Below are 57,671 nucleotides of genomic sequence, written 5' to 3'. Positions count from 1 at the left end.
AATGAGCTTGCAAGTGGGATCTCATTGGCAACAAGCACAACATTGTCGACATTGCCCTCACGTTTAAGCTTCTCCATGAGAGCAAAGTTATTATCCAACACTACGGCATTGTATGAGAACCCGAGTACTTCACCGTTCAACGTTGCTAATACCGGTACTCGGCGAACCAACATATGCCGAGAGCCTAGCGATGTCATCACATTGATGTAGTACCAATTGTTGCTAAAGGCGATCTTACTCGCAAGGTTGTCCAGTGCAAGGTCGTTGATACCATAGAACTGCGCATTCCCATCATCCCAAATGATCCCCTGATGATTGGTTAAAAAGCGAAATTCTGGCGAATGTGATGGATCACTCTGATCCACGCTCAAATAGTAATAATTGAGAACTTCTTCATTTCTATCCGCATAAAACTGACGAACCATTTCACTTTTTGAGTTACTGTCGTGATGAATTTGAACTGCAGCAAAATGACTATCAAAGATGCTATGAATTAACGCAGAGGTCTGTTGCTTGTTGCGTGCGACTTCCTGCCCAATGATTTGTTTAGAAAAATAGTAACTTTGAACAAATATTCCCAGAATAATCGGGGCAAGAACAAGAATGATGATCTTGGTAATAAGCGTCGCGAGTGAACGACGCTTTTTTGAATTTAGGTTAGCCGTCATCAGTTATCTGAGTATCGAAATGCTCGTTTCTTCAAAGCATTGATGCGCTCTGCCGAGTCTGATTGAGTCACAATTTCAAAATCACCCGAGTAAACGGTCGGAACCGACTTGCCCTCAAGGTCCCACTTTATTGCTTCTGCCATTGCAATACCGGTGTCGTCATTCATTCGCATCACAGTAATGTCCAACTCACCATTTTCAATCGCCTTTAGCTCTGCAGAACCGCCTCCCCAGCCATTAATCATCACGTCATCACGACCTAGCTCTTTCAGCGCGTCCACCGCCCCCAAAGCCACATCGGTTGAACAAGCGTAGATGAACTCCACATCTGGGTACTTCGATAAACTCGCTTTAGTGGCATCATATCCCGAAGCTTTCGTCGCTTTGGTATAATAGGCTGACTGTAACTCAAACTGATTGTTGCGAGTGACTTGCTCTATGAACGTGTCACCGCGAATATCACTGATGTACCCCTCAGAAAAATAGAGCACACTGTAATTGCTGTGCTTAGGAAAACGCTTACCAAATTCCTCAGCGAGCTTTCGACTTCCCTCCGCATGGTCAAAACCTACATACAAAAAGGGTTGGTGCTCATCCCAGCCTCTCACCGGTGTCGTGATATTTTGTAAAATAAGTTTTGTCTTCGATGAATCGAGAACATGCTCAATAAACTTGCGATGTCTTGTTGTATCAAGTGTAAAAATCAAGTAATCCGTTTTATTTTGGAGCGCTTCCATTAGCGATAAACTTTGTTGCTTAACGTCTGCGTTTGGACGCGTAAATACCTGATTGATTTGATAATTAATATTAAGCTTGTCGAGACGTTGCTCAAAAGCATCAATATTTCTTACCCAATAATCCGATAGCTGTTGACCTGGATAAACGACTGAAATTCGAAGAGGACGCTTTTGTGAAACCGATAGCGGTGTTGGGCGATCTCTAACGGCTTTAGACAACTGTTCGGTTAACTGTTTTTGTTCCGGAAACTGCTCTAAATAATCTTGATAAGCCCAGTAGCCATTCAGTACTTGATTGGCGTGTGCAACTGGCAAAAAACCAGCAACCGATATCAGGGAAAGTAGTAATGATTTTCTCATTTGTTGCTCTTTTCTCTTTATATTGAGCGAATCTCGCTCTCTTCTACTACCTAGCCGAGTCATCCCTGTACTCGATTCACTCATTTCATGTGCCATTATTATGTATATAAGCCTAGTTGGCACATTCAATATTATCTGTTAGCGCGTTAAAAAATGATATATCCAAACCTCATTTGTTTAACGAAAGGCAAACAAAATTAAACCGCCATTTAAAGCGGTTTATTTAAAACAAGAAGCCGTAATTTTTAACAGTCCACAACTCTGATTTTCAGCTCATCATCGACAACTATCTTTGCTTCTAATGATATCAGTGCTTCTTTGTTATTTTTAGATTGCTGTTTAATGAAATATTCGACTTTCATCGCAGTGCTTTTGTTTTCAAAAGGCGAGAACCATTCTAATGTCAGAGGTCCCTTTCCTTTCAGTGCTTTTGCACCTTTGCCACATTGATGTTGTTTGAAGCGACGCTCTACATCAGTGGTAACACCGCAATACAATGCATTGCGGTTATTACGAATCAAATACACACTCCAACGGTGTTCGACGAGTTCACTCATGAAAGTAGCGATTCAACCTGCTCTTTTAGCGCTTCTAATTCTTCTTTTAATTGTGCAACTTCTTGTTCAAGCTGTGTAATACGCTCAGCGCTTGCAGAAGACGGTGCCGTTACCGCAGCAGCAAGTTCGCTCATGTCCACTTCGCCACAAAATAGGTGCATGTAACGAGATTCACGCTTGCCGGCCTCACGTGGCAACTTAACCACTAGCGGACCTCTTTCATCGCTTGCTAAATGCTCAAGGACATTTTCGACTTCTTTTACGTCACTGAATGTCGCTAGACGATTGGTACGTGTACGGATTTCACCTGGTGTTTGCGCACCACGAAGTAACATACAGCAAATGATGCCTTTCTCTTGCTCAGTCAGTTGTAAGTCACCAAATTCCGTATTGCAGAAACGGTGTTGATATTTGCTTACACGGCTATTAAAACTGCTTTCATCACTGACAAGTCGACGCTCGATCAAAGCATCGATAGCATCAAAGACATCAGCTTCAGGCAGTGACATAACCGGTTCTCGGTTACTTTTTTGATTACACGCATTCGTCAGTGCGTTAAGGCTTAGAGGATATTGGTCGGGGGTTGTCACTTCTTTTTCAATTAAGCAACCAATAACGCGCGCTTCAATTGCCGTTAGCTCAACTTTCATAATGCATTTCCTTATTATTTTTGCATTTGAATTTGGGTATCAGGCTAAAGCATAGCGCATCGACCTGACACCCTTTGCGAATCGGGGTAAGTCTTAGTGCTCTGACAGAATGGACACTTTGGTCATCTTTCCGTTCTCATCTATCATCATGATCTTTGAACGGTTCAGTTCAACTTCGATGATTTCAAGTTGCGTTCTCGCTGCAACGTATGCTGCCTTGAGTCTATCAGCCAAAGAGTCTCTGCTATTCTCGTTTTCTTGGCTTTCGATTTGCTCCGCAATAATCTCAGCGTTCATTTCGAGCTTCATTTTTTCTGTATTGAATGAGACCGATAATATAGCGAAGAAACGCCCATGACAATGAGTCACGGTGCTTGAATCTCAGATTACACACGCTTTTAAGTAACGAACATTTTCAGCCAAATAGAATTGATGGATAAATGCTCAACTCGACATTTGGTTTGATCTAAAGACTGTTATGCAAGGACATGTTGTGCTTTAATCGAGTCAGATATTTCACAAATTAGGAAAGGGAACCATGAGTAGCGTATTTGAAATCGTTAACCAAGCTCGCCGTAAAAACAAACTAAAACGTGAGCTACTTGATAACGAGAAAAAAGTTCGTGACAACCGCAAACGTGTAGACCTACTAGAAAACCTACTAGACTACATCAAGCCAGAAATGACTCACGATGAAATTCTAGCAATCATCAAGAATATGAAAGCTGACTACGAAGACCGCGTTGATGATCACATCATCAAGAGTGCAGAAATCTCTAAAGCACGTCGTGACATCAGCCGCCGTATCCGCGAATTGACTGAAGAAGACAAGCAAACTAGCGGCAAAAAATAAGCCCGAATAGTTTAAGTATTCAACCCCGAGCAAGGATAACTTGCTCGGGGTTTCTTTTTGTTTCTTCGCCATACGGCATGTACAATACGAATACTATCTACTCATACAATACCCTAGGACACTATGTCTTCTGTTTCATCACCTGCACAGCCCTCTCTTGCAAAACAACTGTTTACGATGACATGGCCCATGCTATTTGGGGTGTTGTCTTTAATGAGTTTTCAGCTTGTCGACAGTGCCTTTATTGGACAACTTGGTATTTTACCACTAGCCGCGCAAGGCTTTACCCTCCCTCTTCAGATGGTGATCATTGGTATCCAAGTAGGCTTAGGCATCGCAACAACAGCGGTTATTTCGAAAGCGCTAGGGGCCAACGATTCTCGCTATGCTAAACAGCTTGGTGGTTTGGTTCTTATGATCGGTTCTATTGGTGTTGCGATATTTGGGGTAATTATCTGGTTACTTCGCTACCCAATACTCTCGCTACTGAGTGCACCAGAAACCGTGATGCCAATCATCGACACTTATTGGCCTTGGTGGTTAGTCAGTTCATGGGTTGGGGCCGTACTATACTTCTATTACAGTATTTGCCGCGCGAACGGAAACACGATGTTGCCAGGGACCATGATGATGGTAACCAGTGTAGTGAACTTGATCCTCGATCCACTGTTTATTTTTACCTTTGACCTCGGTATCAATGGCGCTGCAATTGCAACCATTCTCGCATTTGGGTTTGGTATTTTAGTCGTTGCACCTCGTGTACAACGGAATCATTGGGCAACATTCCAATGGCACGATTTAAACATTATGAAGAGCATCGCTTCAATTGGAAACATTATGGGGCCAGCAATGATAAGCCAATTATTGCCACCTTTATCGTCGATGCTAGCCACTAAGCTTTTGGCCAGCTTTGGTACCGCAGCTGTTGCAGCTTGGGCACTCGGTTCACGCTATGAGTTTTTTGCAATTGTTTCCGTGCTGGCACTAACCATGTCGATGCCGCCAATGGTTGGCCGTCTATTAGGCGCAAAAAACTATACCGACATTCAAGCGCTCGTCACCATTGCAGTAAAATTCATTCTTGGATTCCAGTTTCTTATTGCAGTTGTTACTTTTGTTGCGGCAGACCCGCTCTCTTTGTTGATGACCAGTGACGATCAAGTCAAACACGTACTCGACATGCACTTAATGATTGTCCCAATCAGTTTAGGTTCTCTCGGCGTGTGTATGTTGATGGTGTCTATTTGCAATGCTCTGGGCAAATCCTATACCGCATTGACCATTTCTGCGTTACGTCTGTTCTTGTTCTTTCTACCTTGCTTGTGGGTCGGTGCGCAGCTAGGTGGCATTCAAGGTCTGCTTATGGGAGCCTGTATCGGTAATATATTCGCGGGGATTGCCGCTTACCTGACGTATCGTAAAACGATTAATAAGCTAGCCTTGTGTCAATCACAGTAAATCATAGAACGACGGTTACACCTAAATCAGTGTTAAGACGTATATAAAACGTTAAACCATTCAACCCCACTTCCCATTCAGCCCAGCGTCCGAGGGCTGAATGGCATTCATTAACGACTAAGGTTGATTGCTCCACTACGGCATTGTGGCGCTAAGCAAGCACTGTTATATCTGCTGGGAAACATTTATCCGCAGGAAAAACCATTGTCTGCAGGAAAAAAAACGCCGGTTTGCATTCGAATTTCAGACAGTACTTTCGCTACTGTCAAAGATCGCTGCTTTGTTTGTTCATCAATCGAGCCTAGTTTTAGCTGATGCGCAAATGCTCGCGCTTCATAAAACATGTGGTTGTCTGTTTGAGGTAACGTGAGTACTTCTTTTTCTCTACCTCGCAGAACACGTTCAACGCCACGTCCTGTGGCAATCATATCCACCAACACACTACCCTGCTCACCTTGAAACTCGCTCGGAATAAAAGAATCACTGACCTTTGAGTGGAGTAAATTCACGTTAAAGCCATCGTATGCTAACGTAACGCTGCCACAACCATCTACGCCCGATGGTAAAACATGAGCACTTGCTTGAACGCTATTTGGTTCCCCAAAAAGTTCAATCGCGGCACCCACGCAGTAGTAACCAATATCCATGATTGACCCATTTGAAAACTCAGGGTTAAACGTATTTGGGTTCTCACCATTTAGGTATTTTTGATATCGTGACGAATACTGACAATAACTGATGGTCGCATGGCGTAAAGGTGCAATGCTTGGCAAGCTGTCTCGCAATACTTGGAAATTCAACGTGTAAGGTGACATAAACGCCTCAAAAAGTACGACGTTGTTTTCTTCTGCACACTTAAACATCGCTTTTGCCAATGAGTAATTGGACGCCATGGGCTTTTCGCAAATGACATGTTTTCCTGCATTTAGCATCTGGATTGCTTGAGGAGCATGAAATGAGTTAGGACTCGCGATATAAACAGCATCAATGTCCGCATCTTTTCCTAGCGCTTCAAGATTATCGTAATAGGATTTTGCTTTATAGGGTTCGCCGAATGTGCGTGCTTTTTCTAACTCTCGGGAATAGACCGCCTGAAGAGTGAATTCTTTGGTTTGAATCGCGGCCTCAACAAATTGTTGGGAAATCCAGTTTGTTCCAATCACGGCAAGTTTGAACATCTTACATCCCTTTTATTCTCACTCTGTAAGCCACAGATAATTTGGTTTTGTAGCGAAATTAAAACAAGCTTTGCTTATGAACTCAACCAATCATAGTTCGAGTCGCTCATAATTCATCTTTTCTCAGTCAAGATAACCAATTGAACACCTACGCGCAGATGCAAAGCAAACCTCACCATGTTTTAAACTGTGACATGTTACAAAATTTTGTATTTGAATCATTTTTAAATTAAGCCCATTCCGCCCTCAATGGGCTTAGACGTAAGATGATTGACATTGTAGCGGGCAATTCTGCGTCAACCTCTCTCATTTTGTGATTAGAATTAAAATATACAAATTCGACATCTCATATTTGCACCTAATTAATTGAACTCAAACATTATCATCAAAAATTAAGTCATTAGAATTTTTAAAGTCAATAGGATAAAGGTGTTACGCTAATCACGTAAATCGAACTCAATCACGATAAAAGCATCAGATAGTGCTGTATTTATTTTTCCTAGCAGAATAAGCGTCCCACCCGTACAATCCGCACACATAATTATTACAAACCAATTACAATCCTTATTTCGTACTCTACTGCTGTGGTGAAATTATACGTTACGGTATCGGTCGAAATTAAGGTCAGCCCCCCAAACGTGAAAGGTCCAATACAACAATGAGTCCAGAGAAATATCTCCAAGACTGGCAAACAAGCCAAACAATTGCTGAATCTATCTCCCCTCTTATTGGTAAGCTATACCGTCAAAAAGGAATCGAAGTCGTCCTATTTGGTAAAACACTTATTAACGCAACCACCATCGACATTCTCAAAACTCACCGTATCGCAAGACGTTACACAGGAAGCCCTCTTTCTCTTGAGCAAACCATGCCGTTTGTCGAAGCGCTTTGCGAGATGAGTATCTCTTCTTGCCGTGTTGATGTTGGTCAACTTGCGGGTATGTACTGGAAAGATCACGATGATGCTTCTGCGATAAATGATTTCTTACACACCGCTCTGCACGGTGCTCGTGATGCTGACTCTTCCATTGCCGCACGTGATGTCGTTCTTTACGGGTTTGGGCGTATTGGTCGCCTACTTACGCGCTTGTTAATTGAAAAAAGTGGGCCTGGTTATCCACTACGCCTGCGAGCAATCGTCGTTCGTGGTGGCAAAAAAGGCGATTTGGAAAAACGTGCTAGCTTGCTACGACGCGACTCCGTTCATGGGCAGTTCAACGGCAGCATCATCATTGATGAAGAGCGTAAAGCACTGATCATTAATGGTAACTACATTCAGATCATCTATGCTAATAGCCCAAGTGACGTTGATTACACAATGTACGGCATTAATAACGCACTGGTTGTCGATAACACGGGAGTTTGGCGTGATGCCGAGGGCTTAGGTCAACACGTAGCATGTAATGGCGTAGAGAAAGTACTTCTGACTGCCCCAGGTAAAGGTGATATCAAGAACGTCGTGTTTGGCGTTAATGAATCCGTCATTCAAGACAGTGACACCATCATTTCTGCGGCAAGTTGCACCACAAACGCAATCACGCCAGTGCTAAAAGCATTGAATGACAAATACGGCGTGCTTTCTGGGCATATCGAAACGGTTCACTCGTACACGAACGATCAAAATCTAATCGATAACTTCCACTCTGGTGATCGTCGTGGTCGAAGCGCATCATTGAACATGGTTCTGACCTCAACGGGTGCGGCAAAAGCGGTAGCAAAGGCACTACCAGAACTAGCCGGTAAACTGACTGGCAATGCGATACGCGTACCTACACCAAATGTATCAATGGCAGTTGCAAACCTAAACCTAGGTGAGGATGTGGATCGTGATTCACTCAACGAATACCTACGTGACATGGCTCTGAATTCAGAATTGTCTGCACAAATTGATTACACAGATTCCACTGAAATCGTATCAAGTGACTTGGTTGGTTCACGTCATGCGGGTGTCGTTGATGGACAAGCGACTATCGCTCAAGACAAGCGCTGCGTACTATACATCTGGTACGACAACGAATTCGGTTACAGCTGCCAAGTTGTACACTGTATGGAACAAATGATGGGTGTTCGTTACCAAACTTTCCCAAAACAGTAGGTAACTTTGCTCCACAACGTTAACACCACGGGTAACGAGCACAACAGCATCATTTAGATAATAAGCGCTTCGCGCAGTACTAATATAATTTCCCCCGCTTATACGCCTGATTCACTCAGGCGTTTTTTCATTTGCTCTTTTCTTTTTAACTGGGGTTTGACATTGCTCAGACATTAACCAACTAAATTGAACGATACATTCATGTTTCGTTCATGTTCGAGACGCTAATCTAAGCACGTAGATTGAAAGAGAGGTCATATAGATATGAATCGAATTATTGTTACAGCATTAGCATTGGTTACTGGCTTTTTTACCTTGGTATTTAGCCTAATCATGGCGATTCCATTGACCATCGCAGCACTGATTACTGGCAAACGTATTGAAAAACGCATGAAACAGATGCAAAAAGAGGCGCATCAAGAATATGAATTCAATACCGGTAAAGCCGATGCGATTGAAGGCGAGTTTGAAGAAGTGCGTCGCTGATCGTAAACCACTCCCTATGTTCCTGAGCACAAATCCTTGCTAACGCCCTATCTTATCATTCCAGATAGGGTGTTTTTTTATCAAGCGCAGTAAGCTATCAGTCATACCACAAGTTATCACTCATACTCAAAAGGCGACCAATGCGGTCGCCTTTTGAGTAATACAGTTATTTGAATTGGTATTCTCTTTGAGAATCACTAAATCGTCACGACAACGCGAACGGCTAGCAACATAAGCACAATTCCCGAAAGTCGGTCAATCAATACGGCTTTAGAGCGAATGCGTTCAACAACTCGTGAATTAGAGAGTATCAACGTTATAAATGTATACCATAAGCCATCAACAACAAAAGGTGTGGCGACAATGATCATCTGATTGCTTAAATCATTGCCAAGCGCGACAAATTGGCTAAATAGTGCAATAAAAAACTGTGCGATTTTCGGACTTAGAATAGAAATCAAAAATCCCTCGCGCGCAGATTGGAGCACTGTTGTTTCTTCACCCGATGCCAACTTAGCGGCTACACCACCTTTTGAACGTAACGCATTGAACCCCAAGTAAGCCAAATAAGCCGCACCTGCTAGGCTAATGCCTTTGAAAAGCAGTGGACTTTGTTGAAGCACAACCGCCAAGCCAACCAAAGTAATGAACGCATATATACCAATACCAAAAGCGTGCGCCCAAGCCGTGGCTAAACCATTAATACGCCCACCAGCAAGTGAATGCTTGGCGACAATCGCTAAACTGGGCCCTGGTGACATTGCGCCTAATAGACAAACTGTAAAAAGTGATAACCAAACGGTCAGTGTCATAATAATCTCTCCCTCTTTGCGCTAATCTAACAACAAAGACGGTATAAATAGAAATCAAAGTTATTCATAATAGCCATGATTTAAAATCATATCTTTAGTGCACATGGTTGAACGAACATGCTTTAGTGAACATAGCTTAATGGACGTAGCTTAATGGACGTAGCTTAATGAACATAGCTTAGTGAATCGAATATTCAGAAATTTGCATAACGGCACGAATCTCTTCTCGTACCCATTTATGCGCAGGATCGTTATCATATTTGGGATGCCACATTAACCAATATTGATGTACGGGTGTCTCTATAGGCAATGCTTTATGAACTAAATCCCAATGTTTCGCGAGGTTAACCGCAATATGTTCAGGCACCACCATCAAATGCTCACTCGATACCAAGCGTTGAACCGCGGCCGAAAAAAAAGGCACCTTGAAAGTAATATGACGCGTGTAACCACGTTCTTTTAACGCTAAATCCGTACTGGAGTCTTTGTCCCCACCACCAGTCACCTTAATGTGTGAGTAAGCCGTAAGTTCCTCAAGGCTTATCGTGCATTTAGCCGCTAAAGGATGGGAGGCTTTCATAAGACACACTGAAGAATCAGACCCAATATGGACGCTAGATACGCCTTGTGGTTTTTCTGGATACATGGAAGACGCAATATGAATGCCTGTCTCATGCAATTTATCTAAAAAATCGGGTTGCCACAGTCGATAAGCCATATCTAATTGAGGAGTAAGATCGCCCAAATGAGAGGCAATATCGGGCAATACGTATTGAGCGACATAGTCACTCGATGCGAAGACTAACTCTCCTTGCCAATCAGAGGGTTCAAACGGCTTATCATCCAATAGATGATCAAATTCAGAAAGCAGTGCATCCAGCTTTTGTTTTAAAAGCAAAGCTCTTGGCGTCGGAATCAATTGGTTTCCGTGACGAACCAATAAAGGATCACCACATAATTCACGTAACTGAGCTAACTGACGACTTACTGCGGATTGTGTTATGTGTAGTCGCTCGGCCGTTTTACTCACGTGACACTCTTCAAGCAACACATGCAAAGAGCGTAACAAATTTAGGTTAATATTATTCAGCACGTTCTACCCATTTTGTACGCCAATCTGCCGCTTGATACTCTTCTGGCCAGTACTCAACTTGTTTACAAATCAGTCCATTTCGAACTGTATGGAATGTAATCGCACGATCCGAACGAACACCATCACTCACAACCACATCGGTGACCACTTGTTCCCCCTCACTAACAATACGCTCGACCTTAAAGTACCACTTCCCATTTGAGGGGTAAGCAGAGTTCAATTCAGCAAAGTTCTTTCTGCCGCGTATCACTTCTTTCGTAAGCGGCCAAATCACCTCGCAATCTGGCGTAAGGCACTCCGCTGCTGCATAAAAGTGATTACTTTCCATAGCTTTCCAAAAATTTAAGACAATTTCTTTCTCTGTCATTGGGATCACTCTCTCCTTGATGCTTCAAACGCTGTAAGTGACATCAGTGGCCACTTAGGTATAACTCCGTCTTTTCCCTCTAGCCTATGAAAGGGAGCATAACGTAGATTTTCAATCCTAAGAAAATTTGAGTAAAAATAATGCCAGTCAGATCAACGGACTGGCATTACTTATTGCTTATTGCTTACACGATTATTATTTGATTAACCATTCCTACTTACGCTGTTTGTACTTTTACGCGGAAGAACATGGCGTAAAACAGTGGGATGACCACCAGCGTCAGAATCGTTGCAAACAATAAACCAAACATGATTGTCACCGCCATGCTCTTGAAAAATGGATCAATCAACAATGGGGCGACACCAAGAATCGTGGTAAACGCACCAAGCAACACTGGACGAGCACGACTCAGCGCTGCGTCGATGATCGCTTGATAAGGCATTTTCCCATCACGAATCTCTACATCAGCCTGATCCACCAATACAATCGCATTCTTCACCATCATGCCGATTAGGCTCAAAAATCCGAGTATCGCCATAAACTCAAACGGCGTCTGGAAAATCACCAAGCCGACTGTCACGCCGACAATGGCTAATGGTGCAGTCAACCAAATCACCAACGGCTGACGAATGGCGTTAAACATAAAGATAACCGACAAAATCATCGCTGCGAACCCGTATGGTGCAGAAATAACAAGGCCCTCATTAGCATCTTTTGAGGCTTTATATTCCCCATACCATTTCAGTTCATAGCCAGATGGCAGATCAATCGCTTCAATTTGGCTTCGAACTTGATTGAATGCATCTGCTGTCAATACGCCTGGCGCAGGATCCGCTTGCACGAGAATAGTCGGCATTCGGTCAATTCGACGAAGAATAGCATCTTGGTAAACGACATCAACAGAGCCGACCACTTGGCTAACCGGAATGAAAGCGCCTACCGTTGGGCTGAAAACTTCCGTGTTTTCGATTGCACGTTGATGATTACGCTCACTTTCTGGTGCACGAACCACAATAGGAATCAGATCGTCACCCTCGCGATATACGCCAACATTACGTCCCGTCAGCGTTTGAGCAATCGCTTGGTTAATTTCCATCGTAGTCAAACCATAACGCTGCGCTTCCTCTGCCGAATACTCGGGACGAAGCACCGGAACTTGTTGACGCCAGTCATCCTGAACCGCGATCAAATTAGGATCCGCGAGCATAATCGCTTTCGCTTGCTCTGCCAGCTGACGTAATACCGCACTGTCCGGACCTTTGAATCCCGCTTCTATTTTTTTACCGCCGCCACGACCTAGCATGAATTTCCAAACTTTAATCGATGCATCTGGATATTTTGCTTCAAGTTCGCTTTGTAGATCACCTAATAAAGGCGCGATTTTGGTGTAGTCATCGATATCAATAAGCAACTGGCCATAACTAGGGTTACGAGCCTCTGGTGCGTAAGTCAGCATAAAACGTAAACCACCACCACCGATGAAACTGGTAATATTCGTGATGCCCTCTTTCGCTTTAACGTCTTGCTCTATACTCGCTATCACAGATTCAGTGCGTTTAATGTCTGATCCTTGTGGTAAATACACATCGACCACAAACTGAGGGCGTTGAGACTCAGGCATAAAACCTGGCGGTACAAACTTTACACCCCAAATAGCGGCAACCATCATTCCTAACAATAATACACAGCTAATAATGCGGTATTTCAACACCCATGCTAGCAACGCTTTATAGCCGCTCACGATTCGGCTCGGCTTTTTATCTCCACTTATTGCTTTCACTTTAAGGAAATCATGGCAAAGCATTGGCGTAATCGTCACGGCAAATACCCAACTCAATAGCATCGAGTATAAGATTACCCAAAATAGCGAACCTGCGTACTCACCCATGTCCGATGGCGATAAACCAATAGCACTAAATGCACAGATACCAACTATGGTCCCTCCTAGCAGCGGCCATTTAGTTGCATCGACGACTTCAGACACCACCGCTTTACGGTCGGCCTCAGGATCTTGCTGCAAACGAACTAAGATACCGTCAGTTACCACAATCGCGTTATCCACTAGCATACCCAGCGCAATGATCAGGGCCCCTAATGAAATGCGCTGCATGGCGATGTCTTCAATCAGCATGATGCACAGCGTCCCTGCCACCGTTAGCAGAAGTACAAAACCGATAATGACGCCTGATCGAACCCCCATGAACAGTAGTAATACGACAAACACAATCCCAACCGCGGCAATCAAGTTGTCGATAAAGTTCGCCACCGATGCTCGAACAGAATCCGACTGCATAGAGATAATGTTCAACTCCATACCTAAAGGACGTTGGTTGTCTAATTCAGCCAAGCGTGCCTTTACTGCATCACCCATATCAACCACGTTGCCGCCAGAAACGTTGGAAATACCAAAGCCCACCGCTCGTTCACCGTTGTAACGCATCAGCATGGTTGCTGGTGTTTTATAGCCGCGAGTAATTTCAGCAATGTCCCCTAAACGTAGTACAGTGTTGTTATTCCCTAAACCAATTTGTAGATTTTTAAGATCCGCAACAGAATCAATATTCGAACTTGGGATCACTGGAATACGCATTTCATTGGTTTCAATACTTCCAGCGACTGTCACTACGTTTTGCTTTTGCAATACCTGAAACACTTTTTCCGCCGATACACCGAACTCAGCTAAACGCTCACTCGATATTTCAACAAAAATCGTTTCTTGCTGCTCTGCCAGCGTCGCGGTTTTTGCAACACCAGGCACCAAAACAATTTCGCGGCGCAGTGTATCGACATAATCTTGCAGTTGCTTATCGCTGAACCCCTCACCCGTGACAGCAAAGAACAGTGCATATACATCAGCAAAGTCATCATTCACGATAGACGGCCCAGAACCTGGCGGAAGCATACGTTGCGCATCGGCGACTTTCCGGCGAAGTTTGTCCCAAACCTGTTGAAGTTCAGCAGCACTGCCAGCAAACTCGAGTTTGATCTCTACGGTGACCTCAGACATTCCCTGCATCGAGACCGATTTCACTTCTTTGACTTCTTGCAAAGCCTGAACCGCACCCTCAATAACATCCGTCACCTCATCGGACACTTCCTGTGCGGTCGCACCAGAGTACGGTGTCGCAATAACGGCCTGACGAATCACAAACTCAGGGTCTTCAAAGCGACCAAGTTTCAGGTAGCTGATATAGCCACCTAACAAGGTAAGCGCGATCAGCACCCAAACACTGGTGCGCTTAGCAATGGTATAACGTGCAATGTCCATCATTACGCTCCAGTGCGGTCATCGGTGTAAGGACGAACTTCCATGCCCTCTTTCACACTGGATACACCAGCAATGATCACCTTTTCTCCGGCCAATAGATGATCGGTCACAATGATGCGGTCTTTGTTCAATGCACCAATCTCGACGTAACGTTTTTGTGCTTTGTTGTTACTGCCCACCACCCAAACAAATTGCTTGCCTTGGTTGTCCGGCACAATCGAAGTCAACGGCAGCGTAATTTGCTGATCTTGTTCGGTGTTAGCACTGGTAACGGGTAATACTTTTACCGCCATTCCCGGCAATACATGGAAGCCATTTAGATTCTCAAAGCCAAGTACAACTGGATACGCTTGAGAAATAGGATCCGCGACAGTTGCAAAGGTACGCAAACTCAAAGGAAAAGATTGCCCCGGAATGGACGATATCTCAGCAATAGCACGAGTCTCATCTTTACCCGAAAGCATGACTTTGTGAGGGATATGAATAACGACCTCTAGATCATTGAGATCGTGTACGGTCAATATCGGTGCATTCGCCTGCACTTGCACATAATTATCAACAAGTTTGCGTCCCACAATGCCGTCAAAAGGTGCAAAAATCTGGGTATATTCTAAACGGCGAGTTGCATCTTCAACACGAGTACGTGCAAGGTTGTAACGTGTTGTAATTGCATCAAGATCCGCTTTAGAAATAGCTTGGCTTTTCTTATACACCGCTTGTGCGCGTTCGTATTCAAGTGAAACATTCTCAAACTCTAGCTGTGCAGAGATAAGCGCATTTTTCGCATCACGAGCATCTAAAGAAGCCAAAAGCTGACCTTTGGTTACCTCATCCCCTTCCTTAACTGGAATATTGGTCAATTTTCCTGACACCTGAAAAGCCAGATCGGCACGTTCCGCAGCACGCACAATACCATTGAAGCTCAAATCTGCTGTTCGTTGCGTTGTAACAACTTCGACAAGAGCCGGTTTAACCGCTGGTAGAATGGGAGCTTGTTGTGCCTCATTACCACAGCCGCTAAGGCTAAGAGAGGATATTAAAAGTACGGATATCGCACTCAATTTAAGAGCTTTTTGGCCAACTTCAACTACGACCATAGGATTTTCACTCCAAATACGTGGCCACTTGTTTTTGTGGCGCACAGATAATTAACAATGATGCTTGAGGGTAAACTGATGAGTTTATTTTAGGTTCTCTTTATTGGTGGGTAAACTTATAAGTTTACCAATTTGTGTCAATTTGTTAGATTGCGCATAGAATAGCGAGATTTCATATAGGTACGCAGGAGGGAACCCGTGGCATTAATAGAAGAAAAGCGCATAGCGATCATCGCAGCGGCAAAAGAAGAGTTTATTCAGCACGGTTTTACTGGGGCAAACATGGATCGAGTTTGTACATCAGCCGAAGTTTCAAAACGCACTTTATACCGCCATTTCAAAAGTAAAGACGTGTTATTTGAGTCCATACTTGGCATCATAAAATCATCGATTAATGAAAGACAAAGCTACCCATTTGATAGCCAGAGAAGTCTTCGCGATCAACTCATTAGCATCACACGGAATGAAGTTGAAATTCTTTACCACACATATGGTATTCCTTTTACACGTGTGATCATGTTTGAATTTTTACGCCAACCAGAGCTGGCGCAACAAATAATCGCTAAGCTTTACCGTTCTAAAGCATTGACGGTATGGTTTGAACAGGCTCAACAATCAGGGGCAATTAAACATATCAATATCAGTTTGCTTTCTGACACCTATTCAAGCATTTTCAATGGATTGTTCTTGTGGCCATCAGTCTTCAATATGCAAGAGCTGCCAACCGAAACTGAGATTGAACAAAAAGTGGAACATTTGGTGTTCGTTATTACCAGCACTTGCGAAGCGGCCAACACTAACCCAAATCTGACGTACAATGAATAAGTGCTTTGGGATCATCGAAACAAATTGGCATCAACGAAATAAATTAGATAGCCGCTTAATTAGGCTATCTATATCCTCTAACGCGACATTGCCATAACCCAACACGGCACCGTGCCAACTTCGTGTACAAAAATCAGCATGTTCATAGTAGCTTATTGGCCTAAGGACAATTCCCTCAGCCTTAGCACGTAGCGCCCATTCATGTTCGTCGAGCCCACTTTGCCATTTCAACGTAATATGCAACCCTGCAGCTTGGCTAATCACTCTTACTTTGCCGGCAAAGTGCTTTTCAATGGATTTGCACATTTGTTCATGTTTCATTTTATATAACCGACGCATCTTGCGAATATGACGAAGCAACCCTCCTTCAACAATGAAATCTGCCAATGCTTCTTGGGTATGAGTTGGAGAATCACCACTTAATGCATCCTTAACCACCAAACAATCGTTCACTAAACTTTCTGGAACGACGAGATAACCTAGCCTCAGCCCATTGAACATAATCTTGCTAAACGAGCCCACATATAATACTCGGTCATCTCGTCCCATCTGAGCCGCCAAGCCTTGTAAACTGGTGTAGGGCCGATGCGCAAATTGAAACTCACTATCGTAATCATCTTCAATGATCCAACGCGATTTCTTAACTGCCCAATTGATAATACACCCTCTTTGCTCTGTGTTGAGTGTGGTTCCCATCGGGTATTGATTACTAGGGGTGATGTATAAAGCATCCGCATCACTAGACGTCACATCATCGACATCAAAACCCACTTTTTCTTGCACGTGCAATGGCTCAAATTGATAATTCTGAAACTGGATTAGCTTTCGCATTTGCGCGTAACCCGGCTGCTCCATCAGCACTTTATCACCATGTTTGAGCACAACCATACTCGCTATAGTCAGCGCCTGCTGCGCGCCAGAGGTAATGATAATGCGTTCTGTTGTACAATTGACTGAGCGACTAGAAGCTAGGTAGTCTGCCAACGCACTTCGAAGCGCCATGCTACCTTGGATATCTTGATTCCCTAATAAGCAAGCCCGGGATAAATGCCGCGAAAGGTACTTCTGCCACAGAGAGCTAGGGAACATGGCCAGATCAGGCACACCTGGAGCAAATGCTCGATTAACATCGAAATCATGCTTAAGTGCTAACACCGTTTGAGTTTGCTGAGGTTCTGAAAAATAGTCACTTGGAAAACACGACGCTGAACTATTTGACTCTGTAAAACATGGCTCTGGCAAATATTGCTCTGGCAGCTCTACCGCCACATAAAAGCCGGATCCTTTCTTACTGATTAGATAGCCCTCTGCCACAAGCTGCTCATAAGCTGCGATAACAGTATTCCGGCTTATATTTAATTCTTGTGAGAGTTTACGTGTTGAGGGCAACTTGCCATTTTTCGCCCACAAACCTTTTACAATTTTCTCTCGTATCGCAGAAAATAATGCCTGTTGCCGTGTACCATCGTCGTGCTTTATGCGCAGATCGCCGATATCAATCAAATGCAAAACTGGATCCATCCATGAATTAAAAGTGGCACTCCTTACGCTACCAGTTAAGCGATACATTGCAATCAAAGATTGAGGCACATCAACCTCGATTCAAACGCGTAAGGAGAAAAAATGCTATCAAATACAAGTCGGACAGAAGTTAAAAAAGCCGCCCACAAAGTGGTATTGGATATGGAGCATTTGCATGCCATCATTGATGAGAGTCTTATCGCTCACATCGCGATTAACAACGAATCCGGCCCCGTTGTGATTCCAATGTTAGCGTGGCGCGTTGAAGATCAAGTCTATATCCACGGCGCAAATAACAGCCGCTTGTTGCGTTCACTAAAAGATGGCTCGCAAACCTGCTTAACGTTCACCTTGTTTGATGGTTGGGTGTTGGCTCGAAGCGCATTTCACCATAGCGCCCACTATCGTAGCGCTGTCATTTTTGGTCAGTTTGAAACCGTCGAAAACACTCAAGAGAAAGACCGATTACTCAATCACTTTATTGAGCAAATCGCACCAGGCAGAACACAGGAAATTCGCTTGAGCAATGAGAAAGAACTTACAGCCACTATGCTGCTGCGCATGCCACTAACGGAAGCCTCAGTAAAAATAAGTAACTTTGGTGTGAATGATGATGCGGAAGATATGGATTTACCAGTTTGGGCCGGCGTTTTACCTTACAAAACCGTCATCGGCCCTCTCCAAGCATGCGAAAACTTGTACGATGGTATTGAACAGCCAGATTATCGCAGCGCTTACCCCAACCGCTGGCAAGAGTAAACACCAACTAACCTCAACTTAGGATAACCTAAGCCATTCAGCAATGTAGACTTTCTTATCCCGAGTTGAGATTAGCTAGAGCAGAAATTCTTAATACTACGCGACCATCAATCCGTCTTTCCTCTGACGAAAGTGCGTTAATTTTCTGCTCTTAATGCATACTGCTTAGGGGTAATTCCACGGTGCTTCTTGAACATCCTATTAAAGCTCGCGACATTGGTGTATCCCAAACGAATAGCGATGTCATTAATGCTAACGTGCTTGCCCAATAGTTGCACTGCAATATTGCTCAGCACGTAGCCTGATACCGTAGAAAAGTTAAGTCCTAGCTTTTGCAATCGACGCTGAAATTGCTGATCAGACAAACCTAACAGATGCGAAACTCTGTCTAATGTTGGCAACCCATAGTGACTGCTATAACTGACCACTTCATAAATCACTTTTAGCTCATCTTCTGGATCTGGCATATTGAGTAAATCGTCCAGATCAGAGAAATTCATTGCCAGTCGACTCTCTTCTCGATGGGTCAATTGACGTGAAGCAAGACGATCATCAATGTGGAGCCACACTTCTGTTCTCGGTTGGCTCCAATCAACCTCACAACCAAAGTACGCCTTATATAGCTCATGATTTTTCCTAGAACCCGAGATGCTCACGCGAAGTGGTCGATAATCTTGCCCTAAAAATTCACGTAATATTTTTACCATGAAAACGGCGCTACGAATGCTGTCATGCACTTTGATAGACGTATCGATAAATGGATTGTGGTAAGTCCATTTAAGTATATTGCCTGACTGAGCACCGGCAAAAAATGCCCCCGACTGTAAATTACTCACACCATAATTGACCCTTCGGATCGTGCTTGAAAGATCATTGCCAGAAAACAGCCAACGTCCAACTGGGCCGAGCTTGTTTAGATCCACCCCTCGGCTAATATTGAGAATCACATCAGGATCTTGACTCAGTTGCTCAATGCGTCGATACCATTCGCTAACCGCAGTTAAAGGGATAAGCGTCATGGGATTGTGGAATACGGAATCAGGAATCCCTAGGTCTTCGGACTGCAAATTATACTTTGATAACGCGAGGTTATGCATATTTAGGATGCCCATTGCACGTATAAATCGAACCGTTTTCATGACTAATCACATCAAATTTGTCTTATTATTGATTTAATTTGTCACAAAGCATCATCTATTTCAATTACAAAAGAGAATACCCAACAGTTGAAATAGAGGAGTATTGAATGAGTTTACTCAGTGTCCCATTTGTCGGAACAGGCGCAGACACCGCTTTACATGTGGTAGCGGCTGTCGTTTTAATCGCGAGTGTCGTAGGCGCTTGTTACGGCTTTTGGAAAATCCATGAATTACCAATTAACAAGGCACACAGCAAAGATCACCACCAAATTGGGCTTATCACCGCCCTCACTTGGATAGGGTTTGTCTGGCACTGGGTATGGGTGCTAGCCGTGATTTTTGCATTCGTTGATATGGAAAAAGCCATCATCAACCTGCGTGATACATGGAAGAGTAAACCGCAGACAGATACGCAACCACAAGAGGAGGCGTAATGTTAGAAGGTTTAGCGGTTTGGGCACTCTTCATTTACCTACTTCGTTTAGTCGGCATGCCTTGGAACAAAGGCACTAAGGCATTCTCTTACCTTGGTGGTGTCGGTTGGTTAATGTTCGTATGGGTTGGATTGATCAACTTTACGCCAATGGACTTGTCAGGAGGTTCCGTTGTTCAGTCACCGCATATTCAATTACGTCCTGACTCAACCAACGTAAAAGGTAAAGTCGACCACATTCATATTGAGCCAAATCAGCAAGTGGCAAAAGGTCAACTGATATATGAGCTTGATCCGACTCAATATGAAATTGCATTAAACCAAGCAACGGTTTCAGCAGATGCTGCCCAAGTGACATTGGAAACTGCTCGTGGCGATATCGAAATTGAAGAAGCAAATCACGAAGCACTTTTACAGGATCTAGAAACGTCAAGGAGCCAATTAGAAGCGGCAAAAATTGACTACTCGTTACAGAAAAAGATGTTAGATCGATACGTAGAGCAAAACCGTGTGGTACAAAATACCATTACAGAAAGTGATATCGACAAACAGACCAGTGCGGTGGATATGGCTCACCATCATGTTCTGACACTTGAATCTCAGATGAAAAAGAAACAAGTGGATATCTCACGAGCAAAACTCGCCATTCGCAAAGCAGAGCTCGCCGTGGAGACAAAACAAGCCGAACTGCGTCAAGCGAAAGAGCAGATCGCAAAAGCGCAATGGGATTTGAACAGCACCAAAGTGTACGCACCAAGCGATGGTTTTGTCACAAACTTTCTTCTGCGTGAAGGTCAGCGTGTGTCAGCGATGCCGCGTATTAACATGTACACCAATGAGAAATACGTACTGATGCGGGTCAACCATCAAGCAATCCGCAACATCAAACCGGGTCAGCCTGCCGAGTTCGCATCGTCAGTTTACCCAGGAAAAATATTCTCAGCGACCGTTGAAGGCATTGTTGAAGCAACCGGTGAGTCACAAGGAAACCTGCTTGGCTTAGACGATTCAGTACGCATGACAACTGGCAAGAACTTGCAGAACAAACATCACTTTGTACGCTTAAAAATTGATGAGCCAGACAACTACGACATTCCCGTCGGCTCTGTTGGCCTTGCATGGGTGAGCGGCGAAAAGCCTATTGGGTTCTTATCGTTCTTAGATGCAATCCGAGGCATCATCATTCGAATGAAGTCCCAACTGTACTTCTTCTACTCTATCTAACTTCACTAACCGCCAGTTATACTGGCGGTTTTCTTTTGATTTGTATCCGTGCCCGTATTTTTTCCGTATAACTGGTAGTAAGTAATGTATAACTGATATTAAGTAACGTACAACCAGTCGTGAGTATACAGCGGAGAAGATTCATGTCGGCAAAGGAAAGAAGCCTACCTACCCATCGAATTTCAAGATTTGGAAAGTTTGCATCGTTAGCGACGCGTGTGGCTGGTAATGTGATTGCTGAGGGCACAAAACAAATCGCCAAAGGCAACAAACCCAATACAAAAGATCTGTTGCTGACACCGAAAAATATCGCCCGCTTAACCGAACAACTCGCCCACCTGCGTGGCGCAGCCATGAAACTGGGACAAATGCTTTCCATGGATGCGGGTGACATGCTTGAGCCAGAACTTGCTGACATTCTCTCACGTCTTCGCTCTGATGCTGATCCTATGCCGGCAAAACAATTGAACAACGTCATGGAAAACGCTTTAGGTTCAAATTGGAAAGCGGAGTTTCTCTCATTTAACTTCAAGCCCATTGCGAGTGCATCGATCGGACAAGTACATCAAGCCTACAGCGATGCTGGCGACAATCTCGCCGTCAAGGTACAGTATCCAGGCATCCGCAAGAGTATTGACAGTGACGTTGACAATGTCGGCACACTGCTCAAGATCGTAGGATTAATCCCTGAGTCTGTCGATTACAAAGGCTTGCTTGAAGAAGCAAAAAAACAACTCCACGATGAAGCCGATTATGTGCGCGAAGCGCAATTTGCCACTCGCTATTATGATGTATTGAAAGATCACCCTCACTTTGTTGTGCCAAAGATCCATACCGAAAGTTGCTCAGATTCCGTGCTAGCCATGGCGTTTATAGACGGTTGTCCTATCGAAAGAATTGAGCATTGCGACCAAAGCACGCGTGATTTTGTCATGCACAGTTTGCTTGAGTTGCTGTTTAAAGAATTGTTCGAATTCAAGATGGTACAAACCGATCCTAATTTCGCCAACTATGTGTTTAATGAAGAGACTCGCCAAATAGGTTTATTAGATTTTGGGGCAACTCGTGAATACAGCGAGCGATTTAGTACGGGATACCGCCAGGTGTTTTCATCGGTCGTAAACCATGACGAGCAAGGCTTGAATGATGCGTTGGAACAAATTGGATTCTTCAGTCAAACCATCATGCCTGAACAACGAAAGGCGATTCTTGATTTGGTGAATATGGCATGTGAACCAATGCTGGTTGATGAACCTTATGACTTCAAAGCCAGTGGTCTAGCACAGAAGTTACGTGAAGCTGGCACCATATTGAGCATGGAGCAGGACTACTGGCATACTCCTCCGGCTGACGCCCTCTTCTTGCACAGGAAAATTGGCGGCATGTATTTGCTGGCTGCCCGCATTGGCGCGAGAGTCAACGTTCAACAATTGGTTATGCCTTACCTTGATTTAGATGCTTCAGAAAATGGGCCGTTAAGCACTCTCTAATTGCAAAAATGTGCACAAAAGCGTCAAAGCGATGCACAAGGATTTACCCACCAATTAAAGGTTGGGTATAAAAGCATCACTTCCACCTAAATTCCGTACATTCTGACGGGCAGGCTATTGTTTTTCTGTCCCTTTCAAGTACCTTGAACAACTGTCAAAAGAATAACCAGACTGTCGGGGTACTCGGTGAGTAAGTTTCAAGACCTCTCCACTCTAATTGAACAAATTGTAAAAGCAGAAGAAGCAGATCGAGTTACCGCTTTAAACGATTCTATCGAATTCGGTCTAGAGTCAGGCTCGATCGCATTGATTCTAGAAGCCTTTCCGATCGAAGAGCGTGTGCGCTTATGGCGTGCCCTACCGCTAGAGCTGCATATTGACGTTTTAACAGAAATGCGTGCCGAAGTACGTCTTTCCATCATTGACGCCCTATCAGAAATTGAGCTTAAGCTGACGTTAGCCAAACTCGACAACTTATCGTTGATCGAATGGGCGGATTCGCTGCCAGAAGAGTTCATCAATGAAGCCTTAGAGCTTATCGAAAAAGATGAACTAGAGCTCTACGATCAAGCAAACGAATACGAAGATGAAGAGTTAGGCCGCTGGGCTGAACGTAAAATCATCACACTTCCATTTAACATCACCGTAGATAAAGCGCGCCGTTTGATGGAACGCTACAGTTACGATACGCCACAACAGGTTTACTTAATCAACCGAAAGAAGCAGTTTCGTGGCGCTGTGAACTATTACGAAATCTTGCGTAGTGAGTCTGATACTCGCCTAAAAGCTCTCGCCATCGAAAATGTCACCACTCTTGATAGTAAAATGGAGCTACCCGAAGCAGTCGAGGCACTTGAGCACAGCTCGTTACCTGCCTTACCCGTTACCGATGCCGATCAGACTTTGATCGGAGAAGTAGATTGGCAGTTTGCTTTAAGTACACAACGCGAAATTTACGAAGCACGCTTAATGGCGGGTACCGGTATGGATGAAGGCGATGACTTATTCGCTCCCGTCCTAAAAAGCTCACAAAAACGTGGGGTATGGCTCGGCATCAATTTACTCACCGCAATACTCGCATCCGTTACCATTGGCATGTTTGAGGATGTGATTACGCAAGTCGTTGCGCTTGCCGTATTGATGCCAATTGTTGCCTCAATGGGGGGCATTGCAGGCAGCCAAACACTGACACTGATGGTCCGAGCAATGGCTCTCAATCAGATCACGCCGGGTAACCGATTTGCATTACTCAAAAATGAGCTTGGTATCGGTTCACTTAACGGCCTACTTTGGGCACTGATCATTGGTGGTTTAGCTGGGCTTTGGTTCCAATCACCAATATTGGGAGGAACAATAGCGCTGGCGATCATTGTTAATATTATTACAGCCGCGTTGTTTGGTGTGTTAATTCCTATCGTACTGGACAAGTTGGATCTGGATCCTGCACTAGCAGGCTCGGTTATCTTAACTACGGTCACGGATGTGGTCGGCTTTTTCGCATTTTTAGGTACCGCCAGCCTCGTCATGCTGTAAAAATACGATACAACATTGAACGAACCTCTGTGCCAATCGCGTTCATTCGATTGGCATTTTTTTGCGCTCAGTTTCTCCGAGCACTTTACGACCAACTTCCCTCTCGACTTTCTTCCTTAACTGTTTTGTACCGACTAAGGTTAGCCAGCTTCTCCGGCAATACTTTGCAATCGATTACAAGATGCTTTCTTCAATTGAAAACAACAGAAAATGACAACTTAATGCAAAAAGTAGCAATTAACACCCATAACCACAAGTAAATATCGATTTTTTTGTTCAAAAGACAACCAAACAAAACTAACACTAAAAGTAACCGTTTGCCTCGTGCGCATAAAATAAGAAAAATCACATATAGAAATACAAACATGATGATTAAAACAGTTTCCAAACAAAATAAGAAAATTGACCCCTTGGCTTAAACTTTCTAGCACCTGAAGCAATTATATGAAACTTTTTTAAATCAAAAATTTAAAATTAAGCCATTGTTTTAAATAAACTTTAATTACGAAAACGACAAGGCAAACGGTTTAATGACAAAAAACTCATTGACTATGAGATTTACATCACGATAATACGCGCCGTTTACCCAGATTTTGTGGGCAATAATTGATTTTTTAATTTTGTGGAGGTAAAAATGGCTGCAGACAATAACTACAGTCTTGGACCGGTTCCTAACACCGCTAGAAAGGGTGTTGCTTCATTAACCATGGTTATGTTGGGACTCACGTTTTTCTCCGCAAGTATGTGGACGGGTGGCTCGCTCGGTACTGGCCTCTCTTTTAATGATTTCTTCCTCGCTGTTCTCATTGGTAACCTCATCCTCGGTATTTACACTTCTTTCCTCGGTTACATCGGCGCTTCTACTGGTCTTTCTACTCACCTCCTCGCTCGTTTCTCTTTTGGTTCTAAAGGCTCTTGGCTTCCTTCCGCACTTCTTGGCGGAACGCAAGTTGGTTGGTTTGGTGTCGGCGTCGCCATGTTTGCCATTCCAGTACACAAAGCTACAGGCATTGACACCAATACACTTATCATTATCTCGGGTCTGCTGATGACCGCGACGGTTTACTTTGGCATCTCTGCACTTATGGTTCTCTCTGCAATTGCCGTTCCAGCGATTGCATTGCTAGGTGGTTACTCAGTGGTAGAAGCCATCAACAGCATCGGCGGTGTGACAGAACTGCAAAAAGTACAACCTGCTGAGCCACTCGACTTCTCTGTTGCATTGGCGATGGTGGTAGGCTCATTCGTTAGCGCAGGTACGTTGACCGCCGATTTCGTGCGATTTGGTAAAAAGCCCAAAGGTGCCGTAATCGTGACAATGGTGGCGTTCTTTATCGGCAACTCACTCATGTTCATCTTTGGCGCGGCAGGCGCTTCAGTGACTGGTCAATCTGATATTTCAGAAGTGATGATCGCACAAGGTCTTCTTATTCCAGCTATCATCGTTCTTGGCTTGAACATTTGGACAACGAATGACAACGCGCTATACGCATCTGGCCTTGGTTTCTCAAACATTACTGGTCTGCCTAGCAAATACATCTCAATGGTGAATGGCTTAGTCGGTACTTTGTGTGCACTTTGGCTTTATAATAACTTTGTTGGCTGGTTAACATTCCTATCGGTTGCTATTCCACCAATCGGCGGGGTTATCATTGCGGATTTCTTCATGAACCGTAAACAGTACAAAAATTTCGAAGCTGCACAGTTCCAAACCGTGAACTGGGCTGGCATTATCGCAGTAGCAATTGGTGTCGCAGCGGGTCACTTCCTACCTGGAGTGGTTCCGGTTAATGCTGTACTAGGCGGCGCAATCAGCTACCTGATTCTCAATCCTATTCTAAATAAAAAAACACTGGCACAGCAGCCAGCGTAAGGAACCATCATGACAACACTATTGATCAAGAACGCAACGCTAAAGGGACAGGAAGGTCTCCAGCAAATTCTGATTGAGGATGGTCAATTCAAGCGTATTGAAGACAATAATGTAGAGCTTAATTACACAGGTAATGTGCTGGATGCAGAGGGTGGCATGGCTGTCGCGCCTTTCTGTGAGCCGCATATTCACCTAGACACAACGCAAACTGCAGGTGAGCCAAATTGGAACATCTCGGGAACCCTATTTGAGGGCATCGAGCGTTGGGCTGAGCGCAAGGAAATGCTGTCGATTGAAGACGTAAAAACACGCGCAAAGCAAACCCTAAAATGGCAAATTGCTAACGGTGTGCAACACGTTCGTACTCACGTTGACGTTTCTGACCCGACCCTTATCGCGCTAAAAGCGATGGTTGAAGTGCGTGAAGAGATGAAAGAGTGGGTAGACATTCAAATCGTTGCTTTCCCGCAAGAGGGCATTCTCTCTTATCCGAACGGTAAAGAGCTACTAGAAGAAGCCGTTCAGCTTGGCGCAGATGTTATCGGTGCAATTCCTCACTTCGAATTCACTCGCGAGTACGGCATCGAATCTCTGCATTATGTGTTCGAATTGGCACAGAAATACGATCGCCTGATTGATGTTCACTGTGACGAAATCGATGATGAGCAATCGCGCTTTGTTGAAACTCTGGCTGCACTAGCGCACAAGTTCAACATGGGCCACAAGGTAACCGCAAGCCATACAACGGCTATGGGCTCTTACAACGGTGCTTACGCATCTCGCCTGTTCCGTCTGCTACGCATGTCTGGTATCAACTTCGTTGCAAACCCATTGGTGAACATCCATCTTCAAGGCCGCTTCGATGATTACCCGAAACGCCGTGGTGTAACCCGTGTGAAAGAAATGCTGAATGCAAACATCAACGTATGTTTTGGTCACGATGATGTATTTGACCCTTGGTACCCACTAGGTACTGCAAACATGCTACAAGTGTTGCATATGGGTCTGCACGTGTGCCAAGTAATGGGTTACGACCAAATCAACAATTCGCTTGATCTGATCAGTACAAACTCAGCACGAACACTGAATATTCAAGACAAACACGGTATTGAAGCGGGTAAACCTGGTAGCCTATTGATTCTTCCCGCTGAAAATGGCTTTGATGCAGTGCGTCGCCAAGTGCCAGTTCGTTACTCAGTACGTCACGGTAAAGTCATTGCAGAAACGCAGCCAGCGACCACGCATATTCACCTTGATGAACAAGAGCAAGTCACTTACAAACGTTAATTGAACCAACGTTTCAACGACTAACGCTTAAAACGAAAAAAGGGTCTGACTAATCAGACCCTTTTTTATTTTTTGATTTTTTGCGTAAGTTTCCCAAGACAACTCATTACATTTCTCAACATAGACGTTGTAGTTCCCAGGTACACAACGTTGCCTTGTTTATCAATGATCGCAGGTACAACTTTTAAGCCTTTCATATCTGCACCACCCTCTACCAACTTACGCTCTAGCTCATATAAATCCTGCATAATTTGGACTCATTTTATAATTTTTCTTTACGTGCGCATGCTATCCCTCTAACGAGGCACAAATGTTGATGGAGATCATAAAATTTTTATCCTTTACTTTTAAATTCATCGATTTTTGACTCGAACGCACCCAAGTTGGTCAAGAACCAATCATTGTATAAATGTAAGTTCTATCAATCATTTCCATCTTTCCCCCTCACAAGGACTCAAGCTGATAACTCACGGTTATCAGCGAGATAAGTGGATTGCAATCAAACACTGTTCAATAATACCTCCGAACCAAACATCTCGGAGTAAACACATGAACACTTTCAACAAAACTACTTTAGTTGCTGCGTTATCTCTTCCCCTCCTTGCAGGATGCGTGACTCCGGGAGAAGACGATCCAAATGCATTAACCAAACAGGGCGCTGCGGGAGGTGCACTATTGGGATTAACGATGGGAGCACTAACGGGTGATGCCGATCTCGCTGTAAAAGGTGCAATTGCGGGAGGCGTTGCTGGTGGTGTTGCAGGTGCTGGCGCTGATATCCATAACAACCGCGACAACATCCGCCACGATAGCCGTAATGACGCGATAGGCGCAATTGGTGGTACGCAAAACACCACGAATGCACCTCAACAATGGCAAGAAATCGACAATTTTGTCGGCAATTGGAATGTGAATATCCAAAACCATAGCCGCGACTTTAAAGGCTTAAATGGTTTGTCTGCACAAGGCTCGCTCGCAAAAACAACCGAAGCAAATGTCAAAGTGACGAATGCACAAGGTGTCGACTTAAATGCCGAATTCACATTCGATGCGCAGTCAGGCTACCAACTAACACTGACCAATGAAGCAAAAAACGTCTCTGTTGCATTCGCCGGAGAGCAACAAGCGCAGACCAGTCGCTACAACTTCTACCCTGTGAATATTAACGATGTCATTTATCAAGGCATCCCAACAGGCGATGTCCGTGTTGAGCTTGGTTTTGCTGGTCCTAATGTTTGGACTATCGACAGTTATGCTTACTTAGATGGCTCCGAGCAAAAAGTGCAAACGTTCCGTTTTACCCGAACTCAGTAATTCATTTTTCGTAGTACCACAACCTCACAATAACAACGTCTCTTTTGGCAATTTTAAAAAGGCTTAGGCATACTGAGTACCCTGTACTCCACATTGCCTAAGCCTTTATTTTTTCGCCTAATTTATGACTCAATCAGCCCCATTAGATCTCAGTAAATTTGAACCGCTGTTGTTGCAGTTCATGAAACAAGAAATGAAAACCGATGCTGCACATGATCTTAGCCATGTCCTTCGTGTCGTCAAAACAGCAAAGCAACTTGCAAACCGAGAATCAGCTAACCTCGCAATCGTATTGCCAGCCGCGTATCTGCATGATTGCTTCACGTATCCCAAAGATCATCCCAATCGTAAACAAAGTGCTTCACTCGCGGCAGAAAAGGCCCTATCGTTTTTAAAAAGCATTGATTATCCAACCCAATATTACGACGCGATTGCTCATGCGATCAAAGCACACAGTTTTAGCGCCAATATTACCCCAACCACATTAGAAGCTCAGATAGTGCAAGACGCAGACCGACTTGATGCGCTTGGTGCAATTGGGATTGCGCGCTGCATTCAAGTTAGCACTCTGTTTCATGCCAAACTTTATTGCGACGAAGACATGTTTGCCAAGCAGCGAGCGTTAAACGACAAGCAATTTACTATCGACCATTTTCAAACCAAACTGTTTAAAATTGTCGAGACCATGAATACGCGATCTGCTCATGAAGAGGCGCTAAAGCGCAAAACATTCATGCTTGCCTATTTAGAACAATTAGCGGATGAAATCGAATCACGTGATGAAACACAAAGTTGATCAGACAAAACACCAAGTTATAAATCATCACTGAACTGTCCGTGAGTTGAATAGAAACGCCACTTGTTACAAAAAGAGTGCTCGATTTGCGAATTTCCTGACATACGTTAAGTATTTAATTTAGTAGGCTATATCTATATCCGAGCCGTGTTATCTAGACTTAGCGTTTTGGGTATAAATAACGTCATAAATCTAGGAGGTATTATGCGAGTCATTATCTTACATGGTCTTTATATGCATGGGCTGGTCATGCAGCCTCTTAGTCAAAAACTCAAAAAATTAGGCTACGAAACTCGGGTTATTAGCTACAACACGGTATCGATCCACGAACCATCATTGTTCGATTCGATCGATCTGGCACTCAACCCTTTGACGGCAAATGTATTAGTTGGACACAGCTTAGGGGGCTTAATGATCAAGCGTTACCTTGCAAGTCGACAGCCTACTACCAGCCTAGTGTCCCATGTAATTGCGATAGGTTCACCACTAAAAGGGGCATCCATCGTGTCACGCATTCAAGATCTGGGCTTGGGTGCAATTTTAGGAAACTCTCCCTATCATGGCCTCAATGAACATGAAGACGTATGGCGCTTCCCGCAAAAGCTCGGCAGCATCGCAGGGACAATGGCGATTGGAGCAAGACCGATTCTAATGCATCGAGACCATACTCTTTCTGATGGTACAGTCACGGTCGAAGAAACACGTTTGGATGGCATGCAAGATCACATTGAAACGAAACAAACGCATACCGGTTTGATCTACAACACGTTCGTTCCTACACAAATTGATCATTTCATCCGTACTGATCGTTTCAACCGATAGCACACATTTCCATCATTTAATCGCATTCGGCTTTTAAATTCCTAATCTAAACAGTAATATCGTTACTCCGATACCTCATTGAGAAGTGTCGGAGTCATTATGTCTGGTCTTAAAGGTCAGGTTTTATGTTCTCAGGGCGGGGCGAAATTCCCCACCGGCGGTATACTCTTTAGAGTGAGCCCGCGAGCGCTCGATTCGTCGAGGTCAGCAGATCTGGTGAGATGCCAGAGCCGACGGTTATAGTCCGGATGAAAGAGAATAAGAAAGCATTCGAGTACTTCTTCGACATCGTATTTACTTAACACCTTGTTAGTTTTATACGCTGCTATGTGGATAAGCTCAGGTGCGCTTCTTTTTGGATCGTGTTTATCTGTCGCGAGCGGTTATTCCACCTGTTGGATAACAGTTCGTGATTGCGTGTTATAAACAGCGATCCCTCATACCGCCCTGATTCTGGTGATATTTAGGAGTTAACCATGAATCAGTCATCACTACTTGCCGAATTCGGTAATCCAATTACTCGCGTTGAAAACGCACTTATTGCACTTAAAGAAGGCCGTGGCGTGCTGCTGCTTGATGATGAAGATCGCGAGAACGAAGGCGACATCATTTATTCAGTAGAGCATCTTACCAATGAACAAATGGCCATGATGATCCGTGAATGCAGTGGCATTGTTTGCCTTTGCCTAACAGATGCACAAGCAGACAAACTTGAACTTCCACCAATGGTCGTCAACAACAACAGTGCAAACCAAACCGCATTTACAGTATCTATTGAAGCTAAGCAAGGTGTCACGACAGGTGTCTCTGCTGCAGATCGTGTGACTACAATCAAAACAGCCGCAAACCCAAATGCAAAAGCAGATGACCTTGCTCGACCAGGTCACGTCTTCCCGCTTCGTGCTCGACCTGGTGGCGTAATGACTCGCCGCGGCCATACTGAGGGAACGATCGACTTAATGCAAATGGCTGGGCTGCAACCGGCCGGAGTGTTATGTGAGGTGACCAACCCAGACGGTACCATGGCAAAAGCACCAGAGATCGTGGCATTTGGCCGCCTCCACAACATGCCAGTGCTGACGATTGAAGATATGGTCGCCTACCGCATGCAGTTTGATTTAAAACTCGCGTAATCAATACGAACATACTTATGATAAAGCCGCTGATTCAAGCGGCTTTTTTGATCGATGTCGTTCCCAACTGAGTACTTATACTTGAGGGACCTGACCTGCATTTAGTAAATGGAACGATAAATATGAAATCAATCTTAGGCCATGCATTATGCGTTACTTTGCTTCTGTTTAGTTCTTGGGCATTAAGTGCAAGCTGTCCAGAGATACTTCAAGGCAAACAGCGACTACTCAACTCAACAAATGAGATTAACCTATGTGAAGAGTTCAAAGGAAAAACGCTTCTTGTCGTCAACACCGCCAGTCAATGCGGCTTCACTCCACAACTTGAGCAATTAGAAACCTTGCATCAAACCTACAAAGATAACAATTTTTCAGTGATTGGCTTTCCAAGTAATGACTTTCGCCAAGACAGAGGAAGTGAAGAAAACACTGCCAAAATATGCTATCTAGACTATGGTGTCACTTTTCCAATGATGGCCCGGACATCGGTACTTGGTGAGAACGCAAACCCGCTATTTTCTGCGATCAGTGAACAAGCCGGTATTGCACCGAAATGGAATTTCTATAAGTTCTTAATCGATAAAAACGGCAAAGTCGTTGCCACTTTCCCTAGTTCAACCTCGCCAATGAGTACTACGCTTACCTCTATTATTGAAAAACAGCTTTAGGGATATCAAAATGACAACAACAACACGGTCTACCATGCTGCAATTGGGGTACTTAGGACTGCTGCCTTTTTTATTTAGTTTGATCCTAATTCTCTCTGAAAGGACTTTATTCAACCTAACAGGTCAGCAGTTCTTTATCGCTTACAGCGCTGTGATTCTGAGCTTTCTATCCGGGGTACTTTGGGGAAATGCCATTGACCACTACTATCATCGACTTAGTCGAAATGCGCTTATTTTGAGTAACCTGTTTGTGTTACTTGCTTGGGGAGCGTTGCTTCAAGGAAACCAACACTATGTCGTAGCCACAGTTCTTCTCGCGGCGGGCTACATCGCGGTGTGGTATGCGGAAAAAATTATCAGGAAAGTAGAAAAAGAAGCGGAACCAAAAGGCTATCAGTTAATGCGTGGTAAGCTCACCTCAGGTGTCGTATTCATGCATGGGCTTGTGCTACTTGCATAAAGGTATTTGTATAAAGGTATTTGCAAAAAATTACTCGCATGAACTAACCCACCTTTCATGCCTAATTGCTTAAAAGTGGCGACGTAAATCGCCGCCACTTTTACTTTACAAATTAAAGCGTAAGCAAGTAGTTCACAAGATCGTTGTATTCATCGTAGCTACGGATTTCATTTGGTAGGACGATGTACTTATTGTTGACAACCACCCCAGGAACGCCAGTTAGGGTGCTTTGTTTAAACTGCTTATCAAAACCCTTTTGCATCGAGTTCACCGCAAAACTGTTGTAAGCCGCATCAAACTTCTTCCCATCTACGCCGTTATCGACAAAAATCTGTTTTAATTCCGCTTCATTCTTAGGCGCTTGATGTTTCTGATGAATTTGAGCGAACATTGCTGGCACCATTTTTTCCTCGACGCCCAAAGACACCATGGTCGCATAAGACTTCGCCATTGGTACCGCCATATCACTCCCCATAAACGCAACATGCACTTTCTCAAAATTTGCATTCTTCGGTAATGCAGGTTTCAAGTTATCAATGACGGCTTCAAACTTATAACAATGTGGGCAATAGAAAGAGAAGTATTCAGTCACTGTTGGTTTAGTGGCTTTCTCTACATCCAGTACTTTGTAGTGCTTACCTTGTTCAAATTGTGCTGCATGCGCGGTAAATGCGAATAACAGTGTGCTGCAAAATGCGAATAATTTTTTCATGTTTGATCCTTTTAGGCATTTGATTGCCAAAATTCATTCGTTAAGCCTCAACGATGAATCAGAAAATCTACATTGCTCATTTGTGAAAGGCGTAGATGATTCTGAGTTGAAGTTTGTTAATACGCTGCCAGACAACTGGCAGATGATGAATATAAAGATCAAACAATTGGAGGACGGTACGGCTGATAAATCACCACTACCGCTTTTGGCGTTGGTAGCTTGTCAATCAAGGCGAGCCGATGTGGCAATAACATCAAATCGTCTTGTGATAAATTCGTTGGCATTTTGACAATGCATGAGGAGCTACAACTGGTGTGGGCTTGTTGCCCTTTATCAACTTGATGAGCAGCGTGATGGGATTCATCACAGTCTGTATTCTCTACAGATATCTGCTTTTGAAATGCGAATTGAAGATCGTGATTTAACCCACTTTCAATTGGAACGGCGGCGGCACGCGCACTTGAAGCCATACTCGTCAGCAACATTGCTAACAAGCAGAGCATCGTCGTCATCCATGTACGGTTAAAACTCAACATAAAACATCTTAAAAATATGGTGAACCCTCATCATACATAATCCCACTTTGCACACAAGCCAGTCAGCCCCGTTACCCCCACAAAAAAGAAAATTCAATATACGATACCGACTACAATCCCGATAACACTTGAAATTGCTATGAAACCTGAGTAATAGTTAGATCAGTTTTTGTACAAACAAGGAAACCTTAATGCTTAAAAAGAGATTTTTTAAAACCAAAGATGAAGTTGAAGTCACGTTCGAGCTAGATAAAAACCAGTGGGAATCGATTCAAATTGCAGGCGATTTTAACAACTGGCAACCAGAACCAATGAAGCTCGTCAAAAAAAGTGGCCAGTTTAAATTTAAAACGCGCTTGCCAAAGGAAAAAAATATTCAGTTTCGCTACCTATTCGATGATGTTGAATGGGAAAACGACCCACAAGCAGACGCTTACGTGCCAAATGATTTCGGTAGCGACAATAGCGTAGTAAGTACACAAACCCAATCTGCTTAAACATCTCTAATTCTCTTTTAGGGTATCGATTTAACTCAAGGCGCACTCATGCGCCTTTTTTCATCTACGATTATGAACAGTGAGCACTCACACATTATTGCCAAGTAACATGTTATTACCAGATAGGTATCACGACTAGATACGCCATTGTTGTCATGTGACAACAGTGTTTTACCTAAAGTGATATATATCAACAAAAGGCATTTCCTTAATATATCGCCATCGCAGTGAGACAACTGCTCTCAAACAACGCTATTTTCAAGCAAGAATAAAAAGGAAACAAAAGATGAAAAAACTGATCGTAATTACTGGTGCAAGCTCAGGTATTGGTGAAGCCATCGCTCGTCGCTTAAGCGATGAAGGTCACCCTCTTCTTCTTCTGGCTCGCCGCGTAGAACGCTTGGAAGCATTAAACTTACCAAACACACTATGTGAGAAAGTAGACGTAACAGACAAATCTTCTTTTGAAGCTGCTATCGCAAAAGCAGAAGATAAATTTGGTCCCGCAGACGCGTTAGTGAACAATGCCGGTGTGATGTTGCTTGGTCAAATTGACGTTCAAGATGCTTCTGAGTGGAAACGTATGTTTGATGTGAATGTTCTTGGTCTACTAAACGGTATGCAATCGGTTCTTGCGCCAATGAAAGCACGCAACAGCGGTACTATCATCAACATCAGTTCAATCGCTGGTAAGAAAACATTCCCTGACCATGCAGCATACTGTGGGACTAAATTCGCCGTACATGCTATCTCAGAAAACGTACGTGAAGAAGTGGCAGCCTCTAATGTTCGTGTTACCACTATCGCACCGGGTGCCGTAGAAACCGAACTGCTTTCTCACACTACATCTCAAGACATCAAAGATGGTTACGATTCATGGAAAGTAGATATGGGTGGCGTTCTTGCGGCAGATGATATCGCTCGCGCTGTCGTATTTGCTTACCAACAGCCTCAAAACGTTTGTATTCGTGAAATTGCGCTTGCTCCAACAAAACAGCAGCCTTAATTATTCACCAAATAACAAAAAACCGATCCTGTGATCGGTTTTTTCTATCTATTGTTTTATCGTCAGTGTTTTTAGCACATTTGTTTTTATCACAAGTGTCCTATCGCAATTATTCTTATCGCAGGCCCTCACGTTCAATCTAAGTGCTTATTTCTGTCGATTGAAATTCGACACAAAGTTGTATAAGTTTCAGTGACCTTTTCAACTGTCCTGTCTCTACTATGAATACACATCATGCTAAGCCCTCTCTTTTTATCATTGAGGATGACTTCAAACTTCGCAGCATGCTCTGTGATTACTTTATTACTCAAGGGTTTCAAGTCACATGTATTGATAATGGGACGGACGCACCTGACGCAATTCTCATTTCACAACCCGAGCTTGTGCTGCTGGATTTAATGCTGCCGGGCCAAGATGGACTCAGCGTATGTCGACAGATTAGAGAGGGTTATAAAGGCAAAGTTCTGATGCTTACTGCAAGTGATGATGATTTTGACCACGTTGCTGCGTTAGAAATTGGGGCGGATGATTTTGTCACTAAGCCAATCAAACCACGAGTGCTATTGGCGAGAATTCGGATGTTACTGCGCCGCCAACCGATGGAGGCTGAGACTGAAAATATGCTCAAAGTCGGAGAACTCAAGCTCAACCGCCTTCGAAAAGCCTGCACATTGTATGAAAAGTCCGTGTCACTTACTGACGGTGAATTTGATCTTCTTTGGATACTCGCAAGCCATCCTGAACACCCCCTTTCTCGCGAGTGGCTCACAAAAACCTTACGTGGTATTGATTATGACGGCACGGATAGAACCATCGACAATCGGATTGTAACGCTGCGTAAAAAACTTGATGATACAACCACGCCTCCGCAGAAAATCGTCACCATCCGCGGCAAAGGGTACTTATTTATCCCTGATGCATGGGAGCAAAAATGAAGCGTATCTATCTCGAAAGCTTTTTAGGTCTCATCATCCTATTTGTTGCTAGCTTAATTGGTTATGAAGTGATCGTTCACCAATTAAATACCGATTACGACTATCTTCTGGAAGAGCATGAAGCTCAAGCATTCCACGAATTTATTTACCCTATCTATCAAGAAAAAGGGGAAGAATATACCGTTAAACAACTTGAAAAATTAGCTACGTCTAGTCACATGCTGTTGGTCGCCCAAGACATGACGCATCTCCCTCCTGAGGTACGAATGGTGTTTGGTGGGCCCCCCACTCTAAACACTGCTTTTGATCAAGACCGAAACTTATGGTTTCGTTTTGAACCGGACTCACCAGTTTTTAAACTGAGCGAGAACCCTAACAGCCCTATTATTCAAGCTATTCACTTTGATGATAACGTTGTTTGGGTATTTTTTATCGCAGGTTTCGCGCTCTACTGTGTCCTATTAATTTGGTTTTTGAGCAGACGTATTCGTGCTCTAGAAAAAGTGACCATTGATTTCGCCTCTGGCAACTTCCAAGCTCGTGCTGAAACGACAAGTACCAAATCTGTCGGTTCATTGAATCAACGTTTTAACGAAATGGCAGAAAAAGTATCCCGCTTAATTACTAGCAACAGAATGTTGACCAATGCGGTCGCCCATGAACTTCGAACGCCAATATTTCGCCTACAATGGCAAGCTGATTTGTTAGCCGACACCTCTCTCAGCAAAGAGCAGAACAAGTATGTGACGAGCATTGTTGAAGATATTGATGAAATGGAAAATATGGTGGATGAACTGCTGTATTACGCAAAAATGGAGCAACCGGATGCTGAAATTCAGCCCTCGCAGATCAGTGTAAATTCGTTCATCCAGTCTTTACTACCAAGGTGGCAACGAGAAACCTCTATCACCATTTCTTTGCTTAAGTCGGAAATCAGCGACACGACAATACTCGTCGATCCTAAACTTCTACAGAGAGCGCTAGATAATCTGCTGCGCAACGCCATGCGTTATGCCCAACACGAAATCACTTTAAAAATACGGGCGCAATGTGAATTCTTGTGTATTGACGTTCATGATGATGGCTGTGGCATTGATGAAACAGACTGGCCTCATTTGTTCGATGCTTTTTATAGTGCACACAAAGCTCGTGATAAAAATAGCAGTGGTTTCGGCTTAGGCCTCGCTATCGTAAGGCAAATCACAGAATTACAAAAAGGCTCAGTGTCGGTTGCACATAGTCATCTAGGTGGCGCATGTTTTACCATCTTCCTCCCGAAAGCAGATTCGTCATTACCTAGCTAGCAACGCAGTAAGCATCAAGTATCTCGATTCTCAGTAGTCTTATATCGGGGTAATCTAAGCCATTACATAAACCGACATTTCAATACAATTAAATGACAGAGGTTAATAATAAAACAGCGTACATTTGAGCCACAATTTCACAGCAACAATGGAACGCTCAAATGTACAAACCTCTTATTCTCATCGCCCTCTCTTCTACACTTGCAGCCTGTGCCTACAATCAAGAACCCGTTGTGGATATGACCAATGTTGACCAAGCAAAATACGAACAAGACTTTGCCTACTGCCAAGGCTACGCAGAAAAAGTCGATAAAGGTGAAGCCGCAAAAGTAGGCGCACAAAACAACGCGGTTACTGGAGCTCTTGTTGGCGCTGTCGCGGGCGCACTAGAAGATGGGCTCGGTGGAGCAGCTGTCGGAGCTGTTGCCGGAACCGCAGTAGGTGCAGGGGCTGGCGCGCTTGGTGGTGCGACAGATTCCACGAAAACCCAATCTTTAGTGTTGCGTCAATGTCTTGCTAAAAAAGGTTACACCGTTTACGACCTTGAGTCTTAACCATAAGCTATTCATGCAGAGCAAGATTTTTATTTAAGACTAGGGGAAATTTCACAATTGTTTCACGCTCTAGACCGTATTCTATCTCTGAATTTAATGCCTTTTCTTTTCGGGGAGTGTGAAATGTCAACTTCCCCATTTCTTTTGGCGATGTAACGCCATATTTGAAAACCAAGATAAACAGGCTTTCGCTTGATTATAACGTGGGCGTGTCACCTAAAGCATGAAGCGATTCCGGTGTTACGTTGTTTTCAGATAAGAGCCGGTAGGGATCCTTGTTCTGTCTGTTTGTGCTTTGTGTTTTAGTTCTATTTCAGACGGCCATTTATGAAAATAATAAACTCTCCAACTAAAGGTATCTCATACGTTACTTTTACTCTTCTTTTAGCGCTTTATTTTGCGATTGTAGTAAACGTTCCTATCTATAAAGAGCTGGTTCACATCCTTTCGTCTCTCGAACAAGTAAAAATTGGTTTCATCATTACCATTCCGATCTTCTTTTTTGCTGCGCTCAATTTTCTATTCAACTTGTTCAGCTGGCCCTTATTCAGTAAACCTTTCTTTATTTTACTGCTGATCACATCAAGTATGGTTAGCTATGCGAGCTATAACTATGGCACTTTGTTCGACAGCAACATGATTGCCAACATCATCGAAACGGACACCAGCGAGGCTAGCTCATACCTCAGCACCTATTCCTTTTTGTGGACGGCGATTATGGGCGTCATTCCTGCCCTGCTTGTGTTTAAAGTGAAATTACAACCACAAAAAGGACACTGGCTCCGCTTCATTTTGACGAAAATAGTCTCAATGTTAATTTCTTTGATTGTGATTGCGGTCATCGCGGCGCTTTACTACCAAGACTATGCATCAGTTGGACGGAACAACAGCTACCTTAAAAAGATCATCATTCCCACTCAATATGTATACAGCTCAGCAAGTTATGTAAAAGAGAACTACCTAACCACACCAGAGCCGTACCGTGAAATTGGTGTAGATGCTAAGCAATCCGAAAGTGCACAAGTACAGGCCGCAGAGAAACCAACACTCTTAGTATTCGTTGTTGGTGAAACCGCACGCAGTCAAAACTATCAGTTAAACGGTTACAACCGAGAAACCAATCCGTACACAAGCAAATTGGACGTCATTTCATTCCAAGACGTTGCCTCTTGTGGCACTGCTACGGCCGTTTCTGTGCCTTGCATGTTTTCCCAACTAACCCACATCAACTTTGATCGTCAGCAGGCCGATAACCAAGATAACGCACTTGATATCATGCAACGCGCTGGTGTCGATATTGTTTGGGAAGACAATGACGGCGGTGACAAACATGTCGCGCACAACGTGAAGAAAACCGAGATAGACAGAACGCAGCACAATGCACTTTGCGACGGGCAAACTTGTTACGATATGGCCTTGCTAAAGAACTTTGACCAGCAAGTTTCAGACATGCAAGGAAATCGAGTGATTGCCATGCACCTTATTGGTAGCCACGGACCGACATATTTCCAGCGTTACCCGAAAGATAAAGCTTATTTCCAACCCGATTGCCAACAAGCTGACATCGAAAACTGCAGTGTAGAACAAATCGTCAACACTTATGACAATACCATTCGTTACACGGACTTCGTACTGGCTGAAACTATTGCAAAATTAAAATCACTAGAAGATCGTTACAATACCGCCCTTATTTACATTTCAGACCATGGCGAGTCATTGGGTGAAAACGGTATGTTTCTACACGGTATGCCTTATAGCCTAGCGCCAGACTTCCAAAAACGTGTGCCATTAATACTTTGGATGTCACCAGGCTTCAAGCAAGCAAAAAACATCAATACCGACTGCTTGAATCAAGAAGCACAAAAGCGTGCGACGCATTCACACGACAATGTGTTCCACTCTCTATTGGGCATTATGGATGTAGAAACCAGTGCCTACGACGGGACGCTGGACATTTTTAAGACGTGTCGCACATCTTAGTGTAACCACCCTAAAATGCCTGACTCACCTGTTTGAGTCAGGCATTTTTGTTTATCGAAAGCATGAAATATCACTAGCCACCAGCTTACTGAGGTGCGTTAGCAATACATAGAAAATTTGTCCCCAAGATAGTTACCTCACATCCACTATACTGTTCTCATACGTGACCTGAACTCATCGTTTTAGGCCACATTGTGTAACGAGCTCAGTTAATTCAATAAGGATAAGAACATGAAGTGGATGTCGATAGTCTCACTGCTTTCCCTATCCGCAATAGTCGTTGGTTGTGGTGGAGATTCTTCCGATTCAGGCGTTTCAGTGAGAGCCCTCAATTTTCAAACGGTTAATTTGGTTGATCAAGGCAGTAGTGGCGTGTCCGATATAAGCGTCAACGCAAAATATAAAGAAAAACAAGAAGTTCTGTATTCTAATCTTCCCCTATATGGTTCATCAGAAAGCGGTGTCATGCTCATTCAAGAAAAAGCCAATAGCTTTGATGTTACTTTTGATTTGATTGAAACTAACTCTCAACAGGTACTTTCAACTAAAACCAAAACGATTACTCCATCGAATCCACAAATCATTTTTGCGTTGGGTGATGCTCGTCGTGACATTTATCAGCTCGTATTTCAAGACAAGCCTGACACCATCAATCCTATCAGCCAACAAGTCTCTGTTTTCGTTATGGATGCAAGACAATTAACTGGAGGTAGTAATATTGATGTTTGGGTTGACGGTTCACAACGTTCATTCAACCTGAGTAAACGAACACTTTCCGATCAAATTATTTTAAACGTTAACTCCTCAGATATTCCCGTAGAGCTCATAGAGACGGGAACCGATACAGTGGTTGCCTCTTGCAATATATCAACACAAGAACGCGCGATCATGGTTGTATTCGATTCAAGAGGCGATTGCCGCATTCTCTCCGTGCTCTCCCCTACGTTTTAAATCGGTCGTTCATTTTTTCATCTTTGAACAAGGTATGCATGATGTGCATACCTTGATTCACATTTTATCATTTGCCTCATGGTGTACTTCTCTCTACACTTCGCGCTCTTTTTTTCTATTTGAGCGCACAATGTATGCTTTTTTCTCAATCCATTTTCGCTCAGGTGCTGAGAATGTCTGTCATGCTAATTTTGTCATTAGTTATTGTTCACAATTCGCCTAACTTATTGGAAATGTTGGCAGAACAAGCCATGAATAGTGGCTGTCATCAAACGACAGGCGACGGCGAACAGCAAGATCATTCTCATCACCACCATCATTAATAAGAGCAATTTATGAGTATTTTCCGATTTCCTGTTCTCGTTTGGCTAGGAATAGGGATTTTGATTATCTGTCTAGGGATAAGACAATCGTTCGGCATTTTTATGATGCCCATTTCAGATTACTTTCATACTGGCCGCGAGTTTTTTAGTTTTGCTATCGCATTACAAAACTTGTTGTTTGGCGTGTTCCAACCATTTATTGGTATGGCTGCTGACCGCTGGGGTGCGAAGCGTATTATCATTTTAGGAGCCATTTCTTACGCTTTAGGGTTATACCTCACCTCAATCGCGGTTGAGCCAAGCATATTGTACTTATCTCTGGGTGTGCTTGTTGGTCTGGGGCTAAGTGCCACCAGCTACGTCATTGTATTAGGTGCAGTTGCGAAAGTCGTGCCAGCACAACACGCAGCAAAAGCCTTTGGTTTAACCACGGCCGCGGGTTCATTCGGTATGTTCGCAATGATCCCGGGTGCACAAACGTTATTGAACGATTTTGGCTGGCAAGGCGCGATGCAAGCATTCGCTGTATTATGTAGCTTCATGGTCGCATTTGCGCTCTTCATGAAAACCGCTAAGCCAAAATCAGGCGCATCAGGGGGCACTCAAGAAGATAACCAGACGCTAAAAGAAGCCCTAAAAGAAGCATTTTCACACAAAGGTTATTGGCTCATTCATGCTGGTTTTTTCGTGTGTGGTTTCCATGTCATGTTCATCGCCACGCATTTACCGAGTTATTTGGCAGATAAGCACTTACCCGCTTCAACTGCAGCGATGGCACTGGCATACGTAGGCATTTTCAATATCTTCGGATCGTATTTCTGGGGTGTAATGGGTGATCGCTTTAACAAGCGTCATGTCATGTCTGCTCTGTATTTAATGCGTACGGTCGTGATCGGTGCTTTTGTGACGTTACCCGTTACAGAGCACACTGCAGCCATCTTCGGTGGCGCAATCGGATTTTGTTGGTTAGGTACCGTCCCTCTCACATCCGGCTTGGTTCGCCAAATCTTTGGTGCACGCTATTTATCAACACTTTACGGACTGGTGTTCTTTACACACCAAGTAGGTAGCTTCCTAGGCGCATGGGCTGGTGGTCGAATCTACGATTATTATGGTTCATATGAGCCAATCTGGTGGTCGACTGTTGCATTAGCGTTCATTGCAGCCCTGATCCACTTACCAATCAACGATAAACCAGTGCCTCGCTTAAGCATGGCGACAGCGTAACTTCCGCGCGCTATTTCAATCTGTATTGGCTCTCAATGCTTTTCATTGGGAGCCTTTTTGTTTATGAGCCCCTTTATCCTTTCATGAAACATAATTTCTTATTTAAGATAAACCGCATTCATTCATCCTCTGTTAAGATTGATGTGACATACTTAACACAAGCTATAAATCAAAAAGGTTTTTAAATGAGAACACTAGGCAATATCATCTGGTTTGTATTCGGTGGCGTATTCATGGGATTGTTATGGTGGTTTTTCGGACTGCTAGCTTTTATCAGTATCATCGGCATTCCATGGGGACGTGCTTGTTTCGTGATGGGTAACTTTTCGTTCTTCCCATTCGGTAAAGAAGCCATTTCTAGAGATGAATTAACCAATGAGATGGACATAGGCACCAGTCCATTGGGTGTGATTGGTAACGTCATTTGGTTTGTGTTTGCAGGTATTTGGTTGGCAATCGGTCATGTACTTTCTGCCGTGGCATGTTTTGTAACCATCATCGGTATTCCGTTTGCACTTCAACACCTGAAACTAGCGGTTATCTCCCTTGCGCCAATTGGTAAAACAGTCGTCACCACAGAAGAAGCGACAATGGCTCGCTATAATATCAATCGTTGATTCTCTCTACCCTCTAAGGAGTCACTTAGAGGGTAATTCCAGTCATTAGTAAGCCGACAATCGCCATTACATATTCAATCATCGTTGGTTGTGTGTTCATGCTTTCACCTTAAAAATTAAAGTTAATGCCTAGTTCAACGCTATTTTCTTCACTAACCTTGGTCGAACCCGGCGATACTCTATGTTCACCAAAGGTGTATTTCACATAAGGTTCAACCCACTTAGGTTTTAATGTAATACGAACCTCATGGTTAGTACGATGTCCTCCCTCAGTCAATTTTTTATCATAGTTATAAGCATAGCCAAGGCTGACAAAGTCCATCGGTGTGTACGTCGTCCCAACTGTGTTTTTCCACTCTCTTGCTGTACTTTCAAATGCAGGAAACACTTTACCTACCGCACTCTTTCGCCATTCATGAGAACTGTTGGCGTAAATCATCCAATCGTCACCTAATGCCGTTCCCGTAAATACACCCGCGTCATAGACATCGAATAAGTCTGCACGTCCGTAACTTACAAATGCTTCTGTGTAAAACTGCCCGAGCATAATGCCGTATCCGGTCCCTAGCTCAAGATAGCCTGTAGAGTCAATTTCCGCAGAAATATTCCATTCTTCCGTCGCTTGTAAATAACCACTTGCAGTAACAATCCATTCATCATCAGTGCGAGACGCGTCTAATCCAAACTCTGGCATCTTATCGTCAGCAGAAAAGCACGGCGCCGCAAAAAGCACGCATAACAGCATCATGGATTTATTCATGGTGTAACCTATTAGAGAGAACGTAAAAATAAAAAAGAGCCGCTTGAATCAAGCGGCTCCTTGCTACTTAGGGTTATAACATTTGTCTCATAACACTCGCTTTATAAGAATTGCTTTATAACTCTTATTTTATAAAACTCACTTTATAAGACAGGCTTTACGCGATGTGATTGCCTTACGAACGCTCTACTCGGTCACGAATCGCTCTTTTTATTTGCTGACGTTGCTCTTGCGATAAAGATTGGACTTTTTGTTTTAGCTCCGCACGTTGTTCTTTTGTTAATCCATTTTCTGGTAAGTTCACTGGCTGTTCAATTGGATTGACAGGCTCTCCCTCGATTGGCAATGTTGGTTCTCCCATTATAGGATGACCAATATCCGGACGATTCGTTACACCGGCAAATAAGCGACCATCTTCATTACGAAATACCACTTCTGTTCCGTTGTCTAGACGAACAATGTAGTTGTCACCCTCTTTTGATGCGTGGCCGATAACTTCACCGTCACTATTGCTGATTGCACCATCCGTAACGGTATACATATTACCTGAGTCTCCAACGGCAACATGCACAACATCATCAGCGTCTTTACTCACGATCATTTTAGTCCCGTTGTCACCCACAATCAGTAAAGCACCACCAAGGTCAATGACATCACCATAAGTAGGAACGACACCACCATCATATTCAGGATCTTCCATAATAGGGTGGTCTGGTTTTTCAGCAGGGTGAATGTCTTCAACAATCAAGCGTCCATCTTGAACAGAAAGATGAATAATGCCTTTATCATAAACGAAAACGAGTTCGTTATTTCTTACTTCAATACTCCCAACAGGCTCATTTTTGCTGTTAAAGACAACATCACCATCGGTGTAATATAACTCACCACCGACATTGAATACCGTTCTGCCCTCTGAGCCACGAATCGCAACAGTGTTGTACTCACCGTTATCACCTTGAATCGCCATACCTTCGAAGTTTTCGCCTTGGAAAGTTTGAACAGATGCAACACCTGCAGGTTCACTTGGGGAGTCAGAAGAACCTGATGATGAACAACCTGCAAGAAAAGACGCGGCGATGATGGTGCTCAATAATTTAGCTTTCATGATTTACTCTCTTAATTTGTCGAAATTCAGGGCTGCTTCTTGCAGATTCGGAGGAGTCCCTACCCGATGAAGAGAAGTATATGGAATGGTGCGTTCTGGCTCTAATCGCCTATAAGAAACCCGCCATTAACAGCGGGTTATTAATGAATCACGGTGTTTGACTCGATAACCAGGGGTTATTATTGAACCCAAGCGTTAGTATCGAATATGACCCAATATCGAGTACAACTAAGTCACCTTATACCCGACGCCTTGAGGAATGACTTACCTTGTAAGCATTGCAATCTTTGAAATTCACTCCGGTAAATCTCTTTTCTCTAAATTTGAGACGATGATGTCGGTAATAATTTTACGTAACCAATGTACGGTTTCGTTACGTCGATTCTTATGGTGATAATAAGCATGCAAACAAGGCTCGACGACCAAACCATCATACTCAATATCAAGCCGACGTAGTTGCGACAGTTTCTTTTCATTAACCGTTTTTGATGCAGGAAAAACCATGTCTGAATTCGCAACGACATCCACAATTGCAGATGGAAGCTCAGATCGAAACCCAATTTTTGGCTCAACACCTTTAATTTTCATCAGTTTTTCTGAGAAAGAAATATTGGAGTTCCAGTCCGAAGCAATGATGGTAGCGAATTCAAGATCGTGACAGTCATTAATTCTCAGACGATTACCTTTTAATGGATGATCTTTTCTTACATACGCACAGAACGTATCTTGAGCAATTAATTTGGTTAATAGCTCTTTTGGACCATGATTAATTTCATAATTTACACCTAACGTGACTTCTCCTTTGATGATCTCCTCCATCGTAGAGCGCGACCAATTTAAGAAGTGTATTTGAACGTTTGGTGCTTGCGATCTGATTGCTTGAAATATCTCGCTCGCGTAAGAGCTAAGAATAAAAGGAGCCAAAGCCACTTTTAGCGTCCCATCTAACTCTTTAGGGTCAAAATCTTTAGAACCATTAATTGTAATTGATATTTCATTAAGTAAAGGAGCTAAGCCCTCCGCCAACTCATTGGCATATTCCGTCGCTCGCAAACCATGATGCGTTTTTACGAACAACTCATCTTCGAAGTGATCCCGCAGCCTTTGCAGCGCTTTACTTACCGCAGGTTGCGACACAAACAAACGCTCAGAAGCACGGCGCATGTTTCGTTCTTGATGAAGAATAATAAATGTCCTTAACAAGTTTAAATCGAGGGTAGAGAAGAGATCTTTTGCCATGCTCACTCGCTAATAACTAGAGGTTATTAGTCAGCATAAGAATAGATGTGTATACATTTCAATCTTTCTATTTCAAATCTTTGCGCTAGATTCATCTATATTGGCTTGATCATATCGCCGCTAGAGTAGATAGGACGTCTCTTTTGGGTTACAGTTTGTTACAGATAGCAGAAGTCTTTCATTCTTATACTAAAAAGTGATTTTGACGCTTAGCAAGGATTCCTATGATAAATAAAAAAGTACTGATTCTCTTTGCTCATCCTTCACAGCATCGATCTGAAGTCAATGCTCCCCTTTTTAAAGCCGCCCAAGCCATTGAGGGTGTCACGTGTGTTGACCTCTATGCTGAGTATCCAAACTTCAGCATTAACATCGATCAAGAACAACAACGTCTGCGCGACCATGATGTCATCATTTTCCAATTTCCGTTGTACTGGTATTCAACGCCCGCGATTTTAAAAGAGTGGCAAGATCTTGTGTTGGAGTACGGCTTTGCCTACGGCTCCAACGGGACCGAGCTTCATGGCAAGACTATGCTGTGCGTGCTCTCCGCAGGCGGCAAAGAAGAAGCGTATAAAGCCGAGGGTTATAATCACTTCACCATTCGTGAACTGCTCGCCCCGATAGAACAAATGTCAGCCCTAACAGGCATGCATTACATTGCGCCCTTTGCATTATTTGGTTCTCGTACCGCACTGGAGGAAGACCGGATTTCACACCATATTGAGCGCTACAAAGGTCTACTCACCGCATTGGTGGAAGATAAACTCGACCTCAATGCCGCAGCTTCTTTAATTAAGCTAAACAGTGCATTGCCACAACTGATAAAGGACGTGTTATGACCGGAATATTCTTGCAAGCCTTTATTTACCTGATTGCGGCCGTAATCGCAGTCCCATTGGCCAAACGTTTAGGGCTAGGTTCGGTACTTGGCTATCTGATCGCAGGTGTGGTTATTGGACCAATCATCGGTTTAGTCGGAGAAGAGACAACAACAATTCAACACTTTGCCGAGTTTGGCGTTGTCATGATGCTGTTCCTCGTCGGATTAGAGCTAGAACCTAAAATGCTATGGGCAATGCGTAACCGCTTAATGGGCCTTGGCGGTCTCCAAGTTGGAGGAACGGCGGCATTGATAATGGGCATTGCGCTCTACTTCGGACAACCATGGACCATTGCTTTGGCCATTGGTTTGATCTTCGCATTATCATCAACGGCAATTGTTCTGCAAACATTTAGCGAAAAAGGGTTAACCAGAACTGAGGGCGGTCAAAATGCCTTTTCAGTGTTGCTATTCCAAGACATTGCCGTCATTCCAATGCTCGCATTTATACCCCTGCTAGCGCTACCTGAACTCGTTGCACAAGCGCAGTCTGCGGCTCAATCCGCAGCAGAACACCACGAAGAATTAAGCTTAGTGGCAGGTCTACCCGGCTGGGCATACGGGATTGTCATTACAGCTTCCATTGCCATTGTCGTTGTTGGCGGTCACTTCCTAAGCCGACCTCTATTCCGTTATGTAGCAAGTTCTGGCTTACGTGAAATCTTTACTGCAACGGCCTTAATGCTCGTGATCGGCATCGCTGCACTCATGAGCTTAGTTGGCTTGTCTCCTGCGTTAGGAACATTCTTAGCGGGCGTCGTATTGGCAAACAGTGAGTTTCGTCATGAGTTAGAATCGAATATTGAGCCGTTCAAAGGCTTACTACTTGGTCTGTTTTTTATCACCGTTGGGGCGGGTATCGACTTCACAGTTCTGTTCAATGATTTCTTCTTAATTATTGGCCTTACACTGGGTGTAATGCTGCTAAAAGCCACTATTTTGTTCATCCTTGCGTTCATTTTCCGAGTGAAAGGCAGTAATCGTTGGTTGTTCACCCTCAGTTTGGCGCAAGCAGGGGAATTTGGCTTCGTACTATTAAGCTTCTCTGTGCAAAACCACGTCATTCCATTTGAAATATCACAAACGCTTGCACTGGTTGTAGCGATATCAATGTTCCTAACACCAGGGTTATTCATTCTATTCGATAAGGTGATTCTCCCTCGCTATGAGAGTGAGTCGAATGAACGTGAAAGTGACACCATTGAAGAACAAGGAACGGTGATCATTGCCGGTATCGGCCGGTTCGGACAAATCGTCAATCGTCTGTTGGTGTCTAACGGCGTCAAAACCGTTGTATTAGACCACCAAACCACCCAAGTTGATAATATGCGCCAAATTGGTACACGTGCTTATTTTGGTGATGCAACTCGTCCTGATATGCTCCACACCGCAGGTATAGAGCATGCCGCTGCAATTGTTGTGGCAATCGACAACCAAGAAGCCAGTGTCGAACTTGTGAAATATGTTAAGCACACTTATCCGCAAGTCACCATCATTGCTAGGGCTTTCGACCGCGGCCATGGCTATTTACTGCGTCAAGCAGGTGCAGACATTATCGAATCCGAAACCTATCATTCTGCACTCGAAATGGGCGGACACGTGATGAAGTCATTGGGTATTCACCCATTCTTTGTGGAACAACAAAAAGGCACTTACAAGCGAGTTGAAGCTCGTAAGTCGGACATGCTCTATGAGGCGTGGGAAGACGACTCTGAGGGAGAACGATATGACAATAATTTCCGTCAGCTCTTTATCCATCTCGAAGAGAAAATGGCCGAAGAAATGCAAAAAGATCGTCACGACAAGCTCTCTCGCTCAGAACGAGGTTGGACGCCACCGCCAAAAGGTTACGCGGATGACTTCAGCGAGGAAAACGTTCAAGAGCTACATCCATGTAGCGAAAAACCACAATAAAAACCTAAAACCTCCCACTCGGGAGGTTTTTTCTAATCAAAGCAAGCGCAGACTCTAATTTCATCAAGCCAGTTATTACATTAAGTCGCTCATTAGAATCTCATATTCTTCATTTGCCTCATCAACAAGATGTGACAATTCTAAAGCGTCTTTTCTGGCTAAGTTTACTTGCCATGGTGCGGTTCCCTCTTTACCGCAAACACGAGTCGCACCACCATGGCTTTCAAAAGATAAGTCACAAAAGTCGGTAGAATGATGCTCGTCTAATTCCACAATATTAACGTCTAGCTTACCAACAGGGTTTATCTCTACATTCGCGTGTAGTCCCAAACAATTCTGTAAACTGTATTCTCGATGCACGGTAATCATGGCGGCCTCCTCGATCTTCTAGCTCCATTAGCTCACTATCTTTTAAAATTGTAGATGAGGCATTTTGACACTTAGATTAAATTACGATGAAGATTGATCTTGGTTAATTCAACTGCCAATAAAAAAACACCCAAGCCTCGGCTTGGGTGTTTCTGTTTCAATAATTACTTCATTTTACTAAGCGAAGATAAAGGTGTATAGGTAACCTGCCGCCATCGCCATACTTAGAATCACGAATAGAAATGCTGCAATCATTTGGTTCTTAAAGATAGATTTAAGCAAAATCACTTCTGTAAGACTTGCACCCGCACTACCAATGATCAACGCCATTACTGAGCCTAACGCCATCCCCTTTTGTACTAACGCTGCACTTAGTGGAATTACAGCTTCAGCACGAATGTACAATGGAATACCAATGATTGCTGCTACTGGGATCGCGTACCACTTCGCTTCACCTGCATACTCTGCAATCAAGTCTGTTGGGATGAAGCCGTAGATGAATGAACCAATCGCAATACCCATCATTAGGTAAGGGAACACTTGTTTAAAATCTTTCCAAGTTGAGTGCCAAATACGCATCCAACGGCTTGGTTGTTTTTCTTCTACGATTGTCGCCGTTGCTGCACCGTCAGATGAACAACAAGATACTTCCACTTTAGGCTCTGCTTTTGGTGCGCTATCACCACAACAAGAGGTTTTGGCCGCTGAGGTTTTCGCAACTAGTGGCGCAGGCTCACAACAAGATATTTTCGCTACTACTGGTTCACCACACGAACTAGTGCCACAGCTCGACGTTGGCTTTTCTTCAGCTTTTTTATTACTTGAGTCACCACAAGAGGTACCACATGATGATGCGCCAGCCGCTTCATATGCCTCTGGTTTTACATAACGTTCAAAACCAAGTTTTTCAAGTACATATCCCGCAACTACTGACACCGTCATCGCGATAGCAAAGTAGAACACTGCTACTTGCCAACCAAAGGTCACCACAAACAAGCCGATGATCACTGGGTTAAGCAATGGACTTGCAAATAGGAACACCATCATCGGGCCAAAACCGGCTCTCGCACGAAGCAAACCTTTTAGGAAAGGAATGGTTGAACATGAACAAAATGGTGTAATCGAACCTAATAGCGCCGCGATAAAATAACCTTTACCTTTTTTCGAACTTAGGATTGATTGGATTTTTTCTGGCGTAAGAAAGTCTTGCAACACACCAACAATATAGCTGATAGCTAAGAACAGTATGATGAGCTCTGTTGCTAGAAACGCAAACATATCAAGCGCTTCTTTAGCCATGGTCATAATTTCTGGGTTCATATTATTTCTCCTACTGATCTCTCATCAGTAACTGTAAATTTGCAAAACGAAGCCTTTCTTCATTTCCATTTTTCTCGAATTATAGAAGTAAAAAACATCGCGTCAACTATTATGTTTCGATACTTATCGAAATATATTTAAAAGCAATATTTATCAGTAAGTTAGATATAGAAAATATGTTATTTGCTATTCGGTGATATTTTCACTAATATCGAAATAAACTTACCGTCATTCATTTTAGAGGTCAGCATGGAACTCGAAGCAGTAGCAAAAGCGTTGAAAGAGCTAGGGCACCCTACTCGCTTATGTATCTATAAAGAAGTGGTTAAAGCTGGTTACCAAGGCATCGCAGTCGGCGGAGTTCAAGATAAGCTCGGTATTCCTGGCTCTACGCTTTCTCATCATATCTCTAGCCTTGCATCTGCAGGCTTAATTAGCCAACGTCGCGAAGGTCGCACTCTGTTCTGCGTTGCGGAATTTGAATGCCTAGATACAGTGATCGGCTTTTTGCGCGATGAGTGCTGCATCAATGAAAAATGCTAATTTAGAAGCTATTTGGAACGAATACGAGCACGCAATCTGCGCGTTCTTACGCTCTAAAGTGAGTAATGAAGATGACATTGACGACTTGAAACAAGAAATCTTACTTAAGACATATCAAAATCTTAAGGCGATTCAAGATGATTCAAGTGTTAAGTCTTGGCTGTTCCAGATCGCCAATAACACCATTATCGATTTCTACCGCAAACGTGCGCGAAACCAACGAGATAATCACCTCATTGCTGACGATCTTTGGTTTGAAAGCCAAGAAGCGAACCTGAAACAAGAACTGTCAAAATGCATTACGCCTTTCCTACGAGCGTTGCCTGAAGAGCAAGCTGAATTACTAGCATTAGTTGAACTCGATGGTATGAGCCAAAAGAAGCTAGCAGAAGAAAAAGCGCTGAGTTATTCCACGCTGAAATCGCGTGTTCAAAAAAGTCGAACTGAGCTAAAGAAACTATTCGAAGAATGCTGTCACTTCTCTTTTGATCAGCAAGGGCGTGTGACGGATTATCACCAAAAGGACGCGGGTTGCGATAGATGCTAAGTCTCTGAAAAAATGACCCGCTTCTGTAGAAGCAGGCGACTAACGTTAACACAAGATGCGAAGAAAAGTCGCCTATCTATGAGCTCACTCACACCCTGTCTCCTCCAAACAGCTTAGTATTTTCCCTCGACGCAAGTGATAGATTTACTGAAATCTCAGCGAATGAAATAGAAAAGTAGAAAGAGAAGCGCGGGCACAACGTTGAACACGCACTTCTATAGAATATTAAGTAGACCTTAGTTACCGGTGGTAAATATTTATTGAGTGACAAGCAGCATCGCTGACTTGGCGGGAATTTTCACCTCCTCATCTGAGGACATTTTAATGCCAGATATCAAGTCAACATAGGTCTGAGCGAGTTTCAACGATAACGATTGAGCACGGGACGATTTATTCAATACTAAAATCCCTTTATCGCCTCGTTGAAGTGCCAGCATATCATCGTTACCCTCAAGCACCGTCATTGGCTCACCATGCACCAAATTATGGAAAGCAATCATCTTCGCCATGCGCTCGTCTTTCCACGCATTTTTCCATCTTGGCTTACCCTCTTTACCTTTTATACCACTTGTATCTAGGTCGGTATAAATTAACGGTACCCCACCGTCGCGTCCAAGAATATATGCGTAAGCCAACCACTCACTTTCCTCATCCATGACCAAATCGAGAAACACATCGTTATTGGGAATATCATGAGTAATAGCAAATGTGATTGCACGACCATTAGATAGCGCCTGACCAAAACAATAAGGGTCAATCAACGATTTAAAGCTGCCTCTCTTTGAGAACGCTTTGAATATGGTTGAGAACAGTGGGAAATCGTAAGCTCCCAAGCGCGTCTCTTTCAGATATGGCTCAAGAAAGAGTTCATACTCTTCTACCGTTGCGCCGCCATCGGTAATAATCTCTCCAAATATATGCACATCTCGAGTAATTTCATCCGTCCATACTTGCTTTAAATGCTCAAGCGTCATGTGCTTTGCAGCATCAATTCGAAACCCTTTTACGCCCAGTGCTTTTAGTGCATTTAGGTACGCTCGTTGCTGCTCAATCACATTGGGGCAAACTCGTAAAGTCGGTAAACCAGGATCTTTAGGTCCTCCGGTAATTCGACCATTTTGCACTTCCCATTTGTCTTTCCAATCTTTAATACCAAACGGCTCGGCAAAATCATTTTCATCAAATAGAGGCTTTGATAAATCACCGAATAAAAGAAGATCTTGATACTTTGCAGCTTGTGCTTGGTATGCGTCCATGACGTCTTGACGTGGGTATTGTAAATCTCGTCTAAGGTGCGCTTCATTCGCCATATGGTTGAATACCACATCGGCATAAACCAATACGCCAACTTGGGCGAGAGCTTCGACCATATTCCTAAAATCGATGGTATTACCGAGCGCATTTTCAATGACTCGATAATCTTGTGGCTGATAGCGCTGCCACCAGCGATCATCTTGCGCGCTCTTCATTGGTGGTGAAACCAATACCGAGCCATAACCAAGCTCGCTAATCTCCGCTGCGCGTTGAGCAATGTCAGCATACTTCCAATCAAACGCATGCAAAATCACGTTTGCACCCGTTGATTGCAATTCCTGTAGACTACTCATGTTTCTCTCCTAGTCGCGTTCACTCACTATTTCTTAACTCTACGGTGAGTAAATTCAATACTTCGAATTATAAGAACTATTGGCATATCGCCCTCACCCCTTTGTACTTTTCTACTAGGGGGAAAGCCAAGGCGTAGCTCAGTCATCTCATTGGTGGATGCCAAGAAATAGCGATATTCCTTTATCATATTGCCACTATATTAACCCATCAATTAAGCACAAGTCTTTGTTATAATTATAAATATCTAAAAATAGAACGTCATCCCTAAGCAAGCACCTTGTTTTGAAACTGGCGCGCTGACTAGGAGATTGACCGTATTAAATCGATATGTAACAAATATTTAAGAAAATAAAACTGCCGCGCAAATCACATTTGGTACACAGCGGACAAGCTAGAAATATCAGGACGGTGGGTAAAGTATGATGAGAATGGAAAAAAGAAAGGAAAGAAGATACAAAAATAGCGCGATGAACGCGCTATTTGGGGCTAATTCGGTATCAATTCAGTACCACAAGACTAAGTGCGGTACAGCACTTTTACTACGTGCCAACCAAACTTGGTTTTCACTAAATGCGGAGTAAGTACTTCGCCAGAAAAACAAACTTTATCGAACTGTGGCACCATTTGACCGCGGCGAAACTCACCTAGGTCGCCCCCACGTTTACCAGATGGACAAGTTGAATATTTCTTTGCCAATGTCTGGAACTTCGCGCCTTTCTTAAGTTGCGAAATGATGTCTTCAGCTTGTTCTTTATGCTTTACAAGAATATGCAAAGCGGCTGCGGTATTTGCCATGTGTTTGTCTCTCACTATTCTGGTAGCGCAAGTGTACCGAAACAACCTAATATCGCCAGTATTTTCTTGCACATGACGTGATCTTCAAATGGTCGCCTTGCTTTCAAACCAAGTCATTCCCGAAGAACCTAGCATCTTGAGGTTACTTGGATATAACACAGATCCTCGGGGTATAACACGGCACCTTGGGATATATCACAACACCTTGACGATCCTAAGCCGCAATATTTATTAAAAAGCTCACTTTTCCACGCACAACGGTTGAAGCGCTCGCCTTATAAGATTAGATTAGTGGCATAAATCAGTGATATTGATAAGGTAATCTTCATGGCAAAAGTCGCAAGCAAAGCGAACCAATCGCAGGGTATGTTGGTATTTAAACTCACGTTACAACAAAACTTTGCCATTGGAACACTCAAAGTCCGTGAGATTGTACCTTACTTACCAACCACTAAGATTCCTTATTCTCATCATCATGTTATCGGTACCGTCACCATTCGTGACCTCACTGTTCCCGTCATTGATATGGCTGCAGCGATTGGATTTCGTCCTATTCAAGAAAGTGAATATAAGAATTGCTATTTGATCGTGACAGATTGTTTGCGCACGGTAGTAGCATTCATGGTACGAAGTATTGAAAAAATCATCGAATGTGACTGGAAATCTATTGAGACACCACCAGCAAGCGCTGGGCATAACATCTTTGTCACGGGCATTACTCGCTATGAAGAAAAGATTGTTCAAATGCTGGATGTCGAATTGCTGCTTTCCAAAATCTATCCGCAATATGAAAACACCAAAATACCGATGCTGACAGACATTGAACGTGAGCGTCTAAAAGCGCTGAATATTCTTTTAGTGGACGATTCTTCTATTGCTCGAAAACAACTCTGTGATGCACTAGACAGCATTAATATCCCATACCAAATTTGTAAAAATGGTTCAGATGCTTTGGACCTAATGAAGCAAAATGCCGAAGAACATCACCCAGTCGATTTACTTGTCAGCGATATAGAAATGCCGGGCTTGGATGGATACGAACTGGCGTTTGAAGTGCAAAACAACACAGCGCTAAACCATTCTTATCGTATTCTTCATACCTCTCTCTCTAGTGAGATATGTGTCGATCGTGCGCACCAAGTGGGCGCTCACGAAGCATTAGAAAAGTTTAACGCCGGAGAACTGATTGAAGCCATGCTCCGCGGTGCTAAAGAGCTCGAAGCTAACGCAATGACCTCTTAGTGATCTGCGTCTTAGTGATGTGATCGATGACTTACTTGGTTTTCCCTTACTTGGCATCAACCTTAGCTGGCATCGAGTAGCTGCGGGAGACAAATTCGGTTTCTTCAACTTGATAAATGTGATTAATGTAAGAAGCTAAACTGTAGAGCACATTAGCAAGCAAGTTTGCGTATCGGAACAAAATCGGAGCCGGTTGTTTTTTACCTGAGTGCTCAACCGCAACAAGGGCACGTACTACCTTTTTTGCTTGGCAGCGACATAAATGCAATTGACTCGAAGTTGGGTGTCCTCCCGGCAACACGAAGCCTTTAAAACCGCCGTCCAGTTTCGCCTTAATGACTTCGTAATCAGCTTTAAGCTCATCCAATTCGCTCTCTGTAATGGCTAATTTACCTCGTATAGAGCCATTCACGTGATACACATTCGGCTGCATTCGAGTGAGGATATCACGACTAAAATCATCCAACTCCATCGATAACACAAGACCAATGCGACTGCATAGCTCATCGGCGGTGATCTCGAAATCACACACTGGACTGTCTTCATAAATGAATGGATAACAAATTTCGCCTAGTTCCTTACTTACTGGTCTCATGCTGATTCTCTGTGCTTTTTGTTCTAATAAAAAAGGGAGTCAGTATAACCTAACTCCCTTTCGTCATTTTAGAAATCAATTCACGATTAAGCGTTTTCGATTTTCTTGTGACCTTCTTGAAGGTGAACGAAATCCACTAAGTCATCGCCTGATACTTGGTATGCTTGACCAAAGCCTTTCACAAATAAGCCTTGCTCTGCCTGTAAGTTAAACAAGACAAAGTCTTCTAATTGGCTTAAGCCATCAATGATTTCACCGAAACGCTCTTTCATTTGCCCAACAACTTGTTGCCACATTTCCGTATCGCGCTCAACAACCGTCGCTACTGCATCAAACGTCAGACGTTTACGTGCAAATAACTGTTTAGACGTATCTTCATCTTCGATCATCATTAAAGAAACATTTGGGTTTTCTAGTAAATTACGAGCATGACGTGCGATTTGCGAAATAAGAACGAAATAACCCTCTTGGTTTTGTACGTATGGCGCGTAACTCACATTAGGACGTCCATCTGCACTGACTGTCGCCAATTGAAGCGTACGACGCTCTTGACGAAATTCCTTAATCTCTGGCCCTAAACGACCTTGTAAACGTTCTTGCTTTACTTGCTGATCCATTTTGATACCTAACTTTGCTTATCTTTCGCTTTACTTATATTAATGACTTGTTATGTAACTCCGAGTTTTTACTCGGTTATTCTTCGAGAAATCGACGCTACGCATTCACTGTTAATCGTAGCGTCGTACTCTTTTAAGTCTTACTTTTTAAATAGTGCTAGCCGCTCAAACTACTTGTTAAACTCAGCTTGCATTGCACGAAATGCCGTAACTTGCTCTTCGATCAATTCGCGTTTTTCACTTCGTCCTAAGTAAATTTTAAAAACATTGCTACCGCATTCAGAGAAGAAACCAAAGTAATGACTCTCACGCCCCATAAACGGCTTACTGACTAAAGCAATATTCTTAATATTGTCTAACTTAAGATGCCCATGAAGCTCGCCTTCTTTCCCCATTAAATTGTAGTAACCACGTGCCATCTTGCCTTTTGGAAATGGGGCCTTAACTTCAAAAATTGAGCCAAAAGAATGAACAATGGTAGTGACAGGGCCAAAACCAACCAACCCTTCAAGAATACTTTGAGCATGCTCGCCTGC

The 57,671-nt window shown here is 43.5% G+C and carries 59 protein-coding genes and 1 riboswitch (2 of these 60 running past the window's edge); of the genes, 33 read left to right on the top strand and 26 right to left on the bottom strand.

The window, feature by feature from the left end; all coding sequences use genetic code 11:
- The 5 genes from luxQ to KHN78_RS14935 all read right to left on the bottom strand — a co-directional run.
- Positions 1-668: the 5' end (the start) of a quorum-sensing autoinducer 2 sensor kinase/phosphatase LuxQ gene (luxQ, locus tag KHN78_RS14955; protein WP_211916798.1), read on the bottom strand. 1,909 nt of this gene lie to the left of the window's left edge; only the first 668 of its 2,577 coding nucleotides appear in the window; it begins with the start codon at positions 666-668; its stop codon lies beyond the left edge, outside the window.
- Complete coding sequence (locus KHN78_RS14950; RefSeq protein ID WP_211916796.1) at positions 668-1,765, bottom strand: autoinducer 2-binding periplasmic protein LuxP; 1,098 nt, start codon at positions 1,763-1,765, stop codon at positions 668-670. Before KHN78_RS14950 ends, luxQ begins: the two co-directional genes overlap by 1 nt.
- A 245-nt stretch (positions 1,766-2,010) precedes the next feature.
- Positions 2,011-2,322, bottom strand: a complete 312-nt coding sequence (locus tag KHN78_RS14945; protein ID WP_211916793.1) for a GIY-YIG nuclease family protein — start codon at positions 2,320-2,322, stop codon at positions 2,011-2,013.
- On the bottom strand, positions 2,319-2,972 hold the full coding sequence (locus KHN78_RS14940) for a YceH family protein (RefSeq protein WP_211916791.1): 654 nt from the start codon (positions 2,970-2,972) through the stop codon (positions 2,319-2,321). The genes KHN78_RS14945 and KHN78_RS14940 overlap by 4 nt, the downstream gene beginning before the upstream one ends.
- 93 nt (positions 2,973-3,065) lie before the next feature.
- A complete protein-coding gene (locus KHN78_RS14935) occupies positions 3,066-3,269 on the bottom strand; it encodes a hypothetical protein (protein ID WP_223917805.1) in 204 nt (67 codons plus the stop codon).
- A 241-nt stretch (positions 3,270-3,510) separates the two neighbouring features.
- Between KHN78_RS14935 and KHN78_RS14930 the strand changes: the two genes are divergently transcribed.
- Entirely contained in the window at positions 3,511-3,825 is a 315-nt protein-coding gene (locus KHN78_RS14930; protein ID WP_005442423.1) for a DUF496 family protein, read from the top strand.
- Between the two features lie 123 nt (positions 3,826-3,948).
- The gene (locus KHN78_RS14925) at positions 3,949-5,283 is read left to right on the top strand and encodes an MATE family efflux transporter (RefSeq protein WP_211916789.1); all 1,335 of its coding nucleotides are present in this window, start codon (positions 3,949-3,951) and stop codon (positions 5,281-5,283) included.
- Positions 5,284-5,468: 185 nt separating this feature from the next.
- Here KHN78_RS14925 and KHN78_RS14920 read toward each other — a convergent pair whose 3' ends face one another.
- The gene (locus KHN78_RS14920; protein WP_211916787.1) at positions 5,469-6,461 is read right to left on the bottom strand and encodes a Gfo/Idh/MocA family protein; all 993 of its coding nucleotides are present in this window, start codon (positions 6,459-6,461) and stop codon (positions 5,469-5,471) included.
- 658 nt (positions 6,462-7,119) lie between these two features.
- Here KHN78_RS14920 and KHN78_RS14915 point away from each other — a divergent pair.
- Together KHN78_RS14915 and KHN78_RS14910 are read left to right on the top strand one after the other, a co-directional pair.
- On the top strand, positions 7,120-8,556 hold the full coding sequence (locus KHN78_RS14915; protein ID WP_211916785.1) for a glyceraldehyde-3-phosphate dehydrogenase: 1,437 nt from the start codon (positions 7,120-7,122) through the stop codon (positions 8,554-8,556).
- Between the two features lie 264 nt (positions 8,557-8,820).
- Positions 8,821-9,042: a hypothetical protein gene (locus KHN78_RS14910; RefSeq protein ID WP_211916783.1), complete on the top strand. Its 222-nt coding sequence runs from the start codon at positions 8,821-8,823 to the stop codon at positions 9,040-9,042.
- Positions 9,043-9,239: 197 nt separating this feature from the next.
- Here KHN78_RS14910 and KHN78_RS14905 read toward each other — a convergent pair whose 3' ends face one another.
- The 5 genes from KHN78_RS14905 to KHN78_RS14885 all read right to left on the bottom strand — a co-directional run bounded on the left by KHN78_RS14905 (position 9,240) and on the right by KHN78_RS14885 (position 15,679).
- On the bottom strand, positions 9,240-9,854 hold the full coding sequence (locus KHN78_RS14905; protein WP_211916781.1) for a LysE family translocator: 615 nt from the start codon (positions 9,852-9,854) through the stop codon (positions 9,240-9,242).
- A gap of 178 nt (positions 9,855-10,032) precedes the next feature.
- Positions 10,033-10,947, bottom strand: coding sequence for a LysR family transcriptional regulator (locus tag KHN78_RS14900; RefSeq protein WP_211916779.1), 915 nt, complete (start codon positions 10,945-10,947; stop codon positions 10,033-10,035).
- Positions 10,937-11,314 (bottom strand): nuclear transport factor 2 family protein, encoded by a 378-nt coding sequence (locus KHN78_RS14895; RefSeq protein ID WP_211916777.1) that lies wholly within the window; start codon positions 11,312-11,314, stop codon positions 10,937-10,939. The genes KHN78_RS14900 and KHN78_RS14895 overlap by 11 nt, the downstream gene beginning before the upstream one ends.
- A gap of 217 nt (positions 11,315-11,531) precedes the next feature.
- On the bottom strand, positions 11,532-14,582 hold the full coding sequence (locus KHN78_RS14890) for an efflux RND transporter permease subunit (RefSeq protein WP_211918811.1): 3,051 nt from the start codon (positions 14,580-14,582) through the stop codon (positions 11,532-11,534).
- A 2-nt stretch (positions 14,583-14,584) separates the two neighbouring features.
- Complete coding sequence (locus tag KHN78_RS14885) at positions 14,585-15,679, bottom strand: efflux RND transporter periplasmic adaptor subunit (protein ID WP_211916775.1); 1,095 nt, start codon at positions 15,677-15,679, stop codon at positions 14,585-14,587.
- Positions 15,680-15,877: 198 nt separating this feature from the next.
- Between KHN78_RS14885 and KHN78_RS14880 the strand changes: the two genes are divergently transcribed.
- A complete protein-coding gene (locus KHN78_RS14880) occupies positions 15,878-16,504 on the top strand; it encodes a TetR/AcrR family transcriptional regulator (RefSeq protein WP_211916772.1) in 627 nt (208 codons plus the stop codon).
- 30 nt (positions 16,505-16,534) lie between these two features.
- Here KHN78_RS14880 and KHN78_RS14875 read toward each other — a convergent pair whose 3' ends face one another.
- Entirely contained in the window at positions 16,535-18,025 is a 1,491-nt protein-coding gene (locus tag KHN78_RS14875; protein ID WP_211918809.1) for a PLP-dependent aminotransferase family protein, read from the bottom strand.
- A gap of 102 nt (positions 18,026-18,127) precedes the next feature.
- Here KHN78_RS14875 and KHN78_RS14870 point away from each other — a divergent pair, with 102 nt between their 5' ends.
- Positions 18,128-18,784 (top strand): pyridoxamine 5'-phosphate oxidase family protein, encoded by a 657-nt coding sequence (locus KHN78_RS14870; RefSeq protein ID WP_211916770.1) that lies wholly within the window; start codon positions 18,128-18,130, stop codon positions 18,782-18,784.
- Positions 18,785-18,921: 137 nt separating this feature from the next.
- On the opposite strand, the gene KHN78_RS14865 is transcribed toward KHN78_RS14870, so the two are convergent.
- Positions 18,922-19,923: an AraC family transcriptional regulator gene (locus KHN78_RS14865; RefSeq protein WP_211916768.1), complete on the bottom strand. Its 1,002-nt coding sequence runs from the start codon at positions 19,921-19,923 to the stop codon at positions 18,922-18,924.
- A 107-nt stretch (positions 19,924-20,030) separates the two neighbouring features.
- On the opposite strand from KHN78_RS14865, the gene KHN78_RS14860 reads away from it, so the two are divergent.
- From KHN78_RS14860 to KHN78_RS14835, 6 genes are all read left to right on the top strand, one after another.
- The gene (locus tag KHN78_RS14860) at positions 20,031-20,357 is read left to right on the top strand and encodes an MFS transporter (RefSeq protein WP_128813142.1); all 327 of its coding nucleotides are present in this window, start codon (positions 20,031-20,033) and stop codon (positions 20,355-20,357) included.
- Positions 20,357-21,580, top strand: coding sequence for an HlyD family secretion protein (locus KHN78_RS14855; RefSeq protein ID WP_211916766.1), 1,224 nt, complete (start codon positions 20,357-20,359; stop codon positions 21,578-21,580). The genes KHN78_RS14860 and KHN78_RS14855 overlap by 1 nt, the downstream gene beginning before the upstream one ends.
- Positions 21,581-21,723: 143 nt before the next feature.
- Positions 21,724-23,070 carry an ABC1 kinase family protein gene (locus KHN78_RS14850; protein ID WP_211916764.1) on the top strand — a complete coding sequence of 449 codons (1,347 nt, stop codon included), beginning with the start codon at positions 21,724-21,726 and terminating at the stop codon, positions 23,068-23,070.
- A 186-nt stretch (positions 23,071-23,256) separates the two neighbouring features.
- Entirely contained in the window at positions 23,257-24,603 is a 1,347-nt protein-coding gene (locus KHN78_RS14845; protein WP_211916762.1) for a magnesium transporter, read from the top strand.
- A gap of 634 nt (positions 24,604-25,237) precedes the next feature.
- Positions 25,238-26,476 carry a cytosine permease gene (gene codB / locus KHN78_RS14840; protein WP_128813146.1) on the top strand — a complete coding sequence of 413 codons (1,239 nt, stop codon included), beginning with the start codon at positions 25,238-25,240 and terminating at the stop codon, positions 26,474-26,476.
- Between the two features lie 9 nt (positions 26,477-26,485).
- Entirely contained in the window at positions 26,486-27,763 is a 1,278-nt protein-coding gene (locus KHN78_RS14835; protein WP_211916760.1) for a cytosine deaminase, read from the top strand.
- A gap of 65 nt (positions 27,764-27,828) precedes the next feature.
- Here KHN78_RS14835 and KHN78_RS14830 read toward each other — a convergent pair whose 3' ends face one another.
- Positions 27,829-28,011 (bottom strand): hypothetical protein, encoded by a 183-nt coding sequence (locus KHN78_RS14830; RefSeq protein WP_211916758.1) that lies wholly within the window; start codon positions 28,009-28,011, stop codon positions 27,829-27,831.
- 301 nt (positions 28,012-28,312) lie between these two features.
- Here KHN78_RS14830 and KHN78_RS14825 point away from each other — a divergent pair, with 301 nt between their 5' ends.
- The 6 genes from KHN78_RS14825 to KHN78_RS14800 all read left to right on the top strand — a co-directional run bounded on the left by KHN78_RS14825 (position 28,313) and on the right by KHN78_RS14800 (position 32,956).
- Positions 28,313-29,077, top strand: coding sequence for a hypothetical protein (locus KHN78_RS14825; RefSeq protein ID WP_211916755.1), 765 nt, complete (start codon positions 28,313-28,315; stop codon positions 29,075-29,077).
- Between the two features lie 124 nt (positions 29,078-29,201).
- Complete coding sequence (locus KHN78_RS14820) at positions 29,202-29,873, top strand: HD domain-containing protein (RefSeq protein WP_211916753.1); 672 nt, start codon at positions 29,202-29,204, stop codon at positions 29,871-29,873.
- Between the two features lie 204 nt (positions 29,874-30,077).
- Complete coding sequence (locus KHN78_RS14815) at positions 30,078-30,695, top strand: triacylglycerol lipase (RefSeq protein ID WP_211916751.1); 618 nt, start codon at positions 30,078-30,080, stop codon at positions 30,693-30,695.
- A 123-nt stretch (positions 30,696-30,818) separates the two neighbouring features.
- A riboswitch (FMN riboswitch) is annotated at positions 30,819-30,959 on the top strand.
- A gap of 212 nt (positions 30,960-31,171) precedes the next feature.
- Positions 31,172-31,828 carry a 3,4-dihydroxy-2-butanone-4-phosphate synthase gene (gene ribB / locus KHN78_RS14810; RefSeq protein WP_211916749.1) on the top strand — a complete coding sequence of 219 codons (657 nt, stop codon included), beginning with the start codon at positions 31,172-31,174 and terminating at the stop codon, positions 31,826-31,828.
- Between the two features lie 122 nt (positions 31,829-31,950).
- The gene (locus KHN78_RS14805; RefSeq protein WP_211916747.1) at positions 31,951-32,496 is read left to right on the top strand and encodes a glutathione peroxidase; all 546 of its coding nucleotides are present in this window, start codon (positions 31,951-31,953) and stop codon (positions 32,494-32,496) included.
- Between the two features lie 10 nt (positions 32,497-32,506).
- On the top strand, positions 32,507-32,956 hold the full coding sequence (locus tag KHN78_RS14800; RefSeq protein WP_211916745.1) for a DUF3429 domain-containing protein: 450 nt from the start codon (positions 32,507-32,509) through the stop codon (positions 32,954-32,956).
- A 112-nt stretch (positions 32,957-33,068) separates the two neighbouring features.
- Here KHN78_RS14800 and KHN78_RS14795 read toward each other — a convergent pair whose 3' ends face one another.
- Together KHN78_RS14795 and KHN78_RS14790 are read right to left on the bottom strand one after the other, a co-directional pair.
- Positions 33,069-33,668, bottom strand: a complete 600-nt coding sequence (locus tag KHN78_RS14795; RefSeq protein WP_211916743.1) for a thiol:disulfide interchange protein DsbA/DsbL — start codon at positions 33,666-33,668, stop codon at positions 33,069-33,071.
- Positions 33,669-33,826: 158 nt separating this feature from the next.
- Positions 33,827-34,204, bottom strand: a complete 378-nt coding sequence (locus KHN78_RS14790; RefSeq protein WP_211916741.1) for a hypothetical protein — start codon at positions 34,202-34,204, stop codon at positions 33,827-33,829.
- Between the two features lie 191 nt (positions 34,205-34,395).
- Here KHN78_RS14790 and KHN78_RS14785 point away from each other — a divergent pair, with 191 nt between their 5' ends.
- The 10 genes from KHN78_RS14785 (at position 34,396) to KHN78_RS14740 (ending at position 43,598) form a co-directional block, all read left to right on the top strand.
- Positions 34,396-34,701, top strand: a complete 306-nt coding sequence (locus KHN78_RS14785) for an isoamylase early set domain-containing protein (RefSeq protein WP_211916739.1) — start codon at positions 34,396-34,398, stop codon at positions 34,699-34,701.
- A 286-nt stretch (positions 34,702-34,987) separates the two neighbouring features.
- Positions 34,988-35,707: an SDR family oxidoreductase gene (locus tag KHN78_RS14780; RefSeq protein ID WP_211916737.1), complete on the top strand. Its 720-nt coding sequence runs from the start codon at positions 34,988-34,990 to the stop codon at positions 35,705-35,707.
- A gap of 221 nt (positions 35,708-35,928) precedes the next feature.
- Complete coding sequence (locus KHN78_RS14775) at positions 35,929-36,642, top strand: response regulator transcription factor (protein WP_211916735.1); 714 nt, start codon at positions 35,929-35,931, stop codon at positions 36,640-36,642.
- Positions 36,639-37,946: an ATP-binding protein gene (locus KHN78_RS14770; protein WP_211916733.1), complete on the top strand. Its 1,308-nt coding sequence runs from the start codon at positions 36,639-36,641 to the stop codon at positions 37,944-37,946. Before KHN78_RS14775 ends, KHN78_RS14770 begins: the two co-directional genes overlap by 4 nt.
- 161 nt (positions 37,947-38,107) lie before the next feature.
- A complete protein-coding gene (locus tag KHN78_RS14765; protein WP_211916730.1) occupies positions 38,108-38,500 on the top strand; it encodes a glycine zipper family protein in 393 nt (130 codons plus the stop codon).
- A 327-nt stretch (positions 38,501-38,827) separates the two neighbouring features.
- Positions 38,828-40,480 carry a phosphoethanolamine transferase gene (locus KHN78_RS14760; RefSeq protein WP_211916728.1) on the top strand — a complete coding sequence of 551 codons (1,653 nt, stop codon included), beginning with the start codon at positions 38,828-38,830 and terminating at the stop codon, positions 40,478-40,480.
- Positions 40,481-40,711: 231 nt separating this feature from the next.
- Complete coding sequence (locus tag KHN78_RS14755; RefSeq protein ID WP_211916726.1) at positions 40,712-41,431, top strand: hypothetical protein; 720 nt, start codon at positions 40,712-40,714, stop codon at positions 41,429-41,431.
- A gap of 173 nt (positions 41,432-41,604) precedes the next feature.
- Positions 41,605-41,754 (top strand): hypothetical protein, encoded by a 150-nt coding sequence (locus KHN78_RS14750; RefSeq protein WP_211916724.1) that lies wholly within the window; start codon positions 41,605-41,607, stop codon positions 41,752-41,754.
- Between the two features lie 12 nt (positions 41,755-41,766).
- Entirely contained in the window at positions 41,767-42,981 is a 1,215-nt protein-coding gene (locus tag KHN78_RS14745) for an MFS transporter (RefSeq protein ID WP_211916722.1), read from the top strand.
- 185 nt (positions 42,982-43,166) lie between these two features.
- On the top strand, positions 43,167-43,598 hold the full coding sequence (locus tag KHN78_RS14740; protein ID WP_211916720.1) for a YccF domain-containing protein: 432 nt from the start codon (positions 43,167-43,169) through the stop codon (positions 43,596-43,598).
- A 109-nt stretch (positions 43,599-43,707) separates the two neighbouring features.
- Here the strand turns inward: KHN78_RS14740 and KHN78_RS14735 are convergent, their stop codons facing one another.
- The 3 genes from KHN78_RS14735 to KHN78_RS14725 all read right to left on the bottom strand — a co-directional run bounded on the left by KHN78_RS14735 (position 43,708) and on the right by KHN78_RS14725 (position 46,702).
- On the bottom strand, positions 43,708-44,358 hold the full coding sequence (locus KHN78_RS14735; protein ID WP_211916718.1) for a hypothetical protein: 651 nt from the start codon (positions 44,356-44,358) through the stop codon (positions 43,708-43,710).
- A gap of 175 nt (positions 44,359-44,533) precedes the next feature.
- On the bottom strand, positions 44,534-45,463 hold the full coding sequence (locus tag KHN78_RS14730) for a hypothetical protein (RefSeq protein ID WP_211916716.1): 930 nt from the start codon (positions 45,461-45,463) through the stop codon (positions 44,534-44,536).
- Between the two features lie 294 nt (positions 45,464-45,757).
- Entirely contained in the window at positions 45,758-46,702 is a 945-nt protein-coding gene (locus KHN78_RS14725) for a LysR family transcriptional regulator (RefSeq protein ID WP_211916714.1), read from the bottom strand.
- Positions 46,703-46,926: 224 nt separating this feature from the next.
- On the opposite strand from KHN78_RS14725, the gene KHN78_RS14720 reads away from it, so the two are divergent.
- A complete protein-coding gene (locus KHN78_RS14720) occupies positions 46,927-47,544 on the top strand; it encodes an NAD(P)H-dependent oxidoreductase (protein ID WP_211916712.1) in 618 nt (205 codons plus the stop codon).
- Positions 47,541-49,499: a monovalent cation:proton antiporter-2 (CPA2) family protein gene (locus KHN78_RS14715; protein ID WP_211916710.1), complete on the top strand. Its 1,959-nt coding sequence runs from the start codon at positions 47,541-47,543 to the stop codon at positions 49,497-49,499. Before KHN78_RS14720 ends, KHN78_RS14715 begins: the two co-directional genes overlap by 4 nt.
- 75 nt (positions 49,500-49,574) lie before the next feature.
- Here KHN78_RS14715 and KHN78_RS14710 read toward each other — a convergent pair whose 3' ends face one another.
- Positions 49,575-49,868 (bottom strand): hypothetical protein, encoded by a 294-nt coding sequence (locus tag KHN78_RS14710; RefSeq protein WP_211916708.1) that lies wholly within the window; start codon positions 49,866-49,868, stop codon positions 49,575-49,577.
- A gap of 177 nt (positions 49,869-50,045) precedes the next feature.
- Entirely contained in the window at positions 50,046-51,188 is a 1,143-nt protein-coding gene (locus KHN78_RS14705) for a permease (protein ID WP_211916706.1), read from the bottom strand.
- A gap of 249 nt (positions 51,189-51,437) precedes the next feature.
- Between KHN78_RS14705 and KHN78_RS14700 the strand changes: the two genes are divergently transcribed.
- Together KHN78_RS14700 and sigZ are read left to right on the top strand one after the other, a co-directional pair.
- On the top strand, positions 51,438-51,731 hold the full coding sequence (locus tag KHN78_RS14700) for an ArsR/SmtB family transcription factor (protein WP_211916704.1): 294 nt from the start codon (positions 51,438-51,440) through the stop codon (positions 51,729-51,731).
- The gene (sigZ, locus tag KHN78_RS14695; protein WP_211916702.1) at positions 51,718-52,278 is read left to right on the top strand and encodes an RNA polymerase sigma factor SigZ; all 561 of its coding nucleotides are present in this window, start codon (positions 51,718-51,720) and stop codon (positions 52,276-52,278) included. Before KHN78_RS14700 ends, sigZ begins: the two co-directional genes overlap by 14 nt.
- Before the next feature lie 257 nt (positions 52,279-52,535).
- Here the strand turns inward: sigZ and KHN78_RS14690 are convergent, their stop codons facing one another.
- Both KHN78_RS14690 and ppiC read right to left on the bottom strand, forming a co-directional pair.
- On the bottom strand, positions 52,536-53,885 hold the full coding sequence (locus KHN78_RS14690) for an alpha-amylase family protein (protein ID WP_211916700.1): 1,350 nt from the start codon (positions 53,883-53,885) through the stop codon (positions 52,536-52,538).
- 517 nt (positions 53,886-54,402) lie between these two features.
- The gene (gene ppiC / locus KHN78_RS14685; RefSeq protein WP_128813174.1) at positions 54,403-54,681 is read right to left on the bottom strand and encodes a peptidylprolyl isomerase PpiC; all 279 of its coding nucleotides are present in this window, start codon (positions 54,679-54,681) and stop codon (positions 54,403-54,405) included.
- Between the two features lie 327 nt (positions 54,682-55,008).
- Here ppiC and KHN78_RS14680 point away from each other — a divergent pair, with 327 nt between their 5' ends.
- Positions 55,009-55,923, top strand: coding sequence for a chemotaxis protein (locus KHN78_RS14680; RefSeq protein ID WP_211916698.1), 915 nt, complete (start codon positions 55,009-55,011; stop codon positions 55,921-55,923).
- 46 nt (positions 55,924-55,969) lie between these two features.
- Here the strand turns inward: KHN78_RS14680 and KHN78_RS14675 are convergent, their stop codons facing one another.
- From KHN78_RS14675 to hutX, 3 genes are all read right to left on the bottom strand, one after another.
- A complete protein-coding gene (locus KHN78_RS14675) occupies positions 55,970-56,518 on the bottom strand; it encodes an ATP:cob(I)alamin adenosyltransferase (RefSeq protein ID WP_211916696.1) in 549 nt (182 codons plus the stop codon).
- A gap of 86 nt (positions 56,519-56,604) precedes the next feature.
- Positions 56,605-57,135, bottom strand: coding sequence for a heme utilization protein HutZ (gene hutZ, locus KHN78_RS14670; RefSeq protein WP_211916694.1), 531 nt, complete (start codon positions 57,133-57,135; stop codon positions 56,605-56,607).
- Positions 57,136-57,305: 170 nt separating this feature from the next.
- On the bottom strand, positions 57,306-57,671 hold the 3' portion of the coding sequence (hutX, locus tag KHN78_RS14665) for a heme utilization cystosolic carrier protein HutX (RefSeq protein ID WP_211916692.1). Its footprint extends 138 nt past the window's final position; only the last 366 of its 504 coding nucleotides appear in the window; its start codon lies beyond the right edge, outside the window; the stop codon is at positions 57,306-57,308.

It is taken from the genome of Vibrio sp. B1REV9 (assembly GCF_905175395.2).
In the GTDB taxonomy this organism is placed as follows: Bacteria; Pseudomonadota; Gammaproteobacteria; order Enterobacterales; family Vibrionaceae; genus Vibrio; species Vibrio alfacsensis.
The sequence above is the reverse complement of the archived record's forward strand: the minus strand, read 5'-3'. Positions and strand labels throughout refer to the sequence as shown.

Excerpts from the sequence above, each read along its gene's own strand:
- KHN78_RS14930 (WP_005442423.1), top strand. The coding sequence starts at position 3,511 with ATGAGTAGCGTATTTGAAATCGTTAACCAAGCTCGCCGTAAAAACAAA.
- KHN78_RS14885 (WP_211916775.1), bottom strand. The coding sequence starts at position 15,679 with ATGGTCGTAGTTGAAGTTGGCCAAAAAGCTCTTAAATTGAGTGCGATA.
- KHN78_RS14785 (WP_211916739.1), top strand. The coding sequence starts at position 34,396 with ATGCTTAAAAAGAGATTTTTTAAAACCAAAGATGAAGTTGAAGTCACG.
- KHN78_RS14860 (WP_128813142.1), top strand. The coding sequence starts at position 20,031 with ATGAGTTTACTCAGTGTCCCATTTGTCGGAACAGGCGCAGACACCGCT.
- KHN78_RS14915 (WP_211916785.1), top strand. The coding sequence starts at position 7,120 with ATGAGTCCAGAGAAATATCTCCAAGACTGGCAAACAAGCCAAACAATT.
- KHN78_RS14940 (WP_211916791.1), bottom strand. The coding sequence starts at position 2,972 with ATGAAAGTTGAGCTAACGGCAATTGAAGCGCGCGTTATTGGTTGCTTA.
- KHN78_RS14775 (WP_211916735.1), top strand. The coding sequence starts at position 35,929 with ATGAATACACATCATGCTAAGCCCTCTCTTTTTATCATTGAGGATGAC.
- codB (WP_128813146.1), top strand. The coding sequence starts at position 25,238 with ATGGCTGCAGACAATAACTACAGTCTTGGACCGGTTCCTAACACCGCT.
- KHN78_RS14700 (WP_211916704.1), top strand. The coding sequence starts at position 51,438 with ATGGAACTCGAAGCAGTAGCAAAAGCGTTGAAAGAGCTAGGGCACCCT.
- KHN78_RS14735 (WP_211916718.1), bottom strand. The coding sequence starts at position 44,358 with ATGAATAAATCCATGATGCTGTTATGCGTGCTTTTTGCGGCGCCGTGC.
- KHN78_RS14830 (WP_211916758.1), bottom strand. The coding sequence starts at position 28,011 with ATGCAGGATTTATATGAGCTAGAGCGTAAGTTGGTAGAGGGTGGTGCA.
- KHN78_RS14895 (WP_211916777.1), bottom strand. The coding sequence starts at position 11,314 with ATGACAGAGAAAGAAATTGTCTTAAATTTTTGGAAAGCTATGGAAAGT.
- KHN78_RS14780 (WP_211916737.1), top strand. The coding sequence starts at position 34,988 with ATGAAAAAACTGATCGTAATTACTGGTGCAAGCTCAGGTATTGGTGAA.
- KHN78_RS14935 (WP_223917805.1), bottom strand. The coding sequence starts at position 3,269 with ATGAACGCTGAGATTATTGCGGAGCAAATCGAAAGCCAAGAAAACGAG.
- KHN78_RS14765 (WP_211916730.1), top strand. The coding sequence starts at position 38,108 with ATGTACAAACCTCTTATTCTCATCGCCCTCTCTTCTACACTTGCAGCC.
- KHN78_RS14725 (WP_211916714.1), bottom strand. The coding sequence starts at position 46,702 with ATGGCAAAAGATCTCTTCTCTACCCTCGATTTAAACTTGTTAAGGACA.
- KHN78_RS14795 (WP_211916743.1), bottom strand. The coding sequence starts at position 33,668 with ATGAAAAAATTATTCGCATTTTGCAGCACACTGTTATTCGCATTTACC.
- KHN78_RS14945 (WP_211916793.1), bottom strand. The coding sequence starts at position 2,322 with ATGAGTGAACTCGTCGAACACCGTTGGAGTGTGTATTTGATTCGTAAT.
- hutZ (WP_211916694.1), bottom strand. The coding sequence starts at position 57,135 with ATGGATCAGCAAGTAAAGCAAGAACGTTTACAAGGTCGTTTAGGGCCA.
- KHN78_RS14730 (WP_211916716.1), bottom strand. The coding sequence starts at position 45,463 with ATGAAAGCTAAATTATTGAGCACCATCATCGCCGCGTCTTTTCTTGCA.
- ribB (WP_211916749.1), top strand. The coding sequence starts at position 31,172 with ATGAATCAGTCATCACTACTTGCCGAATTCGGTAATCCAATTACTCGC.
- KHN78_RS14750 (WP_211916724.1), top strand. The coding sequence starts at position 41,605 with ATGTCTGTCATGCTAATTTTGTCATTAGTTATTGTTCACAATTCGCCT.
- KHN78_RS14710 (WP_211916708.1), bottom strand. The coding sequence starts at position 49,868 with ATGATTACCGTGCATCGAGAATACAGTTTACAGAATTGTTTGGGACTA.
- KHN78_RS14855 (WP_211916766.1), top strand. The coding sequence starts at position 20,357 with ATGTTAGAAGGTTTAGCGGTTTGGGCACTCTTCATTTACCTACTTCGT.
- KHN78_RS14825 (WP_211916755.1), top strand. The coding sequence starts at position 28,313 with ATGAACACTTTCAACAAAACTACTTTAGTTGCTGCGTTATCTCTTCCC.
- KHN78_RS14720 (WP_211916712.1), top strand. The coding sequence starts at position 46,927 with ATGATAAATAAAAAAGTACTGATTCTCTTTGCTCATCCTTCACAGCAT.
- KHN78_RS14705 (WP_211916706.1), bottom strand. The coding sequence starts at position 51,188 with ATGAACCCAGAAATTATGACCATGGCTAAAGAAGCGCTTGATATGTTT.
- KHN78_RS14755 (WP_211916726.1), top strand. The coding sequence starts at position 40,712 with ATGAAGTGGATGTCGATAGTCTCACTGCTTTCCCTATCCGCAATAGTC.
- KHN78_RS14680 (WP_211916698.1), top strand. The coding sequence starts at position 55,009 with ATGGCAAAAGTCGCAAGCAAAGCGAACCAATCGCAGGGTATGTTGGTA.
- KHN78_RS14760 (WP_211916728.1), top strand. The coding sequence starts at position 38,828 with ATGAAAATAATAAACTCTCCAACTAAAGGTATCTCATACGTTACTTTT.
- KHN78_RS14790 (WP_211916741.1), bottom strand. The coding sequence starts at position 34,204 with ATGTTGAGTTTTAACCGTACATGGATGACGACGATGCTCTGCTTGTTA.
- KHN78_RS14770 (WP_211916733.1), top strand. The coding sequence starts at position 36,639 with ATGAAGCGTATCTATCTCGAAAGCTTTTTAGGTCTCATCATCCTATTT.
- KHN78_RS14820 (WP_211916753.1), top strand. The coding sequence starts at position 29,202 with ATGACTCAATCAGCCCCATTAGATCTCAGTAAATTTGAACCGCTGTTG.
- KHN78_RS14675 (WP_211916696.1), bottom strand. The coding sequence starts at position 56,518 with ATGAGACCAGTAAGTAAGGAACTAGGCGAAATTTGTTATCCATTCATT.
- ppiC (WP_128813174.1), bottom strand. The coding sequence starts at position 54,681 with ATGGCAAATACCGCAGCCGCTTTGCATATTCTTGTAAAGCATAAAGAA.
- KHN78_RS14950 (WP_211916796.1), bottom strand. The coding sequence starts at position 1,765 with ATGAGAAAATCATTACTACTTTCCCTGATATCGGTTGCTGGTTTTTTG.
- KHN78_RS14875 (WP_211918809.1), bottom strand. The coding sequence starts at position 18,025 with ATGGATCCAGTTTTGCATTTGATTGATATCGGCGATCTGCGCATAAAG.
- KHN78_RS14805 (WP_211916747.1), top strand. The coding sequence starts at position 31,951 with ATGAAATCAATCTTAGGCCATGCATTATGCGTTACTTTGCTTCTGTTT.
- sigZ (WP_211916702.1), top strand. The coding sequence starts at position 51,718 with ATGAAAAATGCTAATTTAGAAGCTATTTGGAACGAATACGAGCACGCA.
- KHN78_RS14800 (WP_211916745.1), top strand. The coding sequence starts at position 32,507 with ATGACAACAACAACACGGTCTACCATGCTGCAATTGGGGTACTTAGGA.
- KHN78_RS14690 (WP_211916700.1), bottom strand. The coding sequence starts at position 53,885 with ATGAGTAGTCTACAGGAATTGCAATCAACGGGTGCAAACGTGATTTTG.
- KHN78_RS14740 (WP_211916720.1), top strand. The coding sequence starts at position 43,167 with ATGAGAACACTAGGCAATATCATCTGGTTTGTATTCGGTGGCGTATTC.
- KHN78_RS14870 (WP_211916770.1), top strand. The coding sequence starts at position 18,128 with ATGCTATCAAATACAAGTCGGACAGAAGTTAAAAAAGCCGCCCACAAA.
- KHN78_RS14815 (WP_211916751.1), top strand. The coding sequence starts at position 30,078 with ATGCGAGTCATTATCTTACATGGTCTTTATATGCATGGGCTGGTCATG.
- KHN78_RS14890 (WP_211918811.1), bottom strand. The coding sequence starts at position 14,582 with ATGGACATTGCACGTTATACCATTGCTAAGCGCACCAGTGTTTGGGTG.
- KHN78_RS14715 (WP_211916710.1), top strand. The coding sequence starts at position 47,541 with ATGACCGGAATATTCTTGCAAGCCTTTATTTACCTGATTGCGGCCGTA.
- KHN78_RS14745 (WP_211916722.1), top strand. The coding sequence starts at position 41,767 with ATGAGTATTTTCCGATTTCCTGTTCTCGTTTGGCTAGGAATAGGGATT.
- KHN78_RS14865 (WP_211916768.1), bottom strand. The coding sequence starts at position 19,923 with ATGAAAACGGTTCGATTTATACGTGCAATGGGCATCCTAAATATGCAT.
- KHN78_RS14850 (WP_211916764.1), top strand. The coding sequence starts at position 21,724 with ATGTCGGCAAAGGAAAGAAGCCTACCTACCCATCGAATTTCAAGATTT.
- KHN78_RS14910 (WP_211916783.1), top strand. The coding sequence starts at position 8,821 with ATGAATCGAATTATTGTTACAGCATTAGCATTGGTTACTGGCTTTTTT.
- KHN78_RS14920 (WP_211916787.1), bottom strand. The coding sequence starts at position 6,461 with ATGTTCAAACTTGCCGTGATTGGAACAAACTGGATTTCCCAACAATTT.
- KHN78_RS14905 (WP_211916781.1), bottom strand. The coding sequence starts at position 9,854 with ATGACACTGACCGTTTGGTTATCACTTTTTACAGTTTGTCTATTAGGC.
- KHN78_RS14925 (WP_211916789.1), top strand. The coding sequence starts at position 3,949 with ATGTCTTCTGTTTCATCACCTGCACAGCCCTCTCTTGCAAAACAACTG.
- KHN78_RS14835 (WP_211916760.1), top strand. The coding sequence starts at position 26,486 with ATGACAACACTATTGATCAAGAACGCAACGCTAAAGGGACAGGAAGGT.